The organism is Sandaracinobacteroides sp. A072 (genome assembly GCF_052616365.1).
In genome coordinates this window covers 1-54949 of record NZ_JBQXGU010000002.1, presented here as the reverse complement: position 1 = coordinate 54949, position 54949 = coordinate 1, and the positions used below count along the sequence as shown (strand labels likewise).

Sequence of the window (54949 nt, the reverse complement as noted above, 5' to 3'; positions counted from 1 at the left end):
CAGTGCGGCTGAAGCAGCACTGATGGCCGATGCGGCCTTTGATCCGCACTATCGCGAAACCTGGACCGCGGCGCAAATGGCGGCAATTCTTGCCGAAGATGGCGGCTGGATCGTGCTGGGCCATGACAAGGCAGGCCTGTCGGCTTTCGGTCTTTGCCGCCAGGTGCTCGATGAAGCCGAGCTTCTTCTTTGCGCCACCAGAAGGGATATGCGCCAGCGCGGTATTGGCCGCGCCCTTATCGGACAAATCATTGAAACTGCCCGAAACAGGAATGTCAGACGCCTGTTTCTGGAAGTGAGAAGCAGCAACTTGGCGGCTCGTGCGCTTTACAAGGCAACGGGGTTTCGTGAAGCTGGAAGGCGGCCGGGATATTACCGCACATCCACTGGCGAAAGCATAGATGCACTTACGCTCGACCGGATTCTGTAAATCCTAACAATCCTGCGACATCATTGTTCATGCAAAGCGGGTTTGCATGTCGTTCTTGATTCTGCCAATAATGAGCATCCGCGTAGTTATGGATAGGGTCGCTGTTGCAGGCTGGGCATGTAGGCACGGGCCATCCACCCTGCAACAGATTGAAGGCAGGCTTGCCTGCATGACGAGTGACAGGATTATTTCGAATGTCTGAGCAGATCGAACATAATGACTTGCTTGCGCTGACGGCGGATATCGTTTCCAGCCATGTCGCAAACAACAGCGTTGCGGTGAATGACGTTCCGCAGCTGATCCAGAATGTCTATGCAACGCTTGCGGGTCTTGCATCCCCTGCGCCCGAGCCTGAAGTCCGGGCCGAACCTGCGGTTCCGATCCGCCAGTCCGTGAAGCCAGACTATATCGTCTGCCTGGAAGACGGCAAGAAGCTGAAGATGCTGAAGCGGCACCTGATGACTGCTTATGGCATGACGCCGGATGAGTATCGCGCCAAGTGGGGTCTTGCGCCTGACTATCCGATGGTTGCGCCCAATTATGCCGAATCCCGCCGCCAGCTCGCAAAGTCCATCGGCCTCGGCACATCCCGCAGCCGGGCGCGGAAGAAATAGGCTCTTCGGCAGACAGGGGCCGCCCGGACATCCGCCGGCCCCTTCTTGCCGTTCGGCCATCGGGGCATTATCTTCCCGTGGACAGGGCGGACCTTGGTCCGTCGGTGGTTTTCATGCCGGCAAGCCCGGCTTTCATGGTGGGGTAATGCCGGGAACGATCGACATCGAAGCGCTGTGTCAGGCCAAGGGACTTCGCATTACCGAACAGCGGCGCATCATTGCGCGCGTGCTTTCGGAAGCGCAGGACCATCCCGATGTCGAGGAGCTCCACCGTCGGGCCTCGGCCGTGGACCGGGGCATATCGATTGCAACGGTCTATCGCACAGTGCGCCTGTTCGAAGAGGCCGGCATTCTGGAGCGGCATGATTTTCGTGACGGTCGCTCACGCTATGAGCCGACGCCCGAAGAGCATCATGATCATCTGATCGATGTGGAAACCGGGAAGGTCATCGAGTTTCATGACGAGGAACTTGAGCGCATCCAGACCGAGATCGCGCAACGGCTTGGCTACAAGCTGGTCGATCACCGGCTTGAACTTTACGGCACGTCTCTGAAGGGGCGGACCTGATATCCATCATGCCCCTGGAGCCTCCTGACATGGAGCCTCCTGACCCGGAGCCTCCAGCCCCGGAACCGACAACTGCCGGACTGCCGGCGCCTGAACGGTGGCTTGCGCCGGCCGGCGCCGCCATTGCCGGCACATCCAGTCTTTCGCCGCAGCCTTTCCAGAAGTGGGGCGCGGTGAAAAGCGTGGCTGGCGCGCTTGCCGCCACGGGGGTTCTCCTGCCGCCCGCCTGCGCCCTCATGCTGGCCGATCGCAGGGGGCCGGGCCGTATCCCGATGCTGTGGCACAGGGCCGTCAGCCGGTCACTTGGCGTGCGCAGCGCGATGCAGGGCAGGCTCGTTTCCGGCTCGACGCTTTATGTATCCAACCATCTGTCCTGGCTGGACATCCCCGTCCTTGGCAGCCACCTGAACGCCGCCTTTGTCGCCAAGGCTGAAGTGGGGGCGATGGGCGTGGTCGGATTTCTTGCAGGCGTCCAGGGCACCATCTACGTAGAGCGCGAGCGGCGTTCACGCGCAGCAAGCCAGGCTGGCACGATCCGCGAGAGGCTGGGGCAGGGGCAGAATGTCATCCTCTTCCCCGAAGGCACCAGCAATGATGGCGTGCGGGTGCTTCCCTTCAAGTCCACCCTTTTTTCTGTTGTGGATGATGCCGAAGATAGCGATGTGCGGATACAGCCGGTAAGCCTTGCCTACACACATCTCAACGGACTGCCGCTGACACGCCACCGGCTGATGGACATAGCCTGGATAGGAGACATGGAACTTGCACCCCACGCGCTGGACTTCATGCGCCTTGGCCGGATCGAGGCGCGAATCCTGTGCCACGAACCGGTTCGCAGATCGGACTTCCGGGACCGCAAGGATCTTGCGCGGCATTGCCATGCCGTCGTCTCATCCGGTTATCGCCAGCTGATGCGGGGGAATGGCTGATGCGCAAGTTCGCCGTCAAATCCTTCGGCTGCCAGATGAACGTCTATGATGCCGAGCGCATGGCCGAGGCGCTTGCCGCAGAAGGCATGGGCACCGCTGACGAAGCGGATGCGGATGTCATCGTGCTCAACACCTGCCATATACGTGAAAAGGCAGCAGAAAAGCTTTATTCCGAAGTGGGCCGGATCGCTGCCCGCAGCCGCGAGCAGGGCGGCCGCAAGCCGGTCATCGCGGTGACCGGCTGTGTCGCCCAGGCCGAGGGCGACGAGATATTGCGGCGCGCGGGCGCGGTCGACCTCGTTGTCGGCCCGCAGGCCTATCACCGCCTTCCGGCGCTTCTGAAGCGGCAGGCGGCCGGTGAAACGGGCATTGTCGATCTCGACATGCCGGCTGAATCCAAGTTCGGAAAGCTGCCGCCCCGCGCCCGGCGCGCGCCGTCCGTCTTCCTCACCGTGCAGGAAGGCTGCGACAAATTCTGCGCCTTTTGCGTCGTTCCCTATACGCGCGGGGCAGAATCCTCACGCCCGCTGCGCGCGATTCTGGCTGAAGCCGAGGCGCTGGTGGAAGGCGGCGCGCGCGAGATCACACTGCTGGGCCAGAATGTGAACGCCTGGCGCGACCCGGAAGATGCTGCCTGCGATTTCGGCGCCCTGATGCGGGCGGTGGCGGCCATGCCGGGGGTGGAGCGGCTGCGCTACACCACCAGCCATCCGCGTGACGTGACCGAAACCATGATCCGCGCCCATGCCGAGATTCCCGAACTGATGCCCTATCTGCATCTGCCCGTGCAGTCCGGCTCCGACAGGGTGCTGGCGGCCATGAACCGCAAGCATGATCGGGCCTTTTATTACGATCTCGTGGCACGCTTCCGTGCCGCGCGGCCTGATCTTGCCATCACGTCGGATTTCATCGTCGGCTTTCCGGGTGAAACGGAAGAGGATTTCGCCGCGACGCTCGGAATCGTGGAAGACATTGGTTACGCCCAGGCCTTCAGCTTCAAATATTCGCCGCGCATCGGAACCCCGGCTGCCGAGCGCGAGGACCAGCTGGACGAGGATGTCAAATCCGAAAGGCTGGCGCGCCTGCAGGCCGCCATCAGCGCCAGCGCCCTTGCCTTCAACCGGCAGAGCGTGGGCAGGCAATGCGACATCCTCATCGAAAGGCGCGGCCGCCATCCCGGCCAGTGGATCGGGAAATCCCCGTGGCTGCAATCGGTTGTAGTTGAACAGGAAAGCCTCTCGCCCGGTGATCTGGTGCGGGTGGACCTCGTGCGGGCAGGGCCAAACAGCCTGGAAGGACGGATCGTGACTGCTGAATCAGGCAAACATGGCAAAGCGTAGCCAGAGCGGCTCCGAACGGGGCGATGCCGTGCCGGGCAAGGCGCGGGTGGAGCTGGAATTCGAGAAGCCGGCGCTTCTCGGGCTGCTTTTCGGCCAGTATGACAAGAACCTCATCACGCTGGAAAACCGCCTGGGCGTCTATATCGCTGCGCGGGGCAACCGCGTGGCGGTGGAAGGCGAGCCGCAGGCAATCGCCAGCGCCCGCGACATACTGACAGAGCTTTACGGCCGCCTCGAAAGGGGCGTCCCAGTCGACAGCGCCGATGTGGAAGCCGCCGTCACCATGGCGGGTGAAGCATCGACCGACGGGCTGACGGTAGAACCGGGCGGCCCGCCAGCCATGATCCGCACCCGGCGCAAGACGATCGTTGCCCGCACTGCGGCGCAGGCCAGCTACATCCAGGCGCTTGGCCGCTCCGACGTGATCTTCGCGCTCGGCCCTGCGGGAACCGGCAAGACCTATCTTGCCGTCGCACAGGCAGTGAGCCAGCTGGTAGCCGGCTCTGTCGACCGCCTGATCCTTTCCCGCCCAGCGGTCGAGGCTGGCGAACGGCTCGGCTTCCTGCCCGGCGACATGCGCGAGAAGGTCGATCCCTATCTGCGCCCGCTCTACGATGCCCTTTACGACATGCTGCCGTCCGAGCAGGTGGAGCGGCGCATCGCCTCGGGCGAAATCGAGATTGCCCCGCTTGCCTTCATGCGCGGCCGCACGCTCGCCCACGCTTTCGTCATCCTTGACGAGGCGCAGAACACCACGCCCCAGCAGATGAAGATGTTCCTGACCCGTTTCGGCGAAGGCAGCCGCATGGTCGTCTGCGGCGATCCGAAACAGGTGGACCTGCCCGATCCCGGCAAGAGTGGCCTTGCCGATGCCGTCCTGCGGCTCGAAGGGATAGAGGGTGTGGCGGTTCAACGTTTTTCCGCGCGCGACGTGGTGCGGCACCCTATCGTGGGGCGCATCGTCGACGCCTATGAGGGCCCCGATGCTCGACATTGATTGCGATATCGTCGCCGGAGACTGGGACGAACGCCAGGACTGGGACGGCCTTGCCAACCGCGCCATTGCAGCCGCGATCGCGGGTGCGGGCCATGAGGCGCTTCTGGCCGAGACGGCCGCGCTGGTCGAGATTTCCCTGAGGCTGACGGATGACGAGGAAATCCGCAGGCTGAACCGGGACTATCGCGGCAAGGACAAGCCGACGAACATCCTCTCCTTCCCGATGCTGGCGCCCGAAGACGCCGCCGGCATAGCCGATGCCATCGCCGCGGACGATGCGATGGACATTCTGCTCGGCGATCTGGCTGTCGCCCATGAAACGCTCGTTTCGGAAGCAGCACAGAAGGGCATATCGGTGAAAGATCACCTGACCCATCTGCTCGTTCATGGAACGCTGCACCTGCTTGGGCATGACCATCAGGAAGACAGCGAGGCTGAAGCCATGGAAGCGCTTGAGACACGGATCCTTGACGGGCTCGGCATTGCCGACCCTTATGCGGATGGAACCCCCGGTGCAGCGTCGGCCCTGTCCGCGCCTGCCGATGAAATGGATGAAAGGCCATGAGCGACCCTTCCCCTAGACCCGCGGACGGCTCTTCCCTGTGGAACGCCGTTCGCGATTTCCTGCACCTGAAAAGCAGCGCGACATTGCGCGAATCGATCGAAGAGGCGATCGACGAGCATCGCGACGAAGGGGCCGACCCGGACGACCTCGACCTTCATGAACGCGCCATGCTGCGCAACATGCTCCACCTTTCCGAATGCAAGGTCGCCGATATCGCGGTGCCGCGCTCGGACATCGTCCCCATCGACGAGGCGAGCCCTTTCCAGACCGTTGTCAGCACCTTCCGTGAGGCAGGGCACAGCCGCCTTCCCGTCTATCGGGACAGTCTCGACGAAGTGGTCGGCATGCTTCACGTGAAGGATGTCTACAACATCATAGCCGACCGCTTTACCGGCGCCGTACCAGCCGATGCCCCGCTGCCGACACCGGCGGACATCGTGCGCAACGTGCTGTTCGTGCCGGATTCCATGCCCGTCATCGACCTGCTGACCGAAATGCGCCGCCAGCGGACCCACATGGCCATCGTGGTCGACGAGTTCGGCGGCACGGACGGCCTGGTGACAATCGAGGACATCGTCGAGGAAATCGTCGGTGAGATCGAGGACGAGCATGACGAGGAGGAAGAGAGCCTCCTTCAGCCCCTGGTCGACGGAAGCTATGAAGCCGATGCGCGCCTGGACCTTGAGGAACTGGAAAAGGCCCTTGGCCTGAGTGTGCTTGCCGAGGAAGCAGGCGACGAAGTGGATACGCTGGGCGGGCTGGCCTTCCTGCTGGCAGGGCGGGTGCCCGATGTTGGTGAACGCTTTGCCCTTTCCAATGGCTGGACGCTGGAAATCGCGGCCAGTGACGGGCGGCGGATCGAGCGGCTTCGCCTCTATCCGCCTGTCGAGGAAAGCCCTGCCGCGGAAAGCTGATTTGCACCACTGAATTGCACCTTGATTCCACCTTCGGTCTGGGCTGAAATCCGGACTCGAGGGAGAGGGACCATGAAGCTGATCGCAGCCTTGGCGCTTGCCGCCAGTGCACCTGTCGTTCAGGCCAACAGCCTGTCGGATTCCGTCGCGCAGGATCTTCCGTCACTGGTCCTGCTCTACAAGGATTTGCACCGCACGCCGGAGCTTGGCTTTCAGGAAGTGAAGACCGCCCAGCGCATGGCGGCCGAACTCAAGGCGCTTGGCGTGCGGGTGACGACGGGCGTGGGCGGAACGGGCGTCGTGGGTGTGCTGGAAAACGGCCCCGGGCCGGTACTTCTATTGCGCACCGACATGGATGGCCTGCCGGTCGAGGAGCAGACGGGCCTTGCCTATGCCTCGACCGCCAAGGGCAAGCTTCCTGATGGCAGCCTGACCCCGGTGATGCACGCCTGCGGGCATGACATTCACATGACTGTCTGGACGGGAACTGCCCGCCGGCTTGTCTCCATGAAGGACAAGTGGCGCGGCACCGTCGTTTTCGTGGCCCAGCCCGCCGAGGAACTGGGGGAGGGGGCACGGCGCATGCTGGAAGACGGGCTCTACAGCCGCTTCCCCAAGCCCACGCACGCACTCGCCATCCATGACAATGCGGCGCTGCCCGCAGGCATGGTGAGCTATACGCCGGGCTATGCCATGGCCAATGTGGACACGGTCGACGTGACACTGAAGGGCGTGGGCGGCCATGGCGCCTATCCCGCCCTTGCCAAGGACCCGATCGTGCTGGCCGCGCGGACCATCATGGGCTGGCAGACGTTGGTAAGCCGCGAAAACGACCCGCTTTCACCGGCCGTGGTGACCGTGGGGGCGATAGCCGGCGGCACGACGCACAATGTGATCGACGACGAGGTGAAGCTGAAGCTGACCGTTCGCTCCTATGAGCCGGATGTGCGCGAGCGGCTGCTGGCCGGGATTGAGCGGATCGCACGGGGGGAGGCGGAATCGCACGGTCTGCCCGATACGCTGATGCCGGAAGTCCGGGTGAAGGATAATCATACCCCGGCTGTCTTCAACACGCCGGCCATGACGCGCATGGTGGTAAAGGCGCTGGAAAGCCAGCTCGGCAGCGACAGGGTGGTGGAAATGAAACCCGTGATGGGCGGGGAGGATTTCAGCCGCTACTGGCTTGCCGACAAGGACGGCATGGAAAGCATGCTCTTCTGGGTGGGGGCGGTGAAGCCCGAGGCCTATTCGGCGGCCAAGGGAGACATCCGCAAGCTTCCTTCCATACACAGCCCTTTTTTCGCGCCCGACCCGGAACCGACGATCCGCACCGGCGTCGAAGCCCTGACCGCGGCCGCGCTTTCCGTGCTTGAAAAGGTAAGCGTTACCGCTCGTGCCAGAATTGGTCGCCAACAGTTGGCGAAATAGACCAGATTTTTGAATATCATTCATCCCGCATTCAGGGCCATTCAGCGCTGAAAATGCGCAATCTACTGATTTAAATAGAATTTGTCTGTTCGCTCAAACCTGGCACGCCCCCTGCATTGCAGTTGGCATCAACCAGGAAACAGGAGCGGACAATGACCAACGGCATCGAAAACAACCTTCGCAACATCTTCCTCGCCACACTCGCCAGCGCCGCGATGCTGGCCCTTGCGGCAGCCCCGGCACAGGCCGCCGGCGTGGCGGTGAAGGTGGCCTCCCACGAACTGCTCAGCGCCGAGGGCAGGGCGGCTGTCGAAGCCCGCGTGGAGCATGCGGCCCGCATGGTTTGCAGCAGCGGCACGGAGTGGAAGGATCTGAGGGCCCGCGCCAACTATCGTGCCTGCGTCGCCTCGGCGATGGAAAGCGGCAAGACCCGGATCGCGGACCTGCGGGCCAGCAGCCAGATGGCGAGCCGCTGAGAGATTGGCGCCGGCCGGCAGGCACTGCCGGCACGGCCCTCAGCGGAAGGCCCCCTGCACGAAAACACTGCCAGGCGGCACGGCTTCTTTCCTCGGAAGCCGTGCCGTTTTTCGTTCCAGCCAGATTCAGCCGCCCAGAAGGTCGTGGCGGCGAAGGGCATGCCGCAGTTGATCATAGCTCAGACCAAGGGCGCGGGCAGCGCGGCGCTGGTTGTGCCGGCTTTCCTCCATCGCCTGTATCAGCAGCGATTTTTCATAGGCGGCAACCGCCGCGCGGAAATCGCCGGGCAGGGACTGGGCGGCATGTGGCGAAGCGGGCGCTTGCGCCAGTGCAGGCGGCGTCTGATGCGCAGCCGGCACCGGGGCATCAGTATCCGTCACTGTGGCGAACGCGCCCCGCGGTCGCCAGGGGCTGTCAAACGGGTCAAGGTCGATCGCGCCCACCGGGCGGTCCGGTTCGCCCCAACGATAGACGGCGCGTTCGACCGCGTTTTTCAGTTCCCGAACATTGCCCGGCCAGTCATGTGCTTCAAGGTCTTCGAGAAAGCGGGGCGAAAAGCCGGGGAAGCTGCGCCATTCAAGTTCGAGCGCCATGCGGCGGCCGAAGAAATCGGCAAGCGGCACGATGTCTTCCCGACGGACGCGTAGCGGTGGCAGGGTGATCACTTCGAAGGACAGGCGATCAAGAAGATCGGCCCGGAAGCGGCCGGTCTCGGCCAGCCTCGGCAGATCCTCGTTGGTGGCGGCCACCACGCGCACATCCACCGATATGGGCCGTGTGCCACCAAGCCGGGTGAGCTCCCCATATTCGACCACGCGCAAGAGACGTTCCTGCCCGGCGGCGGTGAGCATGCCCACTTCATCAAGAAACAGGGTGCCGCGGTTGGCATGTTCGAAACGACCGGCCCGCGCCTTGACCGCCCCCGTAAAGGCGCCGGCCTCGTGCCCGAAGAGTTCCGCATCGAGAAGGCTTTCAGGAAGCGCCGCACAGTTGAGGCTGACAAGCGGCTCCTCCCAGCGCGGGGAGAGCCTGTGCAGACGTTCGGCGATCATTTCCTTGCCGGTGCCGCGCTCCCCCACGACAAGAACGGGGCGGCTGAGGGCGGCCGCGGCGCTCGCGCGCTCGATCGCGTCCAGAAAGGGACCGGACTGGCCGATCAGTTGCGTGGGCTTGTCTCGCATGGATTGACGCTATCCCGGTTGGCGGATTTTGCCAAGTGTTAGCAAAATCCATTTCAGCCCGAGGAATGGTCTTGCAACGGGCATGACACCATAGCCTTGATATGCTTGCACGAATTTCAGATTCCCAAGGTTGGCACGCATCCTGCATTATTGATCTGGCACAGCAACAAGGAAGCCACCCACATGAAACAGCCGCATCAGGACAGGACGCATGCAGCCCCCACGGGGATGCCCGCCGCGCCATGCGCGGGGGTGGCTCTTGCACCGGTTACCCCGTCTGCCGCCAGTCCCGGGGGGGCGAAGCTTCCCTGAGGCGGACGGAGCCTGGCCCGGGCGGGAAGACGGCACCCCCCTCTCCCGATCTTCCCGTCCGGGCCGAATTCTTCTTATCTATCGGGGTCGCGGACATCTTCTGGTGACCGCAAGAAACGACAGGAGTTAGACATGGGCATTTTTTCACGTGCCAGGGACATCATCCAGGCCAATGTGAACGATCTTCTCGATCGCGCGGAAGATCCAGCCAAGACCATTCGTCTTGTCATCATGGAAATGGAGGAAACGCTCGTCGAAGTGCGGGCGTCGGCGGCACGCACCATTGCCGACCAAAAGGAAATGCGCCGCACGATCCTGAAGCTGGAACATGCGCAGGCCGGCTGGGCGGAAAAGGCCGAACTTGCCCTTTCCAAGGACCGCGAGGATCTTGCCGCCGCAGCCCTGATGGAAAAGCAGAAGGTGGGCCAGACGGCAGCCATGCTGACGGCGGAGATGGAAGCGCTCGACGAGCAGCTTCGCGCCCATGAGGACGACATCTCGAAGCTGGAAGCCAAGCTGCGTGAAGCCCGCTCGCGGCAGAATGCGCTGATGGCGCGGCTGGAGACGGCGCAGAACCGCGCCCGCGTGCGCGCCATGACGCGCGGTGCCCGCGTGGAGGAAGCCTTCTCCCGCTTCGAACTGATCGAGCGCAGGGTGGACATGGCCGAAGGACAGGCGGAAGCCTATGATCTGGCCCCGGTGCAGAAGAGCCTGGAGGAAGAAATCTCCGAGCTGCGCGCAACGGATGCCGTGGCCGCCGAGCTTGCCGAGCTGAAGGCGCGGCTGAAATCCCGGCCCTGAGCCGGCGACCCGGAAAGGGAGTCTGACCCATGGACGCCATAGAAGCCATTGTTCCAGTGACCGCCATTGCGATCCTCTTCGTGGGTCTGCCCTGGCTGATCCTGCACTATGTCACGAAGTGGAAGCAGGCGAGTTCGCTCACCCGCGAGGATGAGGATCTTCTCGACGATCTCCATGACATCGCCCGCAGGCTCGATGACCGGATGACAAGCATCGAACGGATCATCGCCGCCGACCGGACAGCCGGGGAAACGGGCAGCACGCCACGTCTCGCCGAGCTTCATCAACCCGAATTCAGGCCGCAGGATCAGCGCGCAGCAGACCCCTGGCCGCAAGCCCTCAGGAAGGATATCTGACATGGCACGCCGCACAGGCTTCTACCTCGACAAGCGCAATGCCCGCTTCATGGGGGTTTGCGCCGGGATCGCCGACTACACCGGCTTCGATGTCCTCTGGATCAGGGTTGGCGTGGTGCTTGCCACCATCTTCGGATTTCCCTTCCCGCTGATCGCCTATCTCGTGATCGGCTGGATTGCAGACCCGAAGCCCGCCAGCCTCTATGTCTCGGAAGAAGCGGACCCCGAAGACAGGCAGTTCTGGCAGAAAACCCGCGCCGCGCCAGGCCGGTCGATCCGGGAAGTCCGCTCGACCTTCCGGGACATCGATCGCAGGCTTCGCGAGATCGAGGTGCAATACACCAGCAGCAACCATCGCCTGGCCCGTGAAATCGACGAGCTGCGGCACAGCTGAAGCTGGCTGCTGAAGACCGGAAACAGGCAGGCAGGTCAACAGGCCGGCGGGGGCAGGGGCCCACCGCCGGCGGAATGGGGGGGTGGACGTCAATGAAGCAAAGTCTCGCACTTATAATCCCGATCCTGGCGCTGATGATCCCGATCATCTCCATCGTGATGAAGAACTGGCGCGCCGTACAGGATCGCCGCATGGATCTGGTGGAGCGGCGGGGCGCAGAGATCAGCGATGACGCGCGGATACGGATCGAGAAGCTTGAAGCCCGCGTCGCCGTGCTCGAACGGATTGCGACCGACAGGCGGATCGCGCTTGCCGACGAGATCGACCGCCTTGGCAGCGGCGATACCGGCAACAACTGAAGGGGCAGGGGGTCATGGATTTCTGGGAAGCCATCGTCATCATCACTGCCATCGTGGTGATCGGGCAGGTGATGCGGGGCGGGCGCTGGAACCGGGAGACGCGCCGCTGGGAACGTTTTTCGCCCAACAATCCCTATGTGCGGATGGGTGTTCCGGATGAAACCCAGGCCCTGCGCCGCGATATCAGCCGGCTGAATGAGCGGGTGGCCACATTGGAAAAGCTGGTGACGGACCCGGCCCTGAGGCTGACAGCCGAGATCGAGAGCCTGCGCCAGCCGGCTGCCGGCGAGCCTGGCAAGGCGGGGCATACGGAACGCCGCACCGGCGAAGGCCCGCATCAAGCGGGTTGAAGCCCGCCGCCGCCGGGCCTATCCGGCTTCCATGCTACCGTCCTTTCAGCACATCGAAGAGGAATGGGAGGCCGCGCTCGACTGGGACGAGCGTTACGCCTTCCTTATCGGGCTTGGCAGGCAGCTCCCGCCCATGGAGCCGGCGCTGAAGACGCCGGCAACGCGTGTGCCGGGTTGCTCGGCCAATGTCTGGGTCTATCCCGTTCCGAAAGACGGGCAGCTGGGTTTCCAGGCAGACAGCGATGCCGCCATCACCAAGGGTATCGTGGCGCTGGTGGTGGCCATGGCGGATGGAAAGACCCCGGCCGAAGTGCTGAAAACGGATTTCGAGGGCGCCATCGAGCGCCTCGGCCTCAGACAGCATCTCTCCTCCAACCGGACACAGGGGCTGCCGAACATGATCTCCCGCGTTCGCGAGGCAGCCCGGAGACTGGCGGCATGACGGAACGATTGCTCGACGACCCCGGAAAGCGCGAGCGTTTCTTCGCCCGCCTGATGAAGACAGTGCCGCATTTCGATTCCCTTGGTATCGCCTATGAACAGGCCGGCAAGGACTGGGTCGAACTGCGCATGCCCTATGCCGAGAGCCTGGTGGCCTATCCGGAAACCGGGGTCATCGCATCCGGCGCCATATTTTCCCTGATGGACACGGCGGCTGGCATGTCCGTTTACATCCGCATCGGCCGCTTCGAACCGCACGCGACGCTCGACCTGCGCTGCGATTATCTGCGCCCGGCAACGCCCGGACTTGCCGTCTTTGGCAGGGCCGAATGCTACAAGCTGACGAAGCGCGTGGCCTTCGTGCGCGGCATCGCCCACGACGGAGACCCTGACCACCCAGTCGCCCATGTGGCCGGCACCTTCATGTTCACGGGCAAGCCATGATCCAGTTGCCGCCCTATGCCCGCATGCTGGGCCTCGATTATGCGGATGGCGTGCTGTCGATGCCGTTTGCCGTGCACCTTATCGGTTCGCCCGGCCGGCTGCACGGTGGTTCGGTCGCCGGGCTGATGGAAATTGCCGCCAATCTTGCCGTTCGGCAGGCGCTGGGCGAGGACCCCGCACAGATGAAGCCCGTGAACGTGACTGTTGATTATCTGCGCGAGGGGCAGATGGTGACCACCCATGCCGCCGCCGAGATCATGCGCATGGGCCGCAGGGTTGCCAATGTGCGGGTGGAAGCCTGGCAGGATGAACGCAGCCGACTGATCGCGACGGCCCGCACCAACATCCTGATCGTGCGGGAATAGACGAGCAGGCATGAAGCCGGGCCGAAGCTGTTGCGGCCCATGTCCGCATCCACTAGCCTGCGGGCCGTGAGCGGCACCGAGATAGAATTCAAGGCAGGCCTTACGGCGGCCGATGCTTCGTTTGTTGGCCGCATGCTCGGCCGGCAGCACGGTCCGACCCTGTCACAGGCGCAACTGCGCACACTTTATCATGATACGCCGGATTTTGCCCTGAAGGCGCATGGCATTGCCCTGAGGGTGCGGCGTGAAGGCGGAAAATCCGTTCAGACCGTGAAGGACGGGCGGGCGGTCGTCGGCGGCTTCCAGCAAGTGCGCGAGGTTGATTGCAGCATTCGCGGCCTGAAGCCGAAGATCGATGCCATTCCGGACCGCACGCTTCGCAACCGGATTGCCAAACTGACAGATCGAAAGCCGCTGCCGCTTGTCTTCGAGACGCGTGTGCGGCGCGGCATCTGGCGTATCGCCGAGCCGCACGCCCTTGTCGAAGTGGCGCTGGATCGCGGGAGCATCCTTGCCGGTGCGCGCACGGCGCCCATTCTGGAAATCGAATTCGAGCTGCTCGGGGGCACCCCGGCAGCGCTGTTCGATCTTTCCGCGCGCCTGCTTTCGGGCACGTCCGCCTGGCTTTCCATCGGCAGCAAGGCCGCGCGTGGCCATGCGCTGGCATCCGGCAAGAGCGTTGAGCCGGCGGCACTGGGCAGCAAGCCGGTTCCGCCCCAGCGCGGGACAAGCAGCGCCGAAGCCTTTGGTACGGCGCTTGCCGCACTTGCGCCCGCCATTGCCCAGAATCTGCACTTGATCCATGTGTCCGACGATCCGGAAGGCCCGCACCAGCTGCGTGTTTCGCTCAGGCGTCTGCGCGCCCTCGTCAAACTGCATGGTCGTCATCTCGATCGCGCCACCGCACGCCGGATCAATGCCGAAGTCCGGAGCCTGGGCCGCATCGTCTCACCCCTGCGGGATACGGACGTGCTCGTTGCCGACCTCGTGGCGCATGCGCCCGGGCTTGCCGCCCCTCTTGAAGAGCATAGGGCAGCGATGCGGGCGGAGACGCGGGTCGCCCTTCGTCGCGCCGGTGCGACTGGCATGGCAATCTGGCTGTTGCGGCTTGCCGCCCTTGGCGGCTGGCAGCCTCATGGAAAGCAACGCCGCAAGCGCGGCCTGAAACCGCTGGAAAATCAGGCGGCACCCATTCTCGACGAAGCATGGAATGCCATCGCCGAGGCCTGCGACCGGCTATCCGCACTGCTGCCGGAGGACCGGCATGAATTGCGCAAGCGAATGAAAACATTCCGCTACATGCTCGAACAGGTGCCGCGTGGCGATGGCCAGAAATCCTTCCTGTCCGCGCTCAAGCGGCTGCAGGATGATCTGGGCGAACTGAATGATCTCGCCACGCTGGAGGGTTGGTCACCCGATCTGGACACGCCCGGTGCGCTGCAGGCCTTTGCCGCCCTCAAGGCAAAGCGGCTTTCCGGGAGCCGCCACCGCCAGGATCTGCTGATGGGCCGCGCCTTCCGCCACTGGCAGGAACTGAAGAGCCGCCCGCATCCCTGGAATCAGACCCGGAATCAGACTCGGAATCAGGCTTAGCGCGCATCCCTTGCGCTGCTTCCAATGCCGACCCTTCCACTGCCGACCATGGCATCGACAGCGGCGCGAGCAGGGGGCACGGAATCGCTGAACAGGCCATCTATGCCGGTTTCGAGGAAGGCACGGATCTCGCCTTCGGCATCGCCCTTGCCGGCAGGGCCGCCCGCGCCCTTGAAACCCTGCGGAAGGAAATAGTTTTCGGGCCGGAATGTCCAGACATGAACGGCGAGCCCGGCGGAATGGGCGTCGGCCACAAGCGGGGTGGGGTCCTGAAGGCGGCCGTCCGCCGCGCGCGGGATCAGCATGGCCTTTTCCACGCCAATGCCATGGGCATAACCAGCAATCGCTGCAAGGCCGGCGGGGGTCGCCATGGTGGCATAATTCAGTTCGGGCCGGTCCGCCGGTCCGCCTTCGGCTGCCATCAGCTGGATCAGCCGGACCTTGGTGCGCTTCGCCAGTTCGGCCAGATTCCCGGCTTCAAAGCTCTGGATGAAGACAGGCGCTTTGGCGCTGTCGAGGCCATGGGCTGCAAGCGTTTCGAGCAGTTTTTCTTCCAGCGGCAGGCCGATGGAGCGGAAATAGGTGGGGTGCTTGGTTTCAGGGTAGATGCCGATCACCCGGCCAAGCCGGGCGCCTTCGGACTTCGCAAGCGCGATCACTTCCTCGAAAGTCGGGATCTTGTAGCGGCCATCATGGTCGGCATTAGCCGGTCGCAGCATGGGAAGGCGCTCGCGCGCGTGCAGGCTCTTCAGTTCGGCGAGGGTGAAATCCTCGGTGAACCAGCCCTCGACTTCCGCGCCGTCGATCAGGCGGGTTGTGCGCCGGTTTGCGAATTCGGGCCTCTCCGCCACATCAGTTGTGCTGCCGATCTCGTTTTCGTGCCGGGCGACAAGTACACCATCCCGCGTCGGCACGAGGTCTGGCTCGATGTAATCAGCCCCTTGCGCAATGGCGAGCCTGTAGGCTTCAAGCGTGTGCTCGGGCCTTTCTGCCGATGCGCCGCGATGCGCGATGATGATTGGGGGTGCCCCGGAGGCGGGGGCAGCGGATGCGCCGTGTGTCATAGCAGCAGAGCCTAGCATGAAGACGGCCAGAGACAGAATCGAAGCAAGGGAAGGGCAGCGCATGGCTGCCCTTGTGGCGCATCGATGTGACAATCCGGCTATGTGGCTGTCCGGCTTCCGGCTCAGTTTTCGGGCTTGCCCATCTCGACGATGGTGCGGGCATTGCGGGCGAACGCCTCGCCATCCGCATCATCCTTCATGCGCTTGCCGGAATCCTCTGGCACGATGATGCCGCGCTGGGCGGCCGGACGCGAGGCGATATCGCGGTGCCAGCGGGCGAGGTTGGAATAGGGTTCGGGATCGACGCCAGACCAGCGGGCCGTCCGTGTCCAGCACCAGTTGGCGATATCGGCGATGGAATAGTCGCCAGCCAGATATTCATTTTTTGCCAGATGGTTGTCGAGAACGCCGAAGAGGCGCCTTACCTCGCCATGATAGCGGTCGATGGCCGGCTGGATACGCTCTGGGAAATAGCGGTAGAAAACATTGGCCTGGCCCATCATCGGCCCGATTCCACCCATCTGGAACATCAGCCACTGGATGACGCGGCTGCGGCCCTTGCTGTCCGTGGGCATGAGCATGCCTGTCTTTTCAGCAAGATAGATGAGGATCGCACCGGATTCGAAAACGGCAAAGCCATCATCATCGATCACGGGAATACGGCCATTCGGGTTCATTTTCAGGAACCAGGGCTCCTTCTGTTCGCCCTTCATCAGGTCGACCGTGTGCACCTCGTAAGGCAGGCCCATTTCCTCCAGGGCAACCGATACCTTGTAACCATTGGGCGTGGCGGCGGTGTAGAGCTTGATCATGGGTCTTCCTTCGAAGGCAGGTCATTCGGTCCGACGGCCAGCTTTACAGGCTTTTTCAGCCGCATGCCATCGACAGCGGTCGAATGGAAAGGATAGCAAAGGAAACAGAGGGAGAGAGAGAGAAATGACGACCATGAATGCCGGGCGCGCAGGCTGGGCAGAGGCGCTGGACCGCGCTGCCCGCCCACTCGAGGAAGCATGGACCCTGCCGCCGTCGGCCTACACTGACCCGGCAGTCTTCGAACTGGAGCGTGAGCGGATCTTTGCCCGATCATGGATCCCCGTTGCCCGGCATACGCAACTGGCGCAGCCGGGGGATTATGTCACACTTGATCTGCTGGGGCAGCCGATCCTCGTGGTGCATGGCGAAGACGGGGTCATCCGCGCCCTTTCGGCGCTTTGCCTGCATCGCTCTGCGCCAGTCGCGTCCGGGGCAGGGCGGCGGAAACTCTTTACCTGCCCCTATCACAGCTGGACCTATGACACGATGGGCCAGCTCCGTCGTGCACCCCTTATGGAAGGCGCCAAGGGATTCGACGCCAAGGCCTGCAGCCTGCCCGTCTTCCAGACGGAAGAGTGGGAAGGCTTCATCCTTGTGAACCTTGACAGCCAGGCGCCGGCCTTTGCGCCGCAGGTGGAAGGGTTCCGCCGCCATTTCGAGCCGTTCGGCATGGCGGGCATGAAGCTGGTTCGCACGCTGGATTATGATCATGGCTGGAACTGGAAGATTCTCGTCGAGAATTTCATGGAAGCCTATCACCATATCGGCACCCATGCGGGCACGCTGGAGCCCGGCCATCCTGCCGCGCAATCCCATGTGCCGGACAGCGATGGACCATGGTCGATTCTCGACATGCCGGCATCCGCCCGGGCGGCCGATGGCCCGCCATCGCTCATTCCTGGCCTGAATCCGGAACGTGCCTCAACCCTTTATGCCGGCGCACTCTTTCCGACCTTTCTGCTGGCGATGCATGGAAGTGGTGTGATCTGGTACCAGATGATGCCCTTGTCAGCCGATCGCATCGAGTTGAAAATTAATATCATGATTCCAGATTATATTACTGATTCTGAGTTGATAAATCATATCGCAGAAGAAATTGCATTAACAACCGCGGCGATCCACGCTGAAGATATCGCCATCAATGATACGGTTTGGCGCGGGCTGAATGCGCCTGCGGCCCGGCAAGGGCGACTGGCGCCGCTGGAAAAGGCGATATGGCAGTTCAATAACTGGTGGATTGATAGAATTAACAGATGATTATCAATGCATTGTCCAATTCACTTACGAGACGTGTGGAAGTGCGAATAAATCGCCTCGGCCATCATCCGGCTGATTCCGGGGGCTTTCAGCAGGTCATCCAGGCCTGCAGCCTTCACGGCGCGGGCAGTCCCGAAATGCATGAGCAACGCCTTCTTGCGCGCTGGCCCGATACCGGGAACATCATCGAGGCTCGACACGGCCATGGCCTTCTGCCGCTTCTGCCGATGTGCCCCGATTGCAAAGCGATGCGCCTCATCCCTGAGGCGCTGAAGGAAGAAAAGCAGGGGATCGTTTACCGGCAGGGAAAAGGTGCGACCGTCCGGCAGGTGAAACTGTTCCCGCCCTGCGTTGCGGTCCGGCCCCTTGGAGATGGCAACCACAGGCACATCTGAGACACCAAGTTCAGAAAGTGCTTCAAGCACAGAGGAAAGCTGGCCTTTGCCACCATCGATAAGAAGCAGATCCGGCCAGTCTGCATCCTCTCCGGCGGCATCCTCGGCCTGAAGCCGCGCAAAGCGACGCGAGAGCATGGCGCGCATCATGGCAAAATCGTCTCCCGGCTTGATGTCGCCGGGCTTCATGTTGAACTTCCGATATTCTCCCTTTCGGAAACCTTCCGGGCCGGCTACCACCATGGCACCGAGCGCGTGCGTGCCCATCACATGGCTGTTGTCGTAGATCTCGATGCGTTCGGGTGGGGCGGGCAGGGCAAACAGCTCTGCAAGCGCTTCCAGATTGCGCCTTTGCGTCACAGATTCGGCAAGACGCCTCTGTATGGCTTCCTCTGCATTCCGGCTTGCCTGCTCGACCAGGCGCTTCATGTGCCCGCGTTGCGGAACGCGCAGTTCCACCCTGTATCCGGCAGACGTGCCCAGGGCTTCGGAAATCAGCCCGGCCTCCGGCAGCTCCCTGTCAAGTAGTAGAAGGCGTGCCGGTGCCAGGTCGGAATAGAATTGACCCAGGAATGCCGAGAGAATGTCTGCTTCATCAATTCCCTGAATATGTGATGGAAATACAGATCGATGACCCCAGTTCTGGCCAGATCGTATGAAGAATATCTGAACACATGCCACACCCTCGCTTCGCGATATGGCAATCACGTCTGCATCGATATCGTCGGTCTCTGCATTGATGGCTTGCGCGCCCTGGATAGCGGTCAGCGCCCGAAGCCGGTCACGCAAAACCGCAGCCAGTTCAAAATCAAGCTCTTCAGCAGCCTTGCTCATTTTTTCGCCGAGCTTCTTCTGCATCTGCTGACTCTTGCCGGAAAGAAAGGCCCTGGCATCCGAAACAAGCTCCGCATAGGCTTCGGGCTCGATGCGGCCGGCACAGGGGGCGGAACAGCGCCTGATCTGATGAAGCAGGCATGGGCGCGTGCGGTTGGCCATGTAGCTGTCTGAGCAAGACCGCAAAAGAAACATTTTTTGCAGTGCATTAAGTGTTATATTTACAGCACTGGCTGAAGCAAATGGTCCATAATAATGCGTGCCCGCTCGGCGCGCGCCACGGTGCTTTGTCAGCTTCGGGAAGAGGCCTGAATCATCTAGCGCGATATAAGGAAAACTCTTATCATCACGCAGCAACACATTATAAGCAGGACGAAATCTCTTAATAAGCTGCGCTTCCAGCAGAAGCGCTTCCGCCTCGGATCGCGTCGTCACCACGACCATGTTGCGCGTCTGCGCAACCATTCTCTGCAATCTTTTAGGCAGTCTAGATACTTGCGTGTAATTGCTTACACGATTTTTTAGCGCCTTTGCCTTTCCTACATAGAGAACCTCGTCGCGCGCATCCAGCATGCGGTAAACGCCCGGCACCGCACCGAGCGTGTGGAGCGTGTTCCGGATGGCATCGACTCCTGCCTCCAGGTCGGGTGCGCTCGTGCGCACGGCATGGGTGGCGGCTTCCTCGCCAAATCGGTCGGGTGATCCCGGAAGCGGGTTGCGCGGCTTTTCCATTGCTGGCCCAGATATGGGGTCTTGCTCAGCCCCGCAACAAGGTCAGGCTCATCCTCCGGTTGCGCGGGTCGAACGGGTCCTGCGGGTTGAAGGGGTCCGTCTCGGCAACGCCTTCAAGACGCGAAAAGCGGTTCCCCGGAACGCCTTCTTCCACAAGGATGCGCCGTGTTTCCTCTGCCCTTGCCGAAGAGAGCACCCAATTGTTCGAAGGCGTAGCGGACGATCTCGGGCTGCCGAAGGGCAGGGCATCGGTATGTCCGCGGATCGTCAGCTTGTTGGGAAGGTCATCGATTGCCTTGGCAACGACCCCCAGCAATTGCCGGGCGCGCGGGTCCATCAGGGCGGTGCCGTTCGAAAACATGGAATAATCCGCGCGGTCTATCAGTTCGATGCGCAGGCCTTCCGGCGTGTGCGTGAAACGTATCTGCCCCTGCAGCGCCTTGAGGCCGGGGTCACGCTCCATTCGTCGGCGGATCTCGCTTTCCACCTTGCGCAGCTGGCCATCATTCGAGGGCGCAGGGGCCCGGGCACCGGACGCTGACTGGTAGGGCGCGGCTGGGTTCACGCCTGCACGCCGCGCATGCGGGGCAATGCCATCCGGATCCTCGATGGAACGGCCCTGGAGCATGCCATTGGAACCTCCCGATGTGCTGTATTCCATCACCGTTGGCGCAAAATAATCGGCAAGGCCACGGCGCTGATCCTCGTTGGTGGCGCCCAGCAGCCACATCAGCAGGAAGAAGGCCATCATCGCCGTGACGAAATCGGCATAGGCGACCTTCCACGCGCCGCCATGGTGCGCGCCATGGCCCCTGACCTTCACCTTGCGGACCAGAATTTCGGGTTCGGGCAGGGGGCCTTCGACGCTCATTTGGCGCGCAGGCCTTCGAACACATCCGTGAAGGCCGGCTGGTTGGCCGGGCTGATCGCTGTCCTGGCCGTTTCCAGAACGATGGGCTGCGGCTGGTTCCGAAGGGACGCCAGGATCACGCGGCGCACCACCTGGTAGATTTCCGCATCCGCCTCGATGATCGCCTTCAGCCGCGCGGCCATCGGGCCTACCATGCCATAGGCGAGCAGCACGCCGAGGAATGTGCCAACGAGCGCCGAGCCGATCATGCCCCCCAGCACGGGCGGGGGCTGGTCGATCGAGCCCATGGTCTTCACCACGCCGAGCACGGCGGCCACGATGCCAAGAGCGGGCAGGGCATCCGAAAGCGTCTGGAGCTGTTCCGCCGGGCGCATTGCATCATGATGGTGCGTCTCGATCGCGGTATCGAGCACATCCTCGATCGCGACCGAACTGACGCTGCCCGTGGAAACGACCAGCAGGCGCAGCGTATCGGTGACGAGGTGGACAAAGAAGGGATCGGCCAGCAAGGCCGGATATTCCGCCCAGAGCGACGAGGATTTCGGCTCTTCCACATGCTGTTCGACCGCAACGGCGCCTTCGGCCTTCAGCAGGCGCATCAGCCGCACGGTCAGGAAGATGGCGTCGAGATAATCCTGCCGCTTGAAGCGCGGCCCCTTCAGAATGTGCCCGAAGCCCCCGCCAAGCTGCTTCAGCGAGCGCGTGTCATTGGAGATGATGAGGGCGCCGATCGCAGCGCCTCCGATGATCAGCATTTCGAAAGGCAGGGCCTTCAGAACCGGAACCAGGCTTCCGCCCGAAATCGCGAAGCCCCCGAACACCATGGCCAGCAGCACGACAAGACCGACAATCGCCATCATGCCGCAGCCGCTCCTTTGTTCCCAGGTGACGGGGGCCTTGGAGGCCCCGTTTCGCCAACAGGATTACGGGCGGCGGTGCCAATGCTTTAGCCCAGACGATCGAACAGGCTGCCATCATGGATGCGGGAGAAGCTGGCGCGCGCTGCCTGGAGCGTGAGATCGAGCGCCTGCAATTCGGCAATGGCCGATGTGAGGTTTACGCCGCGAACAGCCGCCAGCGCTTCCGCCGTATCGAGCCGGGCGGCGGCCACCCGATCCTGTTCCGTGCTGATGCGGGCGAGGCCGACGCCGATGACAGCCTGCGCACCGCTCAGCCGATGGTGGGCCGCTTCGAGCCTTTCAAGCGCCGTGGCGGTGCCGGTTTCCCGAAGCAGCGGATCGGGTTCCAGAAGCGCCGAGGCAAGGGCATCGAGAGCCGCGAAGGCGCCGTTCGCATCGTCACCAAAAAGATCCGGCCCGCGCGGGACAGCGGCCGTGGAGACGCCGGCTGCATCAGCCCCGGCGGCCGTACCGAAGCCCCGCCACCCGATCTGGCCAGCAGCATCAGCGGCATAGGCAGGCTGCGCCCCTTGCGCGCCTGCAAACAGATAGCGCCCGGCTTCGTCTCGCTGGTTTGCCGTTTCGAGAAGCTGCATCCGAAGCTGCGACACTTCGCGTGCCATAACGGCGCGGTCTTCGGGGGAAAGCGTGCCGCTGGCGCCTGCAAGCCCGAGATCGCGGGCGCGAAGCACGACCAGCCCGGCGGCTTCGACCGCCGTTTCCGCAAGCGAAAGCCGGCCGGAAGACCGTTCGAGGCTGCGCTCCTCGGACACAAGGCGCGAATCCAGCCGCCGCAACATGGCAGCGCGTGTGGCGCCAGCGGGATCATCAGCGGCACTGGACAGCCTGTCACCCGTGGCAATCTGGCGTTCCAGATCGGAAAGACGGTTCTCGATCTGCTTCATCCGTTCAGCCTGGACGGGTATCGCGCCGCGGCTGTTGACCATGACGGGGCCTGACATGTTCAGTCTCCTAGCGGGTTGCGTTCAATATCGTGTCGAAGGTTTCGCGGGCAGTCTGTATGATGCGGGCATTAGCCTGATAGGCCTGCTGCAGGCGCAGCATGTCGGCTGCTTCGCGATCTAGATCGACACCGGATTCCTGACTGAGGACCGAAGCGATTGCATCGCGCATGGCCGTGGCCGATTCCGTCCGCTCCCGCGTGGCGGCAAGCGGAACGGAAATGGCCGCCAGCATGGCATCGATCCGTGCAGGAATACCGCCGCTGGCCGTTTCATCGCGCAGGGCGAGCATCGACATGGCATTGCCGTTGGCCCCGGACGCAGCGCCCGATTTCGCAATGGCGAAACTGTCGCCGGGGGCCGGGTTTCCGGACAGGCGAAACTCGAAGCCATCGCCTGTAATCCAGTCACCGGGCGCGCCCGAGCCGATGAGCATGCCAAGGGAATCGCGCAATTCCAGGCTGCCGTCTGGCAATGCCGTCAGGGCATGGGGCGGGCTGGAACCGCCCGGATAGGATGGCCCGGAGCGCAATTCGGTCGATGCCGCGCCAATGTTCGAAGGGCTGGCATCGCTTGCCCAGCGCGGCGCCATCGCAACTTCGCGCATGGAAAGCGGCGCCAGCGCAATGCCAGCCGCCCCGGCTGTATCGCTGATTCGAAAAAGATCGCCGCCGGCGGCTGTTCCCACGCCATCCACCCGCAGTCCATCAAGGTCGAGCGGCAGCGCGCCACTGACCGAACCGCCGCCATCGTCGCGGCCGAGTGTCCAGTTCGTGCCATCGAAGGCGAGTCTCATGTCCGGGACGGTGCCGGCTGGCTGAAGCGTTGCCGTGACCCGCATGTCTCCGGCGTTGGCGGCGGCGGGGCTGGCCACCGGGCGGCTGGCAAGGAAAAGGGGCTTGCCGTCGAGGCCATCGAGATCGGCGCCGGCCATGTGCCGCTGGTTCATGTCTGCAACGAAGCTGTTGGCGATATCGTCGAGCCACTCCCCCGCTTCGGCAAGCCTGGCTCTTGCGGAGGACAGGCCGGCGAGTTCGCCGCCAGTCAGGGCGGCTGGCTGGTCTTGCCCCGGGGCGCCGAGCCGCAGCTGAAACCCCTTGCCCTGCATGCCCAGGCGGGCTTGTGTTGCCCGGCCACCATCGACAAGCAGCGGGCCGCCGGAATCGGGGATGCGCACGCTGGCTTCGCCCTTGCCATCGATGCGCACCTCGATCATGGCGAGGCGAGCCATGCCGGCAAGCAGCCTGTCGCGTTCATCGACAAGGGCAGGCGGCGGTGCGCCCACGGCAAAGGCGCGGCGCATGCGGTCATTCACGCGGGCCAGCCCTTCGGCAAGGCCATTCAGCGACACCACGGTCTGCATGCCCGCCTTGAGGAGCGCGCCGTCGAGATCCGCCAGCTGGCCGGCGCTGCGGTTGAAGCTTTCCGCAAGCTGCCCTGCACGGGCCAGGAAGATCTGCCGTTGCGCCGGGTCGGAAGGGTCATTGGCGAGGTCGGACAGGCTTTCGAACATCCGGTCCATTGGAGCCGCAATGGCATTGGCGCCTTCCAGCACGGACAAGCTGGTCGTCAGCCAGCTCTCTACCGTCTGCAACGCCGCCACTTCGCCATCGGCCCGGCGCAGGCTGTCCATCCGCAGCAGATCGGTGGCGCGCTCGATGCCAGCCAGCTTCACCCCTTCGCCGGGGGCGATCTGGCGATCGAAAGGGCCGGGCCGGGCGCCCGCGCCGGCGCCGGTCAGCACGGCGACGCGGCGCACATGGCCTTCCGTTCCGGCATTGGCGACATTGTCCGCCACGGTATCGAGGGCGCGGGCATAGGCCTGAACGCCGCCTGCGGCGATGGATAGCATGTCGGTCATTGGCGGCCTCCAAGAAGGGATGCAATGCCGAAGGGGGACGCCTTGCCGAGGGCTTCGGCCATGTGGCGGTCGGCAATGGCGCGCCATTCATTGCCGGCGCCGGCATTATCGGGGCGCGCCGTCTTCAGCATCTGCTCGATCAGCAGGGCCTCGAACTGTTCGCCTGCCCGGCGGAGGGCCAGGCGATCTTCCGCACGCGGCGGGCTGGATGAAAGCCTGTCTGGCTTCATGGGTTCAGGACCGGGCATCAGATCACCACCAGCTCGGCGCGCAAGGCGCCAGCTTCCTTCAGGGCTTCGAGAATGGCGACGAGGTCGCCGGGGGCTGCGCCAAGGGCGTTTACTGCGTCAACGATATCGGACAGGCGTGCGCCGGGCGCGAAAAGGCCCATGCGCACAGGCTCTTCGCGTGCAGCAATCTCGGAATCGGGCGTGACGACGGTATCGCCCCGCCGGGCAAGCGGGCCGGGCTGCGACACGCGATAATTCTCGGAGACGGCAACGGTGAGATTGCCATGGGAAATTGCCGCCGGGCGGATTCGGACATCGCCGCCGATGACGATGGTTCCCGTGCGGGCGTTCACCACCACGCGGGCAGGCGGTGCGGCGACCGCCACCTCGACCGCCTCGATACGGCCGGCAAGCGCCACCTGTGCGGATGCCCCGCCCTGCGCCTCCACCGCCACGGAAACAGCATCGAGCGCGCGGGCAACCAGCCGTCCTTCTGCCCGGTTGATCGCCTGGGCCATGGCCTGTGCTGTCTGGAAACTGGGGGTGTGCAGATCGAGGACAAGCGCCTCGCCGCTGCCGAAAGGGGAGGGTGCCGGGCGCTCCACGATGGCGCCGCCGGGTATCCGGCCCGAGGTTGGCGTGTTCACCACCACCTTCGATCCATCGGCGCCATCCGCGCCGAACCCGCCGACGGTCAGATGGCCCTGCGCCAAGGCATAGGCGCCGCCGTCAGCGCCCTTCAGGGGCGTCATCAGCAGGGTGCCGCCGCGCAGCGACTTGGCGCGGCCAAGCGCCGAGACCGTCACATCGATCCGCTGGCCGGACTTGGCGAAGGGCGGAAGCTCAGCCGTGATCATCACCGCAGCCGCATTCTTGAGCGCCGGGTTGATTCCGGGCGGAAGCTGAACCCCGAGGGCCGAGGCCGCCGAGCGCATCGACTGGACCGTATAGGCGAGATTGTCATCGCCCGTGCCCGGCAGGCCAACGACAAGGCCATAGCCGACCAGCCCGTTTGCACGCACGCCCTGGAAACGCGCCAGATCCTTCACCCGTTCGGCCCCGGCGAAGGCGCTGGCGGAAACGCCGAGGGCAAGCGCAAAGGCCGTTGCCAGCCGTGCCATCCGGGCCAGCCGTGCCATGGAGTGTGCCGCAGCCATCAGAAGGGGGTGATCCTGTCGAAGAAGCGGCTGAGCCAGCCCTGCCGGGCCTGGGCCGCGATTTCGCCGGTTCCGCCATAGCGCAGCCTGGCATCGGCAACGCGGGTGGAAAGCACGCGATTGTCGGGGCCGATGTCTTCGGGGCGGATGATTCCGGTGATCTGAACATGCTCTTCACCGCGCGTCAGGGCGATACGCCGGTCCCCCACGATCATAAGCGCGCCATTGGGCAGCACCCTCGTGACGGTGGCGCTGATTTCGCCCGAAAGGCGATTGGCCTGCCGCGCCGAGCCTTCGCCCGAAAAATCCGATTGCGCGCCGCCATTGAACAGGCCCCCGGGCAGCCAGTTGAAGGGCTTTGCCTCCGGCAGGGTGAGGCTGCGGTCGCTGCTCCGGCTGCCTTTCTGGGCGGCGGATTTCTCGGCCTGCATCCGCTCGACGAGAAGGATGGTGAGAATGTCTCCGGGCGCGCTGGCGCGTCTGTCCTGGGCCAGCATCATCCGCCCGTCGCCTGTAAAGAGGCTGCCGGTGGGCGGGGCAGGGGGCGGCGCTTCGGCGATCGCGGGCGGCAGGGACGCCACGCGATCCGCAAGCGGGCCGTTTCCAAGGCAGCCAGACAGGATCAGGCCCGCCCCTATCGGAAACAGGGCGCAAAGCCGGTCAGACCGCCTGGTTGACATAACGCATCATCTCATCCGAGGCCGAGATCACCTTGGAATTGATTTCATAAGCACGCTGGGTCTCGATCATGTCCACCAGCTCCTGAACGGCCGACACGTTCGATGCTTCAAGGCTGCCCTGGCGGATTCGACCAAGGCCATTCTCGCCCGGGTTGCCCTGCTGCGGCGGGCCGGAGGCAGCGGATTCGAGAAAGAGATTTTCCCCCATCGGCTCCAGACCGGCCGGGTTGATGAAGGCCGACAGCGTCAGCCGGCCCAGATCGGCGGGCGTGGTTTCGCCCGGCAGCATGGCCGAAACCGTGCCATCCGGGCCCGTAGTGATGCCGGTCGCGCCTTCGGGAACCTGGATGCCCGGTGCCAGCGGGTGCCCCTGTGCGGTAACAAGGCGGCCTTCCGCATCGCGGGTGAAGGCCCCGGCGCGGGTGAAGGCGGCCCGGCCATCGGCAAGGCTCACCTCGAACAGCCCTTCGCCGTCGATGGCGAGATCGAGCGCATTGCCCGTGATGGTGAAACTGCCCTGGCTGTGGACACGCTCGCTTCCGGCAATGCGGACCCCGGCGCCGGTGGAAAGCCCCATGCCGAACCGCTGGTCGGCGCCGGCTGGCGCCCCTGCCGGGCGCTCGGTCTGGTAAAGCAGCGTCTCGAAGGCGGCGCGGTCGCGCTTGAAGCCGACGGTGTTGGCGTTGGCGAGGTTGTTGGAGATGGTTCGCAGCTTCGCATCCAGAGCTTCGAGGCCGGAGCGGGCCGTATGGAGGGCATTGGCCATGGGTCTGGTCTCCCTTCAGTCAGTCCAGCCGCATCAGTGCGGCGCTTGCTTCATCCATGTCCCGCGCAGCAGAAATAAGCTTTGTCTGAAGCTCGAAACGGCGGGTCTGCTCGATCAGGTCGACGAGCTGCGTCGCGGATTCCACGTTCGAGCGTTCGAGCGCGCCCGGCGTGACGGTTGCAGTCGGGTCGGTTTCGGTTTCCGGGGTGCGGAAAAGGCCATCGGCGCCCCGCGTCAGTGTCATCGGGTCTGGTGATGCCAGCCGGATCCGCCCAACCGGGATGAAGGGCGCATCCGGTGCAAGCCGTGTCTGGAGCGTGCCATCGGGTGCGATGGAAAGGGAAGCGAAGCCTGCAGCCACCCGTATCGGGCCATCCTCCCCAAGAACCGGCCGGCCATCCCCGGTCAGGAGGCGTCCTTCCGGGTCGATCCTGAGATCGCCACGGCGCGTGAGCGCGGCTTCGCCCGCGCCATCCTCCACGACCAGCCAGGCACCGCCGTTCATAGCGATGTCGAGAGGATTGCCGGTCACGTCCACCCGGCCAGGGCGAAGCAGATCATGCGGCGATTCCCCGCCGGATTGCACCCGCCCCGAAAGCGCCGCGCCATCGGCCGCCAGCCAGCCGGCGGACAGGGCCGCCATTTCGCGCCGGAAGCCGGGCGTGGACGCATTGGCGAGATTGTGCGCCGTGACAGCCTGCGCTTCCTGCGCCCGCTGCAGGCCGGAAAGCGCGGTATAGACGAGCCGGTCCATGCCGATCAGGACCGCAGCTGGATAATGGTCTGAAGAAGGCTGGAGGCGGTATCGATGGCGCGGGCATTGGCCTGGAAATTGCGCTGGGCCGAAATCAGCCCGACCAGCTCTTCCGTGAGGTCGACGTTGGAGCGTTCGAGCGCGCCGGCCATGATCGTGCCATAGCCATCGCTGTTCGGCTGGCCCACCATCAGCGATCCCGATGCCGGGCCAAGCGCCCAGCTGGCGTTGCCGATTTCCTTCAGCCCTTGCGGATTGGCGACATTGCCGAGCGCGAGCTTGCCGATGGCGAGCGTTTCGCCATTGGAAAAGCTGGCGCGAACCACGCCAGCCAGATCGACGCCGACGCCCTCGAGACGGCCGGGGGCGTAGCCATCCTGCTCAGAGAAGGAAACGGTAAATGGCGATGCTGCAGTGGCGGTTCCGGCATGGTCGATCGTGAAACCGGTATCGAAGGCCACGGGGCCGGGCGGATCGATCAGCACGCCATCCGCATCGAAGCTGAGGACAAGCGGGCCGGGACCGGGAACGGGCGAGGCCGGCGTATTGCCTGCAACCCCATGCACTTCCCAATATTTCCCCGTATCGCCGGGCGGGCTTTCCAGGCGGCGGTAATAAAGGGTGAGGGTGCTGGCGTTGCCGTTGGCATCGAAGACGGTTTCGGATGCCGCATGATTGTAGCTGGCCGGGCTGGACGGGGAAAAGGCGGCTGCGGGTGCTGGCGCCGTGGCCGGGAGGTTGGCGATGAAGCGCACCGCGCCCGTGGCCTGCGGCTCGCCGGATGTCTCGGGGATGCGGAGCGCCTGAAGGGCGCTGGCGCCCACGGCGGTCGGGCTTCCATCCGGCGTGACAGGCAGAACCTGCAGACGCCGCCCTTCGTTATCGATCACCCAGCGGCCCGCATCCATGGAAAAGGCCCCGTTGCGGGAGAGGGCGAGGCTGTCGGCCCGGTCACCACCGCCTTTCACGAGGAAGAAGCCGGGGCCGCCGATCATCATGTCGAGGGTGTTGCTGCTGGTCTGGACACCGCCCTGGGCGAATTGCTGCTTCACCGCCGCCACCTGCACGCCGACGCCATTGACACGATTGGGGGCCTGGGTGGGGGAACGGGCGACGAGATCGCCGAATTCCACACGGGATTTCTTGAAGCCCGTCGTTCCGGCATTGGCGATATTGTTTGACAGGGATGTCAGTTCCGTCTGGGCGGCGTTGAGGCCGGTGAGCGAGGTGGAGAAGGTCATCTGCGGTTGCTCCTCTCAGGCAAGAGTGGTGACGGCGGACAGGGGGACGGCCGCGCCATCCTCCAGCATGAGGGCAAGGCTGCCATCGGCCCCGAAACGGACTGAGGCGACACGCCCTGCCATGCCATCCGATGTCTCGATGCTGCGGCCGATCCAGCCGGGGGCGGCGGCCATGCCTTCGGCGCCCATGCTTTCGGCAATCTGCTTCAGGGAGGCGTTCATTTCGGTGATGCCCGACACTGTCGAGAATTGCGCGAGCTGGGCCACGAAGGCTTCATTCTGAAGCGGGTTGAGCGGATCCTGATTTTTGAGCTGGGTGACGAGGAGGGTGAGGAAATCCCCCTGGCCCAGCCCCTGACCCAGACCCAGACCCTGGCCAATGCCCTGGCCAGAACCCTGGCCGGTGGCGCCCCCCGCCACCTGGTCGCCGCGCCCGCCTTCGGCACTGACCGCGCCCGTCATTGGCCGAGCCGCAGCGTTTCGAGGGTGAGCGACTTCGCGGTCTCCAGCACCTCGATGTTGTTGCGATACTGGCGGCTTGTCTCGACGATTTCGACGAGTTCGGCATTCGGATCCACGGGCGAAACGTGCACATGGCCCGCCGCATCCGCCAGCGGGTGGCCCGGTTCATGCCGGGTGCGCGGGGCGGCGTTCGACTGCACCACGCCCAGCACGCCCACGGTCGCCCGGCCGCTGGCTCCTTCGTAGAGCGTCTGGAACACGGGCTTCAGCGGCCGGTAGGCGGTCTCCGCGCTGGAGGCGACAGCATCGGCATTGGCGAGATTGGAGGCCGAACTGTTGAGCCGGACAAGCTGTGCGGACATGGCCCTGCCGGCGATGTCGAAAAGGCTGAGGGTCATTTCATTGCTCCTTCAGGGCGGACATCAGCGAGCCGATGCGGCCGTTGAGGATGGAAAGCGTGGAGCGGTAGCGAAGCGCCGTCTCTGCGAACTGAAGCTGTTCGGTTGCAAGCTCGACCGTATTGCCATCGAGCGACGGCTGCACCGGGACGCGATAGGCAATGCGGGGCATGGCCTGCTGCACGGGGGTGGTGATGTGGCCGGCGCTGGTCGCCGCGAGCGCCGCGCCTGCCCCGCGTGCGCCTTTGCCAGCCTGCATCAGGCGGGCGAAATCAAGGTCGCGCGCCTTGTATCCGGGGGTGGCGGCATTGGCGATGTTGGAGGCAAGGATCGACATGCGCTCGGACCGAAGCGCGAGCGCCTGCCCATGCACACCGAGAAACCGATCCAGCCTGTTCATCGCCGCCTCTCTCCGCCGCACCCGCTGCCGGGCTTCGTCAGGCATCAAGCAAGAGCCATGCCATCCACGCGGGAAGGGCGGGCATCAGGCAATCCGGCATAGGGCAGACAAGGCGGTGCAGCTTCCGGCCCGGCACATTGGTGCCGCCATGGCTTGCCGGGGTGGCAGGCCTGTGCCGGCTGAGGGGCAGGCGCCTTTGCGGAATCCGCCAGGGCCGGCCCCTCGCATCAGCCTGAACGGCCAGCTGGCATCGGCCTTGCATCCTGCATGCCATGCAACAGCGGGAGAAGGGCCTTGCGCGTAAGGAATGTCATGCTGAAATCGAGCCGCTTTCCAACCCGGATTTCCCGTTATGGCCCAGTGACGTCTGGCCCGGTGGCGTCCGGTCTGGCGGCGGTTCTGGTCGGGGTTGGCATTCTGGTGGCGGGGCCGGCACAGGCTTCGGCCAGGCAGCTCGAAGCGCGCGCGCGGGCCATGGCCGGGCAGCCTGTCGGAATGGACCCACGTCTCCAGGTTCCGGACTGCCCGGCGGAAATCCTGCTGGAATGGGCCGCCCCCGTGCATGACAGGCTTGTGGCGCGCTGTGTGCAGACAGGCTGGCGCCTTTCCATTCCGCTGTTTGCGAATCCGTCCATGGGCGATGAGGGCATGGGCCTGGCAAGGCGGCCGGCGCCTGTCATCCGGCGGGGGGATGTCGTGCGGGTGGCGCGCGCCGGAGCGGGTTACCGGATCGAGATGGAAGCGGTCGCCCTTGGCGATGCGCGCCCGGGTGAGCGCATCATGCTGCGCAACCCGCTAAGCGGCGTCAGGATCGCTGCCCTTGCCGGGCCGGATGGCACGCTTCTTCTGGCAGGTCAGGCTGTTCAGGACCAGCACAGATAAAGCCCTAAAACCTGCGGGGCCACAGCCGTATCATGGCCTGTGAATGCCGATGACCCGGTCATTGGCCGGCAAGACAGACAGGGATGGATGGCAGGATGGTGGATGGAGTGACCGGCGGATTATCCGCCTTTCCGATGCAGCCGAAACTTTCGGATACACCGCGTGAGCCTTTCACCAGATTGGCCGGCGGCAATGGCAAGACCATGCCCGAGCAAGTCATGAAGCATGTTCTGAAGCCGGTTGCCCGCTCCCCCATTGCGCCCTGGGACGCACCGGCGGGATCACGTGGCCCTGCCGCTGCCGACAACAGCCTTCGCACCGTCGCCCGGGACATGGCTGCAGCGCCGCCCGTGGACAGCCGCCGCGTAGCTGCCCTGAAGGCGGATATCGAAGCTGGACGCTACCGGGTGGAGCCGGACAGGCTCGCTGCGGCCATGCTGCGCGACATCAAGGCCTGACCGGCCTCAACCGGTCCAGTCGAAACCGAGGGCCAGAAAACGGCCGGGGCAGGGCGCCTCGGCCGTTTTCATGTCTGGTGGGCCGGCGTCGGCCGGCTGGTCCGGGTCAGGGAAGCGGATTTCCCGCGCGTGCAGCATCATGCCGGCCGGATGCGCGCGGCCATAGACAGGGTCCCCGAGGATCGCGGCCCCCGGCGCCAGCTTCGTAGCATGCACGCGGATCTGGTGGGTGCGCCCCGTTTCCGGCCGGAATTCCACCAGCGCCAGCCCGTCTTGCCGCGCCAGCACGGTCCAGCCAGTGCGTGCGGGCTTGCCGCTTTCATCCTCCACCATCCGCCAGCCGCCGGCGCGCGTCGATGTCTTGGCAAGCGGGCAATCGACATGGCCACTTTCGGCCATGGGCGCATTCTCGATGATGGCCCAGTAGCGCTTTTCGACCTGGCCGGCCGCAAATGCCGCCGCCAGCCGCCGCAGGACCGAGGCCCTGCGCGCCAGAACCAGGCAGCCGGAGGTATCCCGATCGAGCCTGTGGGCGGGCGCAGGCAGCGGGCGGCCCGGCGCATAGGCTGGCAGGAGCGCCTCCAGGCTGTGCGGCGTTTTCGGGCCGGGGTGAACGGCAAGACCCGCCGGCTTGTCGATCACGAACCAGCCGCGCCCCTCGGCGATGACCGGTGGCAGGGCCTTGCCTGCTTGGCGTTCGGCTGGGCCGGCTGGCATGGCGGCATTTCCTTTCAGATGATCCGCTTAACATCGGATGGAGGCAGCCGTGAAGGCACCCGGAAGCGCAATGGCAGGCGATGCCGGAAGCGTCTTCGAACCGGGTCTAATCGCCCGATCTTGCGAGGAAGTGACCAGATGAGCATCATCAACACCAATCTTTCTGCCCTGAAGGCACAGAGCGGCAGCCGCATGGCCCAGGCAAGCCTCGACACGGCCATGGAGCGGCTTTCCACTGGCCTGAGGATCAACAGCGCGAAGGACGATGCCGCAGGCCTCGCCATTGCCCAGCGCATGACCGCCGATGTCCGCGGCCTCACCGTCGCCATCCGCAACGCCGGCGACGGCATCTCGCTGGCGCAGACGGCCGAAACCGCGATGGGTGAAATCACCAACATGCTGCAACGCATGCGCGAACTTTCCGTGCAGGCCGCCAACGGCACCATCTCGGGCGATGACCGACAGGCGCTTCAGGCAGAAGTGACGCAGCTGGTGGGCGAAATCGACAATGTGGCCAGCCGCACCAGCTTCAACGGCATCCGCCTGCTCGACGGCTCGTCCAACAACCTGTCGCTGCAGACCGGTTCCCGTGCCGGACAGACTGTGAAGCTCGCCATCGGTTCGGCGCGCGCCGGCGACCTTGGCACCGGCAGCGTGCCCGGCCTGACCGCGACCGGCGCCTTCGAGACCTCTGCCGCCAACCTTGTCGCCAACCAGGCGCTTCAGGCGAACGATCTCCGGATCAACGGCGTCGTCATCGGCAGCTCGCGCGAAGCGGACGACAATCTGTCGAGCGTGGCAAAGGAAGCAAGCGCGCTGGCGAAGGCGGCAGCCATCAACCGTGTCTCCGACCAGACAGGTGTGCGCGCCGTGGTGGGCGCCACCACCATGACCGGAACGGCCATGACCGCCGCGGCCCTGACCGGCACCGTCACCGTCAATGGTGTAACCACCGGCTCGATCACGACCACCTCCAACGAAGCCGCCTCGCGCACCGCTGTTGTCGACGCCATCAACCTCATCTCGGGCCAGACCGGGGTCAGGGCCGTCGATACCGGCGATTCCAACCTGGGCATCAGGCTGGAAGCTGCCGACGGGCGCAACATCGACATTCAGCTCGACACGCTGACGGAAGCCGCAACGGGGCTCAAGGCCGGCACGCAGTCGGGCACCTACAGCCTCGTTTCCAGCTCCGGCGGGCCGATCCAGGTGGATTCGGTCGGCTCGGGCCGGCTTTCGCGCTCGGGCCTTGCTGCGGGCAGCTATGATCGTGGCGTATCCACCATGTCCACCGATGCGCGCGCTGTTGCGGTTTCGGCGGCTGGCGCCGATGTCCGGGCACTGGAAACCGGCGATCTGGTGCTCAATGGGGTCTCGATCCGCGCTTCGAAGGATTCGGATGACACCATTTCCGACACCACGGCCGGGTCGAGCAGCAAGGCAGCGAGCGCCATTGCCATTGCCGCTGCCATCAACGAAAGCAGCGCCCAGACCGGCGTGACGGCATCGGCTGCGGCACTGACCATCGAGGCAACGGACACCACCGTCATCGGCGCGGACGCGACGGCGACGCTGGTGATCAACGGCGTCTCGATGGACATTGCGCTGAAAGCCGGTGACAGCGCCCAGCAGACCCGCGAGAATGTGGCCGCCGCCATCAACAACAACAGCGGCTCCACCGGGGTGGTAGCCAACGACAATGGCCGTGGCGGTCTTTCGCTGACTGCGGCCGATGGCCGGAACATTTCGGTCTGGCTCGATTCCGACGAGGCGACCGCCGCCAACTTCGGCCTCGGCAGTGCCAGCATCGCCGGCACCGGCACCAGCTATACCGCGCTTGGCGTGACCGACCCGACCAGCATCGCGGCCGAGAATGTGCAGACGGCTTATGCGCAGGTCACCCTGTCCAGTTCGCGGGCGATCGAAGTCAGGGCCGGCAGCCAGGGCTTCGGGGCCAGTTCGAACTTCGCCGCGCTCGGGTTCGAGGAAAACCGCTATGGCGCAGACCTCGGTGGCCTGAAGGTGAAGGACATCGATATCGCGACACAGGATGGCGCGACGGCCGCGCTTGCCTCCATCGACGAGGCGCTGAAGTCCATCTCGATCAACCGGGCCGAGCTGGGTGCGGTGCAGAACCGTCTGGAAGCGACGATCAACAACCTGACGAGCTCGAACACCAACATGGTCGCCTCGCGCTCGCGGATCCAGGATGCGGATTTCGCGGCCGAGACGACCGAACTGGCGCGCGGGCAGATCCTCTCGCAGGCAGCCCAGGCGATGCTTGCCCAGGCCAACCAGAGCAAGCAGGGCGTGCTGTCCCTGCTGCGCTGACGCGCCGGCGTTCATCGCGCTTCAGCAGGAAGGGGCGGGCCAGATGGTCCGCCCCTTTTTTGCGTGCGTCCTCCCGCTGGACGGGATTTTGTGGCGCGGATTCTGTGGTCAGGTTTATGGCGGCTGGCCCGGGGCCAAAAAAAGCGCCCATGGCAGGGGGCCATGGGCGTCAGTCTTGCGGAAAGGTCGGGTGGTGGGTTGGCGGGGGATCAGTCTTCGTTCCATCTGCCCAGCAGGCCGCGCAGCTTGTCGAGCGCGACCTTCTTGATCTGGCAGACCCGGGCGGCGCCGACGCCGAGGGTCTGGCCGATCTCCTCAAGGTTCAGTTCCTCGACGAAATAAAGCTGCAGCACCATCGCCTCGCGCTCGGGCAACTGGCTGATGGCGCCCGCAAGCGCCCGCCGCATGTCGCCCGAGTGGAGGACTTCGAAGGCATCCGGATCGTCATCGGCAAACCAGATGCTGTGATCGGAATAGACCTCGTCGATGGATTCATAGCGCAGCCCGCGGGTGGCCGAGATGATGTCCTGAAGCTCGGTGAGGGGGATTTCCATGTGGGCTGCAAGTTCCGGCTCGGTCGGTGCCCGGCCAAGCAGCCCGGAAAGCGCCTCGCGCGCGGCATTGAGGGAACGGCGCTTGCGCAGGGCAGAACGGCACATGGTGGCCTGCTTGCGCAGTGCATCGATCATGGCGCCGCGAACGCGCATCGTGGCATAGGTAGCGAAGGCGGCGTGGCCACGATCCTCGAAGCTGCGTGCGGCCTCGATCAGCGCGACCATGCCGATCTGCACAAGCTCCTCCACGTCCAGCGCTGTCGAGACGCGGCCATGCGTGTGCCAGGCCAGTTTCCTGACCAGACCCAGGTGGTTGCGTATCAGACGCTCAGGGTCTGCCCGGGCCAGTGCTGCCGGGGTGTAGAGGCCCTGGTTCAGGCCGAGGCGTGCATCCATGTCAGTATCCCTCCGGATCGGATGATGGCGCGCCGGCGATCTCGTCCCCGATGACGGAAACGATCTCCAGGGCGCAGCTGTCGGGCAGTTCGGTGAAGGAAAGAACGGGCAGGGCGATTCCCTTCAGAAGCCGGCTGATGGCGCGGCGGGGGCCGGGCTGGCTCACCAGCGCCAGGGCGCCGCCATCGGCGCGATGTATCGCGGCGGCCTCCTTCACGGCTTCTGCCACGCGGGCGGCAAGGCCCGGCTCGAACGGGAAGGCCGCCTGCGGGGAAGCCCGCCACGCGGCAGCGAGAAGCGCTTCAAGGCGTGGCGCGAGCGCCAGGAGCCGCAGCGTTCCGCCATCTGGCAGCAGGGTGGCCACGATCAGCCCGCCGATCTTCTCGCGCACCAGTTCGGCCAGTTCGACCGGATCCTGGCTTCGCGGCAGAACCTGCGCATAGGCGGCCGCGATGCGCGGAAACTCGCGCAGGGAAAGGCCTTCCCCGAGAAGCGCCTGGCACATGGACGCCGTGGTCGCCAGCGGCACGGCCTTGGGGCCGATGCTCTGTGCCAGTTGCGGCAGCCGCGTGCCCAGCGTCTCCAGCAGCGCATGCGCCTCGTCCTGCCCGAAGAGCAGCGGCGCGCGGTCCTTCACAAGCTTGTGAAGGTGGGTGCCGATCACGGTTGCCGGGTCAACCACGGTATAGCCGGCCGCAACTGCGTCCGCTTCCTGCTCGGGCATGATCCACCGGGCGTTGAGCCCGAAGACCGGATCGCGCGTTTCACGGCCTGGTATCGTGGATGTCACGCTGTCCGCTTCCAGCGCCAGCAGGTCGGCCGGCCATGCCTCGCCCATGCCGGCCGCCTCGCCGCAGATGCCGATGCGATAGGCATGGGGCGGCAGGGCGAGATCGTCCCGCACGCGCACCATGGGCACGACGAATCCCAGTTCCTTCGAAATCTGCCGCCTGATCGCCGTGATGCGCGGCATCAGCGGCGAAGCCCCCTCGACGAGGGCGATCAGCCCGTAACCGATGTCGAGGTTGATTGCCGCCGCCTCGCCGATCTCGGCCCAGTCGAGCGGCGGGTCGGCTGGCTCGGCCACCGTGGCAGGAGAGGCTGTGCCGGCGGTTGCCGGACGGGAAAGCTTCCAGCCCACAAGGCCCGCCACGGCCGCGGCCGGAAGCAGCACCGCCATGGGCATGGAAGGCGCAAGCGACAGCACGCCCAGGATTGCGGCCGCCGGCCACCAGGCCGCCGGGCCGGCGAACTGCTGGCGAAGCTGCTGTTCGAGGCCCTTGTCCTCCGTTGTGCGGGTGACGAGGACGGCCGCCGCGATCGAAAGCAGCAGCGCCGGGATTTGCGCAACCAGTGCATCGCCCACCGAGAGAAGGAGGTAGAGATCGGCTGCCTCACCGAGGCCGAGGCCATGGCTGGTCATGCCGATGACGAGGCCGCCCAGGATGTTGATGGCGAGGATGAGCAGGCCCGCGACGGCATCGCCCTTCACGAACTTCGAGGCGCCATCCATCGATCCGTAGAAGTCGGCTTCGGTTGCGACATCCTGCCGGCGGGCGCGGGCCTCTTCCGGGGTCAGCATTCCGGCATTCAGGTCGGCATCGATCGCCATCTGCTTGCCCGGCAGGGCATCGAGGGTGAACCGCGCCGAGACTTCCGAAACCCGGCCAGCCCCCTTTGCGATCACCGCCATGTTGATGATCATCAGGATGGAGAAGACGATGAGGCCGACGACGAAATTGCCGCCGATGAGCGCCTTGCCGAATGCCTCGATGACCTGGCCGGCCGCGTCCGTTCCCTCATGGCCGGAAACCAGAACCACCCGCGTTGAGGCAACATTGAGCGCAAGGCGGAAAAGCGTGGCGAACAGCAGGACGGTGGGAAAGGTCGAGAAATCAAGCGGCCGACGCGCCTGCAGCACGACCATCAGCATCACCAGCGAAAGCAGGATGTTGGAAACAAAGAAAATGTCGAGAAGGATCGCCGGAACCGGCACCACCATCAGCAGGACAACCGCCAGGATCGCGACAGGCAGCAGGGCCGAAGCCGAGAAGCGGGCGGACCCGGCCCTGAACCTGGACAGACCGGCTTTCAGTTGCGCCGCGCGCTCCATTATTCAGACCCCCAGGTCCGCGAGAAGAAGATAGGCCGCACGCGCGGCCAGACGCGCCCTGCTGTCCCGGATCTGCGCTTCGTCAGGACCGGGGCTGGACAGGACGGGCGGCACAGCCTTGCCGGCACTGGCCGATAGTGCCGGCACATCCGTTCCGCCCAGCTTGCGGGCGAAAAGATCATGCACCTGCTCGAGACTGCGCGCCGTGCCGTCGGGCGCGTAAAAGATGGCGCGGTTGGCGCGGGCAGCTTGCGGCAACAGGCCTGCCGCCGAACGGTCCGGCGTGGTGCGCAGGGCGGAAAGAAAGCCAAGAGCGCCGGCAACGCCGAGGAAATGGGCGAGATAGAGATCCGTGGTGGTCGCCTGCCGGCCAAGACCGCGCGCCAGCGCTTCGCCATTGTCCGCCATATGCTCTGCAGCCATCAGGCTGGCGATGCCCGGGTCGGTCCGCAGCGACAGTGCATCGGCACGGCCTGAAGGCGCTATGCCATGGCGCGCGCCATGGCGGCGCAGGGTTTCGAGCCAGGTGGATTCGATGAACTGGAACAGGCCGGTCGCGGAGGATGTTTTTGCCCGTGCCGCCGGATTGAGCCCGGATTCGAGACGCGCGACATGGTAAAGGGCGCCGAAATCCACCCCGGTGCGTTTTGCCGCAGCCTCCAGCGCGGACAGGACGGAAGCTCTTCCCGGCGCCGGAGCGGACATTGCCGACATGCGATGCAGACGATCGAACATGGCAAATGCCTAGCAAGGCGCGTGCCGGGCATGGCCGGAACTGCCTCCGCTTCGGAGCTATTCACAGATAGTGGCGCCGCGACAGACGCGCGGGGCTTGACGAAGGCCCGGCAAGGCCCGACTTACGCTATCATGGACCGTGACCAGTTCCTCTTGAACCCCGCCGCCGCGCTCGGCGCTGCCCTCAATCCCGCTTTTGCCGGAGGGGAGGCGCCTGCTGCAGGCCCCCTTGCGGGTCTTGTGCCGATCGTCATCGAGCAGTCGAGCCGCGGTGAGCGTTCGTTTGACATCTTCTCGCGGCTGCTGCGCGAACGGATCATCTTCGTGAATGGCCCGATCGAGGATGGAATGGCATCGCTGATCGTGGCCCAGCTTCTTTTCCTGGAGGCGGAAAACCCCAGGAAAGACATCTACATGTACATCAATTCGCCGGGCGGGGTGATCACCTCGGGCATGGCGATCTTCGACACCATGCAGTATATCCGCCCCAAGGTCGGAACAGTCTGCATCGGCCAGGCCGCTTCCATGGGCAGCTTCCTGCTTGCCGCCGGAGAGCCGGGCATGCGGGTTTCGCTCGCCAATGCGCGGATCATGGTGCACCAGCCTTCGGGCGGGGCGCAGGGTCAGGCAACCGACATCGAGATCCAGGCACGCGAAATCATCCGCATCCGCGCCCACATGAACCAGCTCTACGCGAAGTTCACGGGCCAGCCGCTCGAGGTGATCGAGAATGCGATGGAACGCGACAAGTTCATGTCCGCCGAGGAAGCCAAGGCATTCGGCCTGGTGGACGAAGTGATGGAAAAGCGCCCCGTGCCGGCCGACGGCGACCAGAAAGCCGCTTGAGACGCTGCCTGCCAGCGACGCACGTCTTTCCCGCTTTCGCTCTTGCGATAGGGCGAAACTGCGCTAACCTGCCAGGGTGTCAGCGCCACGATGGCGCGCGACCGGAAGAGAGATCATGAGCAAAGTTTCCAGCGGCGACAGCAAAAGCATCCTCTACTGCTCCTTCTGCGGAAAGAGCCAGCATGAGGTGAAGAAGCTGATCGCAGGGCCTACCGTCTTCATCTGTGATGAATGTGTCGAGCTTTGCAACGACATCATCCGCGAGGAAACGAAGAACGCCCTGGTCAAGACGCGGGACGGCGTGCCCACCCCGCGCGAGATCATGAAGGTGCTCGACGATTATGTGATCGGCCAGTCCCAGGCCAAGCGCGTTCTCTCCGTCGCGGTTCACAACCATTACAAGCGCCTCTCCCATGGCGGGAAGGGCGCGGAGGTTGAACTCGCCAAGTCGAACATCCTGCTCGTCGGGCCGACCGGCTGCGGAAAGACGCTGCTTGCCCAGACTCTTGCCCGCATTCTCGACGTGCCCTTCACCATGGCCGACGCCACCACCCTGACCGAAGCCGGCTATGTGGGCGAGGATGTCGAGAACATCATCCTGAAGCTGCTGCAGGCGAGCGACTATAATGTCGAGCGCGCCCAGCGCGGCATCGTCTACATCGACGAGATCGACAAGATCAGCCGCAAGGCCGACAATCCGTCCATCACCCGCGATGTCTCTGGCGAGGGGGTGCAGCAGGCGCTTCTGAAGATCATGGAAGGCACCACCGCCAGCGTTCCCCCGCAGGGCGGCCGGAAGCATCCGCAGCAGGAATTCCTGCAGGTCGATACCACCAACATCCTGTTCATCTGCGGCGGTGCCTTTGCCGGGCTCGACCGGATCATCTCCGACCGACTGCAGGGCAAGTCCATCGGCTTCGGCGCGCATGTGGCCGCCCCCGACGAACGCCGCACCGGCGAGGTGCTGCGCCATTGCGAACCCGAGGATCTGCTGAAATTCGGCCTGATTCCGGAATTCGTCGGCCGCCTGCCAGTCATCGCAACGCTCGAGGATCTCGACGAGCCGGCGCTCATCAAGATCCTGACCGAGCCGAAGAACGCGCTTTCAAAGCAATATGCCCGCCTGTTTGAAATGGAGGGCGTGAAGCTGACATTCACCGAGGATGCGCTTTCCGAAATTGCCCGGCGCGCCATCGAGCGCAGGACTGGGGCACGCGGTCTGCGTTCCATCCTCGAAGCCATATTGCTGGACACCATGTTCGAACTTCCCGGAATGGACACGGTCGAGGAAGTGGTGATCGACGGCGATGTGGTGAAAGGCAACAAGGAGCCTGTCCGCATGCTGCGTGCCGAAAAGGCAGCCTGAAGGCCCGCCTGACGGAAGCGGCCAGCGCCCATATTCCTGGAACATGAAAAGCCGCCGGGCAGTCCCCGGCGGCTTTTTTCATGTCTTCTGTTCCTGCCGTTTCATGGCCCGTTTGATGGCATCGTCTGCCGCTGATCCGGTCACCTCTCTCAGCCGAGCTTGGGCCGGGGCTGCGCGGAAGAGCCGGAACTGGCATTGCCGTCTTCGGACAAATTGCCTGCCGCATCTTCCGGCGCTTCGGTTTCCGGCTGCACTTCTAGCGTTCCGCTGTCACGAACGGGCAGGATGGTGACGAAACGAGCGGCATCGAGGCCCATGTCGCGCTCGCGCGCCCTGTTGACAGCGATGAGCGCGCTCTCTTCGGCCACAAGCGGCGCCAGGGCCTGTTGCACGGTCTGGAGGCGCGCTTCTGCAATCTCCACAGGCTCGTCGGAGACGCGCCCTGCCGTCAGGCGGATGACATCGACGCCCCAGCGCTGAAGCGCCCAGCGACTGGCTTGCAGCCGTGCCTGCGCAACCGTGTCGAGTGTCGCGCCTTCTGCCGCAAACATGATCTGCGGCAGCGGCTGGTAAGGTGGCATGACCTGGATCGTCCAGTCCGGATATTCGCGTTCCAGCCGCGCCTCGACTGCCCGCCAGTCTGTCAGCGGGCGCGGGCCGATGGCGCGCACATGCGCCCTGCGGTTCTCGAAGTCGATGACAACATGTTCCGGCAGGGTCGAGGTTGCGATGGAAATGCGATCCGCCATGGAAACGCGGGTGGCGGCCCTGTCGGCCAGTTCGTTGCGGGCCAGTCGGCGGCGATCCAGCTCCATGCTTGCCATGTCCTGGTTCACGGTGATCTGGCTGATCCGCATCTCGACGTCGCGGCCGAGGGCCTTGCTGAGGCTTTCGGTCAGGGATGTCTCGGCCTCGGGGTTGTAGGCATCGGTGAAGACGGTTGCGCGAAAGCGAAGGGGGCTTCCGGCGGCTCCGAACTCGGGTTCAAGCGTGCCGATGCGGGCGGATGCGCCGAACTGTTCGGTAAGGGCTGTCCGTGCGGTTCGTGCCGCCCAGGTTTCCCAGGCGATCTGGCGCAGCGCAAAGGCCAGAGGGATGGCAAGCAGCACGAAGACGGCAATGAGCGACCAGGCCTGCAGGCGGGTCTGTTCGGGGGAAAGATGCGCGCCGAAGCCATAGAATTTGGCCACAAGCGTGCCGGAAAGCGCAATGGCGATGAAGTTGGTGAGGAAGAGGGCAAGTGCCCCGCCGAAGACAGCGCCATTGCCCGTTGCGAGGCCATAACCCACCACCGCAAGCGGCGGCATGAGGGCAGTGGCGATGGCGACGCCGACGATCGTCTCGCCGCGGCCGCGCACCATGGCATAGCCGCCAGCCAGGGCCGAGAAGGTGGCGACAAGCAGGTCGAACAGGTTCGGCCGGGTACGCGCCAATATTTCCGGCGTGATGTCCTGCAAAGGCGACATGAGCACGATGAGCGCGGTGAAGCCGGTTGCCAGAAGGGATCCGGCCAGAAGCGCAACCAGCGCCCGGCGGACATGGGGCCAATCGAAAATGGCGAGCGCAAAGCCCAGGCCGATGATGGGGCCCATGAGCGGCGAAATGAGCATGGCGCCGATGATGACCGCAGGAGAGGAAAGAAGAAGGCCGAGGATCGCGATGCCGGCCGACATCAGGATCATGAAGGCATAGCGATGGGACCAGCCGGAATCGGATTCGATGCGATCGAGAACGGTTTCGTGATCAACCTGGGAAATGATTTCGCGATAGCGCCAGCGCCTGAGCCAGCGGGCGCGGGCCGCCATCCTGTCGTTCCTGCGTTCCTGCGATTCCCCGGAACCGGGCATGGTGCCAATGTTGCTCATCGGGCCTGTTTGCAGCATTGCCGCGCCATGGCCAAGCTGCACTGATGGATCGGGGCCCTGCTGCCAATACAACGGATATTGACCGGCTGGGAACCTCTCTGCAAAGGGCCGCCCATGGAAACGCCATCCCTTGGCCTTGAACTTGCCGTCGGTGGCGGGATGGTTCTGTTGACAACATTGGTTCATGGTGCCGGCCTCATCTTCCTCAGGCGCGCCTTGCGGCTGGAGACGATAGAGGAAATCGAGAACCGGATCCGGCCGATGTCGTTTCGGGCTCTCATGGCCACAACCGGACTGGTGCTGGGGTTGTTCTTGCTGCACGGTTTCGAAATCGCGCTGTACGGATGGCTTTACATGGGGCTTGGTGCAGTCGAGGGGCTGGAGCCTGCCATGTATTTTTCGACCATGACCTACGGTACAGTCGGTTTCAGCGACAAGCTGCTTGTCGGGCCATGGCGGCTGATTGCGGCCATAGAAGGGGTTAACGGACTGCTCCTCATCGGGTGGAGCACCGCCTTCTTCGTGACCCTGGCCACAAGGCTGGGCCGGTTCCAGTAACACGGGACGGTGCATCAGCAGCCTATTTCATGTGCACATATTTCTTATATTTTCCCTTTTATCAGAATATCTTATTTGTATATTTTTATAAAATCTCTCCGACAATCCGGGCAAGGCAAGCAATCCGAGAAAATGTCAGGCCTTCATTTTATAATGAACTTAAACAAATGCCCCCAAGATACTGATAAAAATATATTAATTTTTTCTCAAATGTAGAGCAATATTCTTCACTACATACCGGGCTGCTGGCCATTAAGCCACCCTCCCCAGATTCGCACGGCTGGGGGATATGCGAAAGACCGTGCGATACCGCACATGGGCTTGCACGATCGGCGCGCGGATGCCACGCCCATGGCATGTTGATCGGCCATGAGGCGCAAAAGGGCGCGTTTGAAGATGCGATGGCGGCAGGCCGCCTTCATCATGCCTGGCTCCTTGCCGGGCCGAAGGGTGTTGGCAAGCGCCGCTTCGCACAATGGGCGACTCACAGGCTTCTTTCGGAAGGCGCGGACCCTGAAAGGACGGCCGGACTTCTTGCAGCCGATGCCCACCCCGACAATAGGATTCTGACCCCGCCCGAGGAAGGAAAGGGAAGCGCGACCGCCAGCATCATCGTCGACCAGGTGCGTGAACTTGCGGATTTCCTTCACAGCCATCCCGCGCTCGGGCAATGGAAAGTGCTGACGATCGATTCAGTCGATAACATGAATCTCAATGCTGCCAATGCCTTCCTGAAAGAACTTGAGGAGCCAAGGGGCAACACGCTTTTCCTGATGGTGAGCCATGCGCCCGGTCGCCTGCTGCCGACAATCCGCTCCCGTTGTCGCATTCTCCGTTTCTGCCCGCTGCCGGATGATGCCTGCACGGCAGTTCTTCATGCAGCCTTGCCCGAAGCAGGCGAGGCAGAAATCGCGTCGCTCGCCCGGCTTTCCGAAGGGGCTCCCGGATCAGTCCTGGAACTGGCTGGCGCCGATATCGGTGGACTCGAGGCCTTGATCACCGCCTGGAAGGCCGGCGAAAGCCCCGTGACTGCCGCACGCGCCTTTCAGGGGCAGGCGGCCGCCCCGAGGCTGGAGGCACTGATGCGCATGGTTGGCCGCAAGATTCTGGCGGCAGCGCGCGAGCGGCCGGATGCCGGCATCTTTGCCCTGCATGATGAAGCCCAGATTTTGGCCCGAGATGCCGTGCGGCTTGCCTATGACCGGGTGCAGGTGGCAATGGCGCTGGCCGATATCCTGGCCCGTCTGGGCCAATTCGAAAGGCTGGGTCGGGTCTGATGAACCGCTATTACGTCACCACTGCCATTTCCTACCCCAATGGGCGGCCGCACATCGGCCATGCCTATGAAGCCATCGCGACCGACTGGCTGGCGCGTTTCGCCCGGCTCGACGGCCGCGAGACCTTCTTCCAGACAGGCACGGACGAGCATGGGCTGAAGATCGCGCAGGCCGCCCGCAAGGCCGGGGTGGAGCCGAAACAGTTCGTCGACGAGATGTCCCGTCACTTCATGGAAATGTGCGATACGCTGGACATCAGCCAGGATCGCTTCATCCGGACGACCGATCACGACCACAAGGCGGTGGTGCAGGCGCTCTGGGAGCGGATGGCCGCCAATGGCGACATTTATCTGGACCGCTACGAAGGCTGGTATTCCGTTCGCGACGAAGCCTATTACGACGCCGAGGAAATCCTGACCGCCGAGGACGGGACGAAGCTGGCGCCCACCGGAACGGAAGTGGCCTGGACGGTCGAGGAAAGCTGGTTCTTCCGCCTGTCACGCTATCAGGAACCGCTGCTGAAACTGTATCAGGAGCAGCCTGATTTCATCTCTCCGGCAAGCAGGCTCAATGAGATGCGCGCCTTCGTTGAGAGAGGACTGAAGGATCTTTCGATCAGCCGCACCAGTTTCGACTGGGGTATTCCCGTGCCCGGATCGCCCGGCCATGTTATGTATGTGTGGATCGACGCGCTCACCAACTATCTCACGCCTTCGGGCTGGCCGGCAGAAGGCTGGGACAAGCTGTGGCCCGCAGACCTGCATGTCATCGGCAAGGATGTGGTGCGTTTCCACACCATCTACTGGCCTGCCTTCCTGATGTCGGCGGGTCTGCCGGTTCCGCGCAGGGTTTTCGGCCATGGCTTCGTGCTGAACCGCGGCGAGAAGATGTCGAAATCGCTGGGGAACATCGTGGAGCCCATGGGGCTGGCCAACACATTCGGGGTCGATCCGCTGCGCTATTACCTGCTTCGCGCCATTCAGTTCGGCCAGGATGGCGAATGGAGCCATGAGGCGATCGGCCGCCGCATCAACGCCGATCTTGCCAATGACCTCGGCAATCTGGCGCAACGCACCTTGTCGATGATTGCGAAGAATTGCGGTGGCATGGTACCGGCGGATGGTCCCGCAACCGATGCGGACAGGGCCCTGATCGAAGCGGTTGAACCACTGCTCGACGAAACGCGTGCGGCCCACGCCGCGGTCAGGCCCGATCTGGCGCTTGACGCCATCTGGGCCAGAGTTGGGGCTGTCAACGCCTATCTGAACGAAACGGCCCCCTGGGCCTTGCGCAAGACGGATCCTGCGCGCGCGGACGTGGTGCTATACCATGCTGCGGAAGCTGTCCGCCGTATCGTGATCATGGTGCAACCCGCCATGCCCGCAAGTGCTGCAAAGCTTCTCGATCAGCTGGCGGTGCCGGAAGGCAGCCGCAGTTTTGCCAACCTGGATGAAAGACTGAAGCCCGGAACAGCCTTGCCACAACCCGCGGGCGTCTTTCCCCGCTGGAGTGAACCGGAGCAAGCAGAGGCCTGAAAATATTGAATGAAGGGTGGCGGATATGAGCCGCCACCCGCAGCATGACACGAGTGCCCGAAACAGGCCTGGTGCAGGATCAGCTTTTCCTGATCCTTGCCATGGCTGCCTTGGAAATCAGGTGCGCAACCACAGGCGCCGTGATGAAAAGAAAGAGGGAAATGGCCAGCTCACGAAGCGAAAGGCCGTCTCCCAGGGTGCTGGCGTGAACCATGCTTGCAATCACGATCGAGCCGACACCAAGGGTGGTTGCCTTGGTGGGACCATGCAGCCGCGTGAAGATGTCCGGCAGGCGCAGAAGGCCGATGGAGCCTATCAGCGTAAAGGTTGCACCAATAAAAATAAGAATTGAAACAATTGTTTCTGACATGATCTTCACCCCCCCTATTCGATGACGTCGCCGCCGAGGAGGAACTTGCAGAGCGCAACCGTCCCAACGAAACCCATCATCGCGAGGATCAGGGCTGCCTCGAAATAGAGGCTGGTGCCGAGTGTGATGCCAAGGAGCATGACGACGGCGATGGCATTGACCGTGAGGGTATCGAGGGCGAGCACCCTGTCTTCGGCGGTGGGGCCGCGCATGAGACGCAAAAGGTTCATGAGGATGGCAAGCCCGAGCATGACCAGGGCGATCGGCATCAACAGGCTCAGCATCCGAAAATCTCCTTCAGCGGGGCTTCATAGCGGGTCTTGACCTCGCGGATCAGGGCATCGGCATCCGGTAGGTTGAGAGCATGGACATGGATGACGCGGGCCTTCATGTCGATGTCGATGGAAACGGTGCCCGGGGTCAGCGAGATGATGCTGGCCATGATTGTTGCGACATAAGGGTCTTCGATGTCGATCGGCACATCGACAAAATCCGGTTTCAGACGCGATACCGGACCCAGGATGAGGCGCGCGACCTCGATGTTGGCGACCACGATATCAAGGCAGACACGCAGGAAAAATCCGATCGCCAGCAATGGCCGTGCGACGCGCGGCAGATCGGGCATGAAGGCTGCCGTTACTGGGGGCAGCAACAGGGCCATGATACTGCCCATGACGACGCTGCCTGCCGTATAGCTTGATGCAATGACCAGCCACAGCCCGAGGATGAAGAGGCTGATGAAGGGGTGAGGCACAAGTCTGCGGACGATCGTCATGGCCGCACCTCCCGTTCGATGCCCTGCGGATCTGGAAGGACAGCCTGCATATAGGGCGTGCGTGCATGGAGCTGCGCTGCCGTGCCGTTTGCGAAGGCGGAGAGGGGAACGGCTGCCACGACCAGAATCGGGCTGGCCAGAACCAGCGCCCACAGCGCGATTGCCGGGCCTGCGCCCTGTCGGAGCTTCGGCAGCGGATCATCGGCCTGCCAGAAGAGCAGGGCAGCCGAGCGGGCCAGCACGATGGTGATGACAAAGGTGGAAAGCAGCAGCGCGGCCCACCATGCAGGCGCCCAGCCGGCAGGCGATGCATCCTGCATCAGCATGATCTTGCCGAGAAAACCGGACAGGGGCGGAAGGCCGGCAACCGAGACGGCGAGCGTGGCATAGGCTACCCCCATGGCGAACCGGTCCCCCATGGCGGGGCCGCGCACCAGCCTGTCTTCCAGCGAGCCACGACGGGCTGCAATCTGCCCTGCAAGAAGCAGGAAGCCCGCAGTGACAAGAACACTGTGCGGCAGGTAGAAGAGCAGCGCGCCGCTGGCATCCGCATCAGCGAAGGCGACGGCGAAGAGAAGCGTGCCCGAGGAAATCAGAACGAGATTGCCGGCTGCCATGGCCAGACGCCGCGCGGCGAACAGCCCGATCGAGCCGATGAAGATCGTGGCAAGGGCCAGAAGCGGAAGCCACGGGTGCAGAAGGCCGTGTACCGCCTCAGCATCGCCGAAACCGACAACGACCAGGCGCAACAGGGCGATGATGCCGACCTTGGTCATGATGGCGAAGAGGGCAGCGACAGGCGCGCTTGCGGCCGAATAGACATGGGGCAGCCAGAAGGTCATCGGCGCCAGCGCGCCTTTCAGCAGGAAGACACCGGCTAGCGTGGCCAGAGCGACCCGGACAAGGGGGACATCCTCGGCCGGCACGGCGGCGAGCCTCAGGGACAGATCGGCGATGTTGAGCGTGCCAAGCGTGCCATAGAGGAAGGCGACCGCCACCAGGAACAGGCTGGAACCGACAAGGTTGAGGACAACATAGGACAGACCGGCCCGCGCCCTGTTTGCACCCCCTCCATGCACCAAGAGGGTGTAGGAGGCGATCAGCAGAATCTCGAAGAAGACAAAGAGGTTGAAGATGTCCCCGGTGAGAAAGGCCCCCGAGAGGCCAGCCAGTTGCAGCTGGAAAAGCGGGTGGAAATAGCGCCCCAGCCCATCGGTTCCGCCCGTCGCCATCAGCAGGGCCGGAAGGCCCAGAAGATAGACAAGCAGAACCATGAGGGCGCCCAGCTTGTCAGCCACGAAGACGATGCCGAACGGGGCCGGCCAGTCGCCAAGATTGTAGGCCATGACCGTGCCATCAAGGGTGGCGCGCAGCAGCAGAATGGCGATGAGAAACCCGATCGACGTTGCTGCAACTGCAAGGATGCGCTGTGCGCCGAGACCGAGCTTCCCGGCCATGAGCAGAAGGCTTGCGGCAAGGAGCGGCAGCAGAACGGGAAGTACGGGCAGATGGTTCATGGCTGCCTGTCCTTCATGGCGTGCGTGGTCGGGTCCGGATCTTCCGGCTCATCCTGCTCCGTCTCGAAATCGACTGCATCGGTACCCGCATCGCCCACGGCGCGCAGGGCGAGGACAACGAGATAGGCCGTCATGCCGAAACCGATGACAATGGCTGTCAGCACCAGCGCCTGGGGCAGAGGGTCCGCAAGGCCGGTGGCGCCCGGCAATGTGAGCGGCGGCACATATTGGCCGATGCGCCCACCCATGATCAGCAGCACATTGACGCCATAGGTGATGAGCGAAAGCCCGAGAATGACCGAAAAGCTGGTCGGCCGGAGCAGCAGATAGACGCCGGCTGCGAAGGTCAGCCCGATCCCGATGGCAAAAAGCAGTTCCATTTCAGCCATCCTTCCGGTTGGTCAGGTCAATTTCGCGCCGGCTCAGGCCGCCCAGTTCGGTGAGGGCGATGAGGATCGTGGCCACCACGACAAGGAAGATTCCAAGGTCGAAGATCATGGCCGATGCGAGCTCGAACTTGCCCACGACTGGCGCTGTCACATAGGCGAAGGTGCTGGTGAGGAAAGGATATCCGAATATCCAGCTGGCAAGGCCGGTTGCGGTGGCAATCGCCAGCCCTGCACCCAGAAGCCGCGTGAAATCGGCCCTAAGCCTTCCCTGGGCAAAGCTGATGCCCTGGGAAAGATATTGCAGCAGGATCGCGATCGCCGCGACAAGGCCGGCAATGAAGCCACCGCCCGGCAGATTGTGCCCGCGCAGGAAGATATAGGCCGATACCGCCAGCGCCAGCGGGAAGAATGGCTGGATCAGCATGCGCAGCATGATGGCATCACGCGGCGCGGCGGGGGGCAGGGCGCCACGCGCCTGCGGTGTCAGCCGCAACCCATCCAGAAGCGCCAGAAGACCAAGGGCGGCGATTGCCAGAACCGCGATTTCCCCCAGCGTATCGAAGCCGCGGAAATCGACGAGCGTGACATTGACGACATTGGTGCCACCGCCGCCGGGTTTCGACATGGCAACATGATAGCCGGAAATGGTCTCGAACGGCCTGGACAGCATGGCGAATGCCAGCAGCGAAATGATGACGCCGACGCCAAGCGCCAGAAGCGCATCGCGGCCATGGCGCGCCGGCCCGGGCTCGTGGCGGGCGCGTTCCGGAAGGAATCGCAGGGCCAGAAGGAACAGGATAATCGTGGCCAGTTCGACCGACAGCTGGGTCAGCGCCAGATCGGGTGCGGCCAGCCTGAGGAAGGCCAGCGCGACGACAAGGCCGACGACCGACAGGAAGATGACCGAGGCCAGGCGGTTTCGATGAAGGATCACCACCCCGGAAAGCCCCGTCACCAGCACCAGGAAACCAAGCAGCGACGGCGCATCGATGGGTGTGAGGGGACGGGGGCCGGCAAGCCCCGCGACACCGCCCCCGAACCATGCCGACAGGCCGATGGCGATGGTGAACAGCAGGTAAAACCCGACATACTGGCGCAGGGTGCGGCGATCCAGGAAGCGCATCACCTTGCAGGATATTGCAGTGGCGCCGGCATAGGCACGCTCGAAAGCGACCGGGCTGGAGACGCCATAGGGAATCCATTCATGCAGACGGAACAGCCGCTCGCGGGAGAGGTAGTAGAGTATGCCACCGCCCAGCGCGATGATGCTCATGACGAGTGGCAGGTTGAACCCGTGCCAGATCGCAAGCTTGTAGACGGGCGGTGGCATCTGCAGCAGGGCGCCGGAAGCAATGTTGAGCAGTGGCGCAAGCGCCAGTTGCGGCAGCAGCCCCACGATTATGACAATGCCGACAAGTATCTCTACAGGCAGGCGCATCCAGCGAACCGGCTCATGCGGCTTGCGCGGCAGATCGACAGGCTCTCCATTGAAGAACACATCATGGACGAAGCGCAGGGAATAGGCTGCCGACATGATGCCGCCCAGGGTGGCGATGCCCGGCAGCAGGAAGGTGGACACCCCCGAGAGTGCCGGGTGCGCCACAGTTTCGGCAAAGAACATTTCCTTCGAAAGAAACCCGTTCAGGAAGGGCACGCCCGCCATTGCGCCCGCCGCGACGATGCCGAGCGTGGCCGTGATCGGCATATATTTCATCAGGCCGTTGATGCGGCGCATGTCGCGCGTGCCGCATTCATGATCGATGATTCCGGCCGCCATGAAAAGCGATGCCTTGAAGACGGCATGATTGATGATGTGGAAGACTGCCGCGACGGGCGACAAGGCGGTGCCCAGGCCCAGCAGCATCGTGATGAGGCCGAGATGGCTGATGGTGGAATAGGCCAGCAGGCCCTTGAAGTCGTGCTTCAGCAGCGCAAGATAGGCACCGACGAGGAAGGTCGTGGCCCCCGTAGCCGTGACCAGCGTGAACCAGAGATCAGTTCCCGAAAGCGCGGGGTAGAAGCGGGCCAGCAGGAAGACGCCAGCCTTCACCATGGTGGCTGAATGAAGATAGGCGCTGACAGGCGTTGGTGCCGCCATCGCATTCGGCAGCCAGAAATGGAACGGGAACTGGGCCGATTTCGTGAAGGCGCCAAGCAGGATCAGCACCAGCAGGACCGGGTACAGGGCATGGGCGCGGATTGCGTCACCCTGGGCGAGAATGTCTTCCAGCATGAAGCTGCCGGCGACATGGCCAAGGACAAGAAGCCCCGCCAGAAGGGCCAGCCCCCCGCCACCGGTGATGGCAAGGGCCATGCGCGCCGCAACGCGGGCTTCCTTTTCCTTGTATTTATAGGCGATCAGCAGGAATGAGGTGAGGCTGGTGATCTCCCAGAAGAGCAGCATCAGCAGCACATTCTCGGCCAGGACAACCCCCAGCATGCCGCCGGCGAACGCCATGAGGATGAGGTAGAAACGCCCCAGCCCGTCATATTCCGGCATGTAGTAATAGGCGTAGAGGACGATCAGAAGGCCTATGCCGTTGATGAGCAGCACGAACAGAAAGCCCAGGCCGTCTAGCCTGAAGGCGATGTCCAGGCCGTAGCGGGGCAACCAGTCCCATCCTGCAATCAGGGTTTCCCCGGAAAACAGGGCGGGCGCGAGCGTGGCAAGCAGACCAAGCCCCGCCACCATCACGGCAGCGGCAGTATAGCCGACCGCCCGGCGGGAAACGCTGGCTGCAAACGCCACCAGCGGCATCGCCAGCAACGGCAGAAGCGCGAGAAGAAGGAGGGCAGGGGCCGACATCAGGGACTGCATGTCAGCAGGTGCCTGCCGATACCATGCGGCTATGACCTGCCAGCAACGGTAAGAATGACATGCCCGAACAGGCTGCTGACGAAATCATTCCTCTCTCCCTGTACAAGCCTGCAAATTGGGGCGAGCAACACCTTGTTGCAAGTGCGATATGATTGAAAAACGACCGATAAAGGCGCAAATCCTGTCCATGCTGATCGATTCCCACTGTCACCTCAATTATCCGGGCCTTGTCGAGCGCGAGGCGGAGATACTGGCCAACGCCCGCGATGCGGGTGTCGGGCTCATGATCTCGATTTCCACGCGCGAAAACGAATGGACCGATGTGATTGCCGGCGCAGAGCGCAATGCCAATGTTTTTGCGACAGTGGGCATTCATCCGCACGAAGCTGACGAGCACCCTGAACTGGACAGCGCGCGCCTGATAGCCGCGGCGCAACACCCCAGGGTGGTCGGTATCGGGGAAACCGGGCTGGATTTTTATTACGACAAGTCCGATCGTTTGCGACAGCAGGCCAGCTTTCGCGCCCATATTGTGGCAAGCCGGGAAACCGGGTTACCTCTCATCGTTCACACGCGCGATGCCGAGGATGACACCATCCGGATCCTGACAGAGGAGACGAGGAAGGGCGCTTTCCCGATGGTGATCCACTGTTTCACCGGTTCCAGAAGCCTTGCCGAGGCCTGCCTTGAGCTTGGCGCCTATGTTTCATTGTCTGGCATCGTCACCTTCAAGAATGCAAGAGATCTGCAGGAAACAGCGCGCATTATCCCTGAAGACAGGTTGCTGATCGAGACGGATGCCCCCTTTCTTGCACCTGTGCCAGTCCGTGGAAAGACTTGCGAGCCCGCCTTCGTTGCCCACACCGCCCGCTTCCTTGCCTCGCTGCGCGGGGTGGATGAGCAGCGGATCGAAGAATCGACCTCAGCCAACAGCCTTCGGCTTTTCACAAAGGCGCACACCTGATGCGCCTTGTCATGCTTGGCTGCGGCACATCCTCCGGTGTTCCCCGCGTCGGAGGCGATTGGGGACGCTGCAATCCTGAAAACCCCCGCAACCGCAGGCGACGTGTATCCGTTCTTGTGGAGGCCGGCGACACACGACTGCTGGTCGACACCGGACCGGATCTGCGCGAACAGCTGCTGGATGCAGGGGCAGGGTGGGTGACAGCCGTGCTCTACACACATGATCATGCCGATCACACACATGGAATCGACGACTTGCGCGCCCTGTTTCATGCATCGGGCGTGGAGATCGACTGCTATATGGACCGTTCCACCAAGGCGGGCATCAGGACGCGCTTTTCCTATGTCTTCGCTGGCCGGGCGGGCTATCCACCAACAGCACGGGCGCACCTGATTGACGATGAAATGCATTTCGGGGCGATCACTGTCCGCCCGTTCCGCCAGCAGCATGGCCCGATCCATTCCACAGGGTACCGCTTCGAGGCGGATGGCGTGGCGATTGCCTACTCGACTGATGTGAACGGCATTCCGGAAGAAAGCTGGCCCATGCTGGAAGGGCTGGATCTCTGGGTGGTCGATGCCCTTCGGCGCTACCCGCACCCGACCCACAGCCATCTTGACCAGACGCTTGAATGGATAGCCCGCGCGAAACCACGCGAAGCTTGGCTCACGCACATGGACCAGTCGATGGATCATGATGAATTGCTGGGCGAACTGCCTGCGGATGTCACACCAGGCTATGACGGCCGCATCTGGGAAAGAGAACCGCTGCCATGATGCTCGCCGTTGTCAGCACCGTCGCCGTACTCATCCTCATCATCATGCTGAATCGTGGAATGTTCCAGAGGCTTGGCGCACGCAAGGTGCTGGAAATGGCCTTGATATGGACGCTGATCCTGTTGGGCCTGGCTGGCCTGGTGAGGCTGCTGGGATTGGCATGATTTAACATAATATTGATTATCGTATCGTGACTGTGGGTCATGTTGGTGGCGTTCCAGGTCTCGTCGATGAAGACGCGGCGTTCAGGTTCGAGGTCGATCTTGCTCGATGGCAAGCCCAGTCTTTTTTGCGCATCATGCTCCGCCTCGCGAAGAAGCGATGCGGCCCGGCGACCGATTCAACCAGCCTCGCCTCTGCCAAGGCGAACAGATCGATCCTCGGCACGGTGCGTGTTTGACCAGCAAGGATTCTGAACCAGACATCACTCGGAAAAGGAATCCCTCTTCGATTCAAACAGGTCGAAAACCGCTCCTGGTCGAACGGGAAATATGGTCGAGAATGGAATATATGCTGAGGATCGGAAATCCGCGATCATCGGTTAATCGGGAAACGTCACAGGCGTGCTTGCGCAGACACTGGTTTCCAACTTCGCCCCCCCCCTCCCCGCAGGTCTTGTCCGCGATCAGCCTGATCAGCGCGGCTTGGCCTGCGATGACCGTCACGTGGCCCGAGTGCCCCTCCTCGGGTCTGGATGTGATCGTCGCTAGCGGCTCGTATGCGGTCGAGGGCAGCATCAATCTCGGCCGTGCGCCCGAGGAAGACAGGGGTCGCTGCATCGTTGGCCTTGGGCAAAATGGTCTCCGGCAAAAAGTCCCCATCCATCACACTTTTGTCGTCTACGATATCAAGATGGTACCGACCGCTATTCCGAGGGTGCGAATGCTTTCTCTTTGTCAGGCCACGCATCACGCACATTGACCATGGCCTCGTCAAACGCCCATCCACCCCATTGGTTGAGAAAAACGTAGGTACGCCCGTCGAAGTGTTGGAGTTCGTCTTGCACGGAGGAATCGGGGATGTTCGTAAGCGTTTGGGATCTTGAGGAGCGTTCGGGCCGGTCTTGCGACACG

Annotated in this window: 60 protein-coding genes and 1 pseudogene (1 of these 61 cut by a window edge); 31 read left to right on the top strand and 30 right to left on the bottom strand. The window is 63.6% G+C overall.

Annotation, left to right across the window (positions count from 1 at the left end; genetic code table 11):
- The 10 genes from rimI to ACUJ46_RS06210 form a co-directional block, all read left to right on the top strand.
- Window positions 1-430: the 3' portion of a ribosomal protein S18-alanine N-acetyltransferase gene (gene rimI, locus ACUJ46_RS06255; protein WP_445389609.1), read on the top strand. Its footprint begins 47 nt before the window's first position; only the last 430 of its 477 coding nucleotides appear in the window; its start codon lies off the left edge, out of view; the stop codon is at window positions 428-430.
- Between the two features lie 194 nt (window positions 431-624).
- On the top strand, window positions 625-1044 hold the full coding sequence (locus tag ACUJ46_RS06250) for a MucR family transcriptional regulator (RefSeq protein WP_445389608.1): 420 nt from the start codon (window positions 625-627) through the stop codon (window positions 1042-1044).
- Between the two features lie 145 nt (window positions 1045-1189).
- Window positions 1190-1612 carry a Fur family transcriptional regulator gene (locus ACUJ46_RS06245; RefSeq protein ID WP_445389607.1) on the top strand — a complete coding sequence of 141 codons (423 nt, stop codon included), beginning with the start codon at window positions 1190-1192 and terminating at the stop codon, window positions 1610-1612.
- Between the two features lie 29 nt (window positions 1613-1641).
- On the top strand, window positions 1642-2541 hold the full coding sequence (locus tag ACUJ46_RS06240; protein ID WP_445389606.1) for a lysophospholipid acyltransferase family protein: 900 nt from the start codon (window positions 1642-1644) through the stop codon (window positions 2539-2541).
- Window positions 2541-3881 (top strand): tRNA (N6-isopentenyl adenosine(37)-C2)-methylthiotransferase MiaB, encoded by a 1341-nt coding sequence (miaB, locus tag ACUJ46_RS06235; RefSeq protein WP_445389605.1) that lies wholly within the window; start codon window positions 2541-2543, stop codon window positions 3879-3881. The genes ACUJ46_RS06240 and miaB overlap by 1 nt, the downstream gene beginning before the upstream one ends.
- Window positions 3868-4878, top strand: coding sequence for a PhoH family protein (locus ACUJ46_RS06230; protein ID WP_445389604.1), 1011 nt, complete (start codon window positions 3868-3870; stop codon window positions 4876-4878). Before miaB ends, ACUJ46_RS06230 begins: the two co-directional genes overlap by 14 nt.
- Window positions 4865-5443 (top strand): rRNA maturation RNase YbeY, encoded by a 579-nt coding sequence (gene ybeY, locus ACUJ46_RS06225; RefSeq protein ID WP_445389603.1) that lies wholly within the window; start codon window positions 4865-4867, stop codon window positions 5441-5443. The genes ACUJ46_RS06230 and ybeY overlap by 14 nt, the downstream gene beginning before the upstream one ends.
- A complete protein-coding gene (locus tag ACUJ46_RS06220; protein ID WP_445389602.1) occupies window positions 5440-6357 on the top strand; it encodes a hemolysin family protein in 918 nt (305 codons plus the stop codon). Before ybeY ends, ACUJ46_RS06220 begins: the two co-directional genes overlap by 4 nt.
- Window positions 6358-6429: 72 nt before the next feature.
- A complete protein-coding gene (locus tag ACUJ46_RS06215; RefSeq protein ID WP_445389601.1) occupies window positions 6430-7785 on the top strand; it encodes an amidohydrolase in 1356 nt (451 codons plus the stop codon).
- A gap of 152 nt (window positions 7786-7937) precedes the next feature.
- Window positions 7938-8261 (top strand): UrcA family protein, encoded by a 324-nt coding sequence (locus tag ACUJ46_RS06210; protein WP_445389600.1) that lies wholly within the window; start codon window positions 7938-7940, stop codon window positions 8259-8261.
- A 126-nt stretch (window positions 8262-8387) separates the two neighbouring features.
- On the opposite strand, the gene pspF is transcribed toward ACUJ46_RS06210, so the two are convergent.
- Complete coding sequence (gene pspF / locus ACUJ46_RS06205) at window positions 8388-9443, bottom strand: phage shock protein operon transcriptional activator (RefSeq protein ID WP_445389599.1); 1056 nt, start codon at window positions 9441-9443, stop codon at window positions 8388-8390.
- 444 nt (window positions 9444-9887) lie between these two features.
- Between pspF and pspA the strand changes: the two genes are divergently transcribed.
- The 9 genes from pspA (at window position 9888) to ACUJ46_RS06160 (ending at window position 14858) form a co-directional block, all read left to right on the top strand.
- Window positions 9888-10556 (top strand): phage shock protein PspA, encoded by a 669-nt coding sequence (gene pspA, locus ACUJ46_RS06200; RefSeq protein WP_445389598.1) that lies wholly within the window; start codon window positions 9888-9890, stop codon window positions 10554-10556.
- Window positions 10557-10585: 29 nt separating this feature from the next.
- Entirely contained in the window at window positions 10586-10912 is a 327-nt protein-coding gene (gene pspB, locus ACUJ46_RS06195) for an envelope stress response membrane protein PspB (protein WP_445389597.1), read from the top strand.
- A gap of 1 nt (window position 10913) precedes the next feature.
- Complete coding sequence (pspC, locus tag ACUJ46_RS06190) at window positions 10914-11306, top strand: envelope stress response membrane protein PspC (protein ID WP_445389596.1); 393 nt, start codon at window positions 10914-10916, stop codon at window positions 11304-11306.
- Between the two features lie 92 nt (window positions 11307-11398).
- Window positions 11399-11665 carry a hypothetical protein gene (locus tag ACUJ46_RS06185; protein WP_445389595.1) on the top strand — a complete coding sequence of 89 codons (267 nt, stop codon included), beginning with the start codon at window positions 11399-11401 and terminating at the stop codon, window positions 11663-11665.
- A gap of 14 nt (window positions 11666-11679) precedes the next feature.
- Window positions 11680-12015, top strand: a complete 336-nt coding sequence (locus ACUJ46_RS06180) for a hypothetical protein (RefSeq protein ID WP_445389594.1) — start codon at window positions 11680-11682, stop codon at window positions 12013-12015.
- Between the two features lie 31 nt (window positions 12016-12046).
- Window positions 12047-12457: a SufE family protein gene (locus ACUJ46_RS06175; protein ID WP_445389593.1), complete on the top strand. Its 411-nt coding sequence runs from the start codon at window positions 12047-12049 to the stop codon at window positions 12455-12457.
- Entirely contained in the window at window positions 12454-12900 is a 447-nt protein-coding gene (locus ACUJ46_RS06170; RefSeq protein ID WP_445389592.1) for a PaaI family thioesterase, read from the top strand. Before ACUJ46_RS06175 ends, ACUJ46_RS06170 begins: the two co-directional genes overlap by 4 nt.
- Complete coding sequence (locus ACUJ46_RS06165) at window positions 12897-13265, top strand: PaaI family thioesterase (protein WP_445389591.1); 369 nt, start codon at window positions 12897-12899, stop codon at window positions 13263-13265. The genes ACUJ46_RS06170 and ACUJ46_RS06165 overlap by 4 nt, the downstream gene beginning before the upstream one ends.
- 39 nt (window positions 13266-13304) lie before the next feature.
- Window positions 13305-14858: a CYTH and CHAD domain-containing protein gene (locus tag ACUJ46_RS06160; RefSeq protein WP_445389590.1), complete on the top strand. Its 1554-nt coding sequence runs from the start codon at window positions 13305-13307 to the stop codon at window positions 14856-14858.
- On the opposite strand, the gene ACUJ46_RS06155 is transcribed toward ACUJ46_RS06160, so the two are convergent.
- A complete protein-coding gene (locus ACUJ46_RS06155; RefSeq protein ID WP_445389589.1) occupies window positions 14855-15922 on the bottom strand; it encodes a glycerophosphodiester phosphodiesterase in 1068 nt (355 codons plus the stop codon). The genes ACUJ46_RS06160 and ACUJ46_RS06155 overlap by 4 nt on opposite strands.
- A gap of 122 nt (window positions 15923-16044) precedes the next feature.
- Window positions 16045-16734: a glutathione S-transferase family protein gene (locus tag ACUJ46_RS06150; RefSeq protein WP_445389588.1), complete on the bottom strand. Its 690-nt coding sequence runs from the start codon at window positions 16732-16734 to the stop codon at window positions 16045-16047.
- On the opposite strand from ACUJ46_RS06150, the gene ACUJ46_RS06145 reads away from it, so the two are divergent.
- A complete protein-coding gene (locus ACUJ46_RS06145) occupies window positions 16733-17992 on the top strand; it encodes an aromatic ring-hydroxylating oxygenase subunit alpha (RefSeq protein ID WP_445389587.1) in 1260 nt (419 codons plus the stop codon). The genes ACUJ46_RS06150 and ACUJ46_RS06145 overlap by 2 nt on opposite strands.
- Before the next feature lie 20 nt (window positions 17993-18012).
- Here the strand turns inward: ACUJ46_RS06145 and uvrC are convergent, their stop codons facing one another.
- From uvrC to flgB, 14 genes are all read right to left on the bottom strand, one after another.
- Complete coding sequence (gene uvrC, locus ACUJ46_RS06140; protein WP_445389586.1) at window positions 18013-19953, bottom strand: excinuclease ABC subunit UvrC; 1941 nt, start codon at window positions 19951-19953, stop codon at window positions 18013-18015.
- A gap of 25 nt (window positions 19954-19978) precedes the next feature.
- The gene (locus tag ACUJ46_RS06135; protein ID WP_445389585.1) at window positions 19979-20824 is read right to left on the bottom strand and encodes a flagellar motor protein MotB; all 846 of its coding nucleotides are present in this window, start codon (window positions 20822-20824) and stop codon (window positions 19979-19981) included.
- On the bottom strand, window positions 20821-21684 hold the full coding sequence (gene motA, locus ACUJ46_RS06130) for a flagellar motor stator protein MotA (protein WP_445389584.1): 864 nt from the start codon (window positions 21682-21684) through the stop codon (window positions 20821-20823). Before motA ends, ACUJ46_RS06135 begins: the two co-directional genes overlap by 4 nt.
- Window positions 21685-21770: 86 nt before the next feature.
- Window positions 21771-22685: a flagellin N-terminal helical domain-containing protein gene (locus tag ACUJ46_RS06125; protein WP_445389583.1), complete on the bottom strand. Its 915-nt coding sequence runs from the start codon at window positions 22683-22685 to the stop codon at window positions 21771-21773.
- Between the two features lie 10 nt (window positions 22686-22695).
- A complete protein-coding gene (locus ACUJ46_RS06120; RefSeq protein ID WP_445389582.1) occupies window positions 22696-24546 on the bottom strand; it encodes a flagellar hook-associated protein FlgK in 1851 nt (616 codons plus the stop codon).
- Window positions 24543-24794 (bottom strand): hypothetical protein, encoded by a 252-nt coding sequence (locus ACUJ46_RS06115; protein ID WP_445389581.1) that lies wholly within the window; start codon window positions 24792-24794, stop codon window positions 24543-24545. Before ACUJ46_RS06115 ends, ACUJ46_RS06120 begins: the two co-directional genes overlap by 4 nt.
- Window positions 24794-25933 carry a flagellar basal body P-ring protein FlgI gene (locus ACUJ46_RS06110; RefSeq protein WP_445389580.1) on the bottom strand — a complete coding sequence of 380 codons (1140 nt, stop codon included), beginning with the start codon at window positions 25931-25933 and terminating at the stop codon, window positions 24794-24796. Before ACUJ46_RS06110 ends, ACUJ46_RS06115 begins: the two co-directional genes overlap by 1 nt.
- On the bottom strand, window positions 25933-26514 hold the full coding sequence (locus tag ACUJ46_RS06105; RefSeq protein WP_445389579.1) for a flagellar basal body L-ring protein FlgH: 582 nt from the start codon (window positions 26512-26514) through the stop codon (window positions 25933-25935). Before ACUJ46_RS06105 ends, ACUJ46_RS06110 begins: the two co-directional genes overlap by 1 nt.
- Before the next feature lie 79 nt (window positions 26515-26593).
- Window positions 26594-27379 carry a flagellar basal-body rod protein FlgG gene (flgG, locus tag ACUJ46_RS06100; RefSeq protein ID WP_445389578.1) on the bottom strand — a complete coding sequence of 262 codons (786 nt, stop codon included), beginning with the start codon at window positions 27377-27379 and terminating at the stop codon, window positions 26594-26596.
- A gap of 19 nt (window positions 27380-27398) precedes the next feature.
- Window positions 27399-28133, bottom strand: coding sequence for a flagellar basal body rod protein FlgF (locus tag ACUJ46_RS06095; RefSeq protein WP_445389577.1), 735 nt, complete (start codon window positions 28131-28133; stop codon window positions 27399-27401).
- A gap of 5 nt (window positions 28134-28138) precedes the next feature.
- A complete protein-coding gene (locus ACUJ46_RS06090; protein ID WP_445389576.1) occupies window positions 28139-29374 on the bottom strand; it encodes a flagellar hook protein FlgE in 1236 nt (411 codons plus the stop codon).
- A gap of 15 nt (window positions 29375-29389) precedes the next feature.
- On the bottom strand, window positions 29390-29836 hold the full coding sequence (locus tag ACUJ46_RS06085) for a flagellar hook assembly protein FlgD (RefSeq protein WP_445389575.1): 447 nt from the start codon (window positions 29834-29836) through the stop codon (window positions 29390-29392).
- Window positions 29833-30234 (bottom strand): flagellar basal body rod protein FlgC, encoded by a 402-nt coding sequence (gene flgC, locus ACUJ46_RS06080; RefSeq protein WP_445389574.1) that lies wholly within the window; start codon window positions 30232-30234, stop codon window positions 29833-29835. Before flgC ends, ACUJ46_RS06085 begins: the two co-directional genes overlap by 4 nt.
- 1 nt (window position 30235) lies before the next feature.
- On the bottom strand, window positions 30236-30634 hold the full coding sequence (gene flgB / locus ACUJ46_RS06075; RefSeq protein ID WP_445390138.1) for a flagellar basal body rod protein FlgB: 399 nt from the start codon (window positions 30632-30634) through the stop codon (window positions 30236-30238).
- A gap of 360 nt (window positions 30635-30994) precedes the next feature.
- On the opposite strand from flgB, the gene ACUJ46_RS06070 reads away from it, so the two are divergent.
- Together ACUJ46_RS06070 and flgM are read left to right on the top strand one after the other, a co-directional pair.
- Window positions 30995-31516 carry a flagella basal body P-ring formation protein FlgA gene (locus ACUJ46_RS06070; RefSeq protein WP_445389573.1) on the top strand — a complete coding sequence of 174 codons (522 nt, stop codon included), beginning with the start codon at window positions 30995-30997 and terminating at the stop codon, window positions 31514-31516.
- Between the two features lie 203 nt (window positions 31517-31719).
- Window positions 31720-31974 carry a flagellar biosynthesis anti-sigma factor FlgM gene (gene flgM / locus ACUJ46_RS06065; protein WP_445389572.1) on the top strand — a complete coding sequence of 85 codons (255 nt, stop codon included), beginning with the start codon at window positions 31720-31722 and terminating at the stop codon, window positions 31972-31974.
- A gap of 6 nt (window positions 31975-31980) precedes the next feature.
- On the opposite strand, the gene ACUJ46_RS06060 is transcribed toward flgM, so the two are convergent.
- Entirely contained in the window at window positions 31981-32691 is a 711-nt protein-coding gene (locus tag ACUJ46_RS06060) for an RluA family pseudouridine synthase (protein ID WP_445389571.1), read from the bottom strand.
- A gap of 138 nt (window positions 32692-32829) precedes the next feature.
- Between ACUJ46_RS06060 and ACUJ46_RS06055 the strand changes: the two genes are divergently transcribed.
- Window positions 32830-35022 (top strand): flagellin N-terminal helical domain-containing protein, encoded by a 2193-nt coding sequence (locus ACUJ46_RS06055; protein ID WP_445389570.1) that lies wholly within the window; start codon window positions 32830-32832, stop codon window positions 35020-35022.
- Between the two features lie 209 nt (window positions 35023-35231).
- Here the strand turns inward: ACUJ46_RS06055 and ACUJ46_RS06050 are convergent, their stop codons facing one another.
- The 3 genes from ACUJ46_RS06050 to ACUJ46_RS06040 are packed head-to-tail and all read right to left on the bottom strand — an operon-like array spanning window position 35232 to window position 38820.
- Window positions 35232-35972, bottom strand: a complete 741-nt coding sequence (locus ACUJ46_RS06050) for a sigma-70 family RNA polymerase sigma factor (protein WP_445389569.1) — start codon at window positions 35970-35972, stop codon at window positions 35232-35234.
- 1 nt (window position 35973) lies between these two features.
- Window positions 35974-38085 carry a flagellar biosynthesis protein FlhA gene (locus ACUJ46_RS06045; protein ID WP_445389568.1) on the bottom strand — a complete coding sequence of 704 codons (2112 nt, stop codon included), beginning with the start codon at window positions 38083-38085 and terminating at the stop codon, window positions 35974-35976.
- 3 nt (window positions 38086-38088) lie between these two features.
- Window positions 38089-38820, bottom strand: coding sequence for a transglycosylase SLT domain-containing protein (locus tag ACUJ46_RS06040; protein ID WP_445389567.1), 732 nt, complete (start codon window positions 38818-38820; stop codon window positions 38089-38091).
- Between the two features lie 132 nt (window positions 38821-38952).
- On the opposite strand from ACUJ46_RS06040, the gene clpP reads away from it, so the two are divergent.
- Window positions 38953-39666: an ATP-dependent Clp endopeptidase proteolytic subunit ClpP gene (clpP, locus tag ACUJ46_RS06035; RefSeq protein ID WP_445389566.1), complete on the top strand. Its 714-nt coding sequence runs from the start codon at window positions 38953-38955 to the stop codon at window positions 39664-39666.
- 115 nt (window positions 39667-39781) lie between these two features.
- Window positions 39782-41032 (top strand): ATP-dependent Clp protease ATP-binding subunit ClpX, encoded by a 1251-nt coding sequence (gene clpX, locus ACUJ46_RS06030; protein WP_445389565.1) that lies wholly within the window; start codon window positions 39782-39784, stop codon window positions 41030-41032.
- 149 nt (window positions 41033-41181) lie between these two features.
- On the opposite strand, the gene ACUJ46_RS06025 is transcribed toward clpX, so the two are convergent.
- The gene (locus tag ACUJ46_RS06025; RefSeq protein WP_445389564.1) at window positions 41182-42897 is read right to left on the bottom strand and encodes a DUF389 domain-containing protein; all 1716 of its coding nucleotides are present in this window, start codon (window positions 42895-42897) and stop codon (window positions 41182-41184) included.
- A gap of 114 nt (window positions 42898-43011) precedes the next feature.
- Between ACUJ46_RS06025 and ACUJ46_RS06020 the strand changes: the two genes are divergently transcribed.
- The 3 genes from ACUJ46_RS06020 (at window position 43012) to metG (ending at window position 46267) form a co-directional block, all read left to right on the top strand.
- Complete coding sequence (locus ACUJ46_RS06020) at window positions 43012-43455, top strand: ion channel (protein ID WP_445389563.1); 444 nt, start codon at window positions 43012-43014, stop codon at window positions 43453-43455.
- Between the two features lie 356 nt (window positions 43456-43811).
- Window positions 43812-44732, top strand: coding sequence for an AAA family ATPase (locus tag ACUJ46_RS06015; RefSeq protein ID WP_445389562.1), 921 nt, complete (start codon window positions 43812-43814; stop codon window positions 44730-44732).
- Complete coding sequence (gene metG / locus ACUJ46_RS06010) at window positions 44729-46267, top strand: methionine--tRNA ligase (RefSeq protein ID WP_445390137.1); 1539 nt, start codon at window positions 44729-44731, stop codon at window positions 46265-46267. Before ACUJ46_RS06015 ends, metG begins: the two co-directional genes overlap by 4 nt.
- Window positions 46268-46346: 79 nt before the next feature.
- On the opposite strand, the gene ACUJ46_RS06005 is transcribed toward metG, so the two are convergent.
- Genes ACUJ46_RS06005 through ACUJ46_RS05980 form a run of 6 tightly spaced genes read right to left on the bottom strand, consistent with a single transcriptional unit; the run spans window position 46347 to window position 52124 of the window.
- Window positions 46347-46637 carry a Na+/H+ antiporter subunit G gene (locus tag ACUJ46_RS06005; protein WP_445389561.1) on the bottom strand — a complete coding sequence of 97 codons (291 nt, stop codon included), beginning with the start codon at window positions 46635-46637 and terminating at the stop codon, window positions 46347-46349.
- 14 nt (window positions 46638-46651) lie between these two features.
- The gene (locus ACUJ46_RS06000) at window positions 46652-46921 is read right to left on the bottom strand and encodes a K+/H+ antiporter subunit F (protein ID WP_445389560.1); all 270 of its coding nucleotides are present in this window, start codon (window positions 46919-46921) and stop codon (window positions 46652-46654) included.
- Window positions 46915-47412, bottom strand: coding sequence for a Na+/H+ antiporter subunit E (locus tag ACUJ46_RS05995; RefSeq protein WP_445389559.1), 498 nt, complete (start codon window positions 47410-47412; stop codon window positions 46915-46917). Before ACUJ46_RS05995 ends, ACUJ46_RS06000 begins: the two co-directional genes overlap by 7 nt.
- The gene (locus ACUJ46_RS05990) at window positions 47409-48929 is read right to left on the bottom strand and encodes a monovalent cation/H+ antiporter subunit D (RefSeq protein WP_445389558.1); all 1521 of its coding nucleotides are present in this window, start codon (window positions 48927-48929) and stop codon (window positions 47409-47411) included. Before ACUJ46_RS05990 ends, ACUJ46_RS05995 begins: the two co-directional genes overlap by 4 nt.
- Window positions 48926-49309 (bottom strand): Na+/H+ antiporter subunit C, encoded by a 384-nt coding sequence (locus ACUJ46_RS05985; protein ID WP_445389557.1) that lies wholly within the window; start codon window positions 49307-49309, stop codon window positions 48926-48928. The genes ACUJ46_RS05990 and ACUJ46_RS05985 overlap by 4 nt, the downstream gene beginning before the upstream one ends.
- Window position 49310: 1 nt before the next feature.
- Complete coding sequence (locus ACUJ46_RS05980; RefSeq protein WP_445389556.1) at window positions 49311-52124, bottom strand: monovalent cation/H+ antiporter subunit A; 2814 nt, start codon at window positions 52122-52124, stop codon at window positions 49311-49313.
- 199 nt (window positions 52125-52323) lie between these two features.
- Between ACUJ46_RS05980 and ACUJ46_RS05975 the strand changes: the two genes are divergently transcribed.
- From ACUJ46_RS05975 to ACUJ46_RS05965, 3 genes are read left to right on the top strand one after another with little or no spacing between them, the layout of a single operon-like run.
- A complete protein-coding gene (locus ACUJ46_RS05975) occupies window positions 52324-53100 on the top strand; it encodes a TatD family hydrolase (protein ID WP_445389555.1) in 777 nt (258 codons plus the stop codon).
- Window positions 53100-53876, top strand: a complete 777-nt coding sequence (locus ACUJ46_RS05970; RefSeq protein WP_445389554.1) for an MBL fold metallo-hydrolase — start codon at window positions 53100-53102, stop codon at window positions 53874-53876. The genes ACUJ46_RS05975 and ACUJ46_RS05970 overlap by 1 nt, the downstream gene beginning before the upstream one ends.
- Window positions 53873-54040 carry a hypothetical protein gene (locus tag ACUJ46_RS05965; protein ID WP_445390151.1) on the top strand — a complete coding sequence of 56 codons (168 nt, stop codon included), beginning with the start codon at window positions 53873-53875 and terminating at the stop codon, window positions 54038-54040. The genes ACUJ46_RS05970 and ACUJ46_RS05965 overlap by 4 nt, the downstream gene beginning before the upstream one ends.
- 26 nt (window positions 54041-54066) lie before the next feature.
- Here ACUJ46_RS05965 and ACUJ46_RS05960 read toward each other — a convergent pair.
- Window positions 54067-54242: pseudogene (locus ACUJ46_RS05960) on the bottom strand (IS630 family transposase); the annotation flags it as partial.
- Window positions 54243-54741: 499 nt separating this feature from the next.
- Window positions 54742-54949, bottom strand: a 208-nt coding sequence (locus ACUJ46_RS05955; protein WP_445389553.1) for a hypothetical protein, incomplete at its 5' end; no start/stop codon positions are given.

Coding starts and splice junctions, on each gene's coding strand:
- pspB (WP_445389597.1), top strand. CDS start 10,586: ATGGACGCCATAGAAGCCATTGTTCCAGTGACCGCCATTGCGATCCTC.
- ACUJ46_RS06245 (WP_445389607.1), top strand. CDS start 1,190: ATGCCGGGAACGATCGACATCGAAGCGCTGTGTCAGGCCAAGGGACTT.
- ACUJ46_RS06180 (WP_445389594.1), top strand. CDS start 11,680: ATGGATTTCTGGGAAGCCATCGTCATCATCACTGCCATCGTGGTGATC.
- ACUJ46_RS06085 (WP_445389575.1), bottom strand. CDS start 29,836: ATGACGGGCGCGGTCAGTGCCGAAGGCGGGCGCGGCGACCAGGTGGCG.
- ACUJ46_RS06170 (WP_445389592.1), top strand. CDS start 12,454: ATGACGGAACGATTGCTCGACGACCCCGGAAAGCGCGAGCGTTTCTTC.
- ACUJ46_RS06165 (WP_445389591.1), top strand. CDS start 12,897: ATGATCCAGTTGCCGCCCTATGCCCGCATGCTGGGCCTCGATTATGCG.
- ACUJ46_RS06185 (WP_445389595.1), top strand. CDS start 11,399: ATGAAGCAAAGTCTCGCACTTATAATCCCGATCCTGGCGCTGATGATC.
- miaB (WP_445389605.1), top strand. CDS start 2,541: ATGCGCAAGTTCGCCGTCAAATCCTTCGGCTGCCAGATGAACGTCTAT.
- motA (WP_445389584.1), bottom strand. CDS start 21,684: ATGATGGCGATTGTCGGTCTTGTCGTGCTGCTGGCCATGGTGTTCGGG.
- ACUJ46_RS06040 (WP_445389567.1), bottom strand. CDS start 38,820: ATGTTCGATCGTCTGCATCGCATGTCGGCAATGTCCGCTCCGGCGCCG.
- ACUJ46_RS06110 (WP_445389580.1), bottom strand. CDS start 25,933: ATGGCTGCGGCACACTCCATGGCACGGCTGGCCCGGATGGCACGGCTG.
- ACUJ46_RS06115 (WP_445389581.1), bottom strand. CDS start 24,794: ATGCCCGGTCCTGAACCCATGAAGCCAGACAGGCTTTCATCCAGCCCG.
- ACUJ46_RS06135 (WP_445389585.1), bottom strand. CDS start 20,824: ATGAGCGTCGAAGGCCCCCTGCCCGAACCCGAAATTCTGGTCCGCAAG.
- ACUJ46_RS05990 (WP_445389558.1), bottom strand. CDS start 48,929: ATGAACCATCTGCCCGTACTTCCCGTTCTGCTGCCGCTCCTTGCCGCA.
- ACUJ46_RS06220 (WP_445389602.1), top strand. CDS start 5,440: ATGAGCGACCCTTCCCCTAGACCCGCGGACGGCTCTTCCCTGTGGAAC.
- flgG (WP_445389578.1), bottom strand. CDS start 27,379: ATGGCCAATGCCCTCCATACGGCCCGCTCCGGCCTCGAAGCTCTGGAT.
- ACUJ46_RS06020 (WP_445389563.1), top strand. CDS start 43,012: ATGGAAACGCCATCCCTTGGCCTTGAACTTGCCGTCGGTGGCGGGATG.
- ACUJ46_RS06155 (WP_445389589.1), bottom strand. CDS start 15,922: ATGACACACGGCGCATCCGCTGCCCCCGCCTCCGGGGCACCCCCAATC.
- ACUJ46_RS05970 (WP_445389554.1), top strand. CDS start 53,100: ATGCGCCTTGTCATGCTTGGCTGCGGCACATCCTCCGGTGTTCCCCGC.
- ACUJ46_RS06215 (WP_445389601.1), top strand. CDS start 6,430: ATGAAGCTGATCGCAGCCTTGGCGCTTGCCGCCAGTGCACCTGTCGTT.
- ACUJ46_RS06125 (WP_445389583.1), bottom strand. CDS start 22,685: ATGTCAGGCCCCGTCATGGTCAACAGCCGCGGCGCGATACCCGTCCAG.
- ybeY (WP_445389603.1), top strand. CDS start 4,865: ATGCTCGACATTGATTGCGATATCGTCGCCGGAGACTGGGACGAACGC.
- ACUJ46_RS05975 (WP_445389555.1), top strand. CDS start 52,324: ATGCTGATCGATTCCCACTGTCACCTCAATTATCCGGGCCTTGTCGAG.
- ACUJ46_RS06095 (WP_445389577.1), bottom strand. CDS start 28,133: ATGGACCGGCTCGTCTATACCGCGCTTTCCGGCCTGCAGCGGGCGCAG.
- ACUJ46_RS06230 (WP_445389604.1), top strand. CDS start 3,868: ATGGCAAAGCGTAGCCAGAGCGGCTCCGAACGGGGCGATGCCGTGCCG.
- clpP (WP_445389566.1), top strand. CDS start 38,953: ATGGACCGTGACCAGTTCCTCTTGAACCCCGCCGCCGCGCTCGGCGCT.
- flgM (WP_445389572.1), top strand. CDS start 31,720: ATGCCCGAGCAAGTCATGAAGCATGTTCTGAAGCCGGTTGCCCGCTCC.
- ACUJ46_RS05965 (WP_445390151.1), top strand. CDS start 53,873: ATGATGCTCGCCGTTGTCAGCACCGTCGCCGTACTCATCCTCATCATC.
- pspA (WP_445389598.1), top strand. CDS start 9,888: ATGGGCATTTTTTCACGTGCCAGGGACATCATCCAGGCCAATGTGAAC.
- ACUJ46_RS06120 (WP_445389582.1), bottom strand. CDS start 24,546: ATGACCGACATGCTATCCATCGCCGCAGGCGGCGTTCAGGCCTATGCC.
- ACUJ46_RS06060 (WP_445389571.1), bottom strand. CDS start 32,691: ATGCCAGCCGGCCCAGCCGAACGCCAAGCAGGCAAGGCCCTGCCACCG.
- ACUJ46_RS06175 (WP_445389593.1), top strand. CDS start 12,047: ATGCTACCGTCCTTTCAGCACATCGAAGAGGAATGGGAGGCCGCGCTC.
- ACUJ46_RS06160 (WP_445389590.1), top strand. CDS start 13,305: ATGTCCGCATCCACTAGCCTGCGGGCCGTGAGCGGCACCGAGATAGAA.
- ACUJ46_RS06240 (WP_445389606.1), top strand. CDS start 1,642: ATGGAGCCTCCTGACCCGGAGCCTCCAGCCCCGGAACCGACAACTGCC.
- ACUJ46_RS06050 (WP_445389569.1), bottom strand. CDS start 35,972: ATGGATGCACGCCTCGGCCTGAACCAGGGCCTCTACACCCCGGCAGCA.
- ACUJ46_RS06145 (WP_445389587.1), top strand. CDS start 16,733: ATGGGTCTTCCTTCGAAGGCAGGTCATTCGGTCCGACGGCCAGCTTTA.
- ACUJ46_RS06005 (WP_445389561.1), bottom strand. CDS start 46,637: ATGTCAGAAACAATTGTTTCAATTCTTATTTTTATTGGTGCAACCTTT.
- ACUJ46_RS06015 (WP_445389562.1), top strand. CDS start 43,812: ATGTTGATCGGCCATGAGGCGCAAAAGGGCGCGTTTGAAGATGCGATG.
- ACUJ46_RS06025 (WP_445389564.1), bottom strand. CDS start 42,897: ATGAGCAACATTGGCACCATGCCCGGTTCCGGGGAATCGCAGGAACGC.
- ACUJ46_RS06210 (WP_445389600.1), top strand. CDS start 7,938: ATGACCAACGGCATCGAAAACAACCTTCGCAACATCTTCCTCGCCACA.
- flgC (WP_445389574.1), bottom strand. CDS start 30,234: ATGACCCTCAGCCTTTTCGACATCGCCGGCAGGGCCATGTCCGCACAG.
- ACUJ46_RS06055 (WP_445389570.1), top strand. CDS start 32,830: ATGAGCATCATCAACACCAATCTTTCTGCCCTGAAGGCACAGAGCGGC.
- uvrC (WP_445389586.1), bottom strand. CDS start 19,953: ATGGAAAAGCCGCGCAACCCGCTTCCGGGATCACCCGACCGATTTGGC.
- ACUJ46_RS06045 (WP_445389568.1), bottom strand. CDS start 38,085: ATGGAGCGCGCGGCGCAACTGAAAGCCGGTCTGTCCAGGTTCAGGGCC.
- ACUJ46_RS06000 (WP_445389560.1), bottom strand. CDS start 46,921: ATGCTGAGCCTGTTGATGCCGATCGCCCTGGTCATGCTCGGGCTTGCC.
- pspF (WP_445389599.1), bottom strand. CDS start 9,443: ATGCGAGACAAGCCCACGCAACTGATCGGCCAGTCCGGTCCCTTTCTG.
- ACUJ46_RS06090 (WP_445389576.1), bottom strand. CDS start 29,374: ATGACCTTCTCCACCTCGCTCACCGGCCTCAACGCCGCCCAGACGGAA.
- pspC (WP_445389596.1), top strand. CDS start 10,914: ATGGCACGCCGCACAGGCTTCTACCTCGACAAGCGCAATGCCCGCTTC.
- clpX (WP_445389565.1), top strand. CDS start 39,782: ATGAGCAAAGTTTCCAGCGGCGACAGCAAAAGCATCCTCTACTGCTCC.
- flgB (WP_445390138.1), bottom strand. CDS start 30,634: ATGAACAGGCTGGATCGGTTTCTCGGTGTGCATGGGCAGGCGCTCGCG.
- ACUJ46_RS06150 (WP_445389588.1), bottom strand. CDS start 16,734: ATGATCAAGCTCTACACCGCCGCCACGCCCAATGGTTACAAGGTATCG.
- ACUJ46_RS05995 (WP_445389559.1), bottom strand. CDS start 47,412: ATGACGATCGTCCGCAGACTTGTGCCTCACCCCTTCATCAGCCTCTTC.
- ACUJ46_RS05980 (WP_445389556.1), bottom strand. CDS start 52,124: ATGTCGGCCCCTGCCCTCCTTCTTCTCGCGCTTCTGCCGTTGCTGGCG.
- ACUJ46_RS06250 (WP_445389608.1), top strand. CDS start 625: ATGTCTGAGCAGATCGAACATAATGACTTGCTTGCGCTGACGGCGGAT.
- ACUJ46_RS05985 (WP_445389557.1), bottom strand. CDS start 49,309: ATGGAACTGCTTTTTGCCATCGGGATCGGGCTGACCTTCGCAGCCGGC.